General features: G+C 45.6%; 36 protein-coding genes and 5 tRNA genes. 5 read left to right on the top strand and 36 right to left on the bottom strand.

The genetic code is table 11. The annotated features are described in order from the left end of the window. Window positions 1–91: 91 nt before the first annotated feature. The 10 genes from AB4329_RS03595 to pncC all read right to left on the bottom strand — a co-directional run bounded on the left by AB4329_RS03595 (window position 92) and on the right by pncC (window position 7,507). Window positions 92–168 (bottom strand) — tRNA-Arg (locus AB4329_RS03595). A 67-nt stretch (window positions 169–235) separates the two neighbouring features. Then, a tRNA-Arg gene (locus tag AB4329_RS03590) sits at window positions 236–312 on the bottom strand. A gap of 89 nt (window positions 313–401) precedes the next feature. Continuing rightward, window positions 402–494, bottom strand: a tRNA-Ser gene (locus AB4329_RS03585). 44 nt (window positions 495–538) lie between these two features. Beyond that, window positions 539–615 (bottom strand) — tRNA-Arg (locus AB4329_RS03580). Between the two features lie 43 nt (window positions 616–658). Continuing rightward, a tRNA-Ser gene (locus AB4329_RS03575) sits at window positions 659–751 on the bottom strand. Between the two features lie 474 nt (window positions 752–1,225). Continuing rightward, window positions 1,226–1,423, bottom strand: a complete 198-nt coding sequence (gene csrA / locus AB4329_RS03570) for a carbon storage regulator CsrA (protein WP_004415691.1) — start codon at window positions 1,421–1,423, stop codon at window positions 1,226–1,228. A gap of 92 nt (window positions 1,424–1,515) precedes the next feature. Beyond that, a complete protein-coding gene (locus tag AB4329_RS03565; protein WP_081090215.1) occupies window positions 1,516–2,697 on the bottom strand; it encodes an aspartate kinase in 1,182 nt (393 codons plus the stop codon). Window positions 2,698–2,917: 220 nt separating this feature from the next. Beyond that, window positions 2,918–5,500, bottom strand: a complete 2,583-nt coding sequence (alaS, locus tag AB4329_RS03560; RefSeq protein ID WP_017063223.1) for an alanine--tRNA ligase — start codon at window positions 5,498–5,500, stop codon at window positions 2,918–2,920. A gap of 332 nt (window positions 5,501–5,832) precedes the next feature. Further along, complete coding sequence (gene recA, locus AB4329_RS03555) at window positions 5,833–6,873, bottom strand: recombinase RecA (RefSeq protein WP_017056586.1); 1,041 nt, start codon at window positions 6,871–6,873, stop codon at window positions 5,833–5,835. A 139-nt stretch (window positions 6,874–7,012) separates the two neighbouring features. Beyond that, window positions 7,013–7,507, bottom strand: coding sequence for a nicotinamide-nucleotide amidase (gene pncC, locus AB4329_RS03550; protein WP_029235458.1), 495 nt, complete (start codon window positions 7,505–7,507; stop codon window positions 7,013–7,015). A 124-nt stretch (window positions 7,508–7,631) separates the two neighbouring features. Here pncC and mutS point away from each other — a divergent pair, with 124 nt between their 5' ends. Continuing rightward, window positions 7,632–10,193: a DNA mismatch repair protein MutS gene (gene mutS / locus AB4329_RS03545; RefSeq protein ID WP_372137665.1), complete on the top strand. Its 2,562-nt coding sequence runs from the start codon at window positions 7,632–7,634 to the stop codon at window positions 10,191–10,193. Window positions 10,194–10,333: 140 nt separating this feature from the next. Here the strand turns inward: mutS and rpoS are convergent, their stop codons facing one another. The 13 genes from rpoS to rlmD form a co-directional block, all read right to left on the bottom strand. Beyond that, on the bottom strand, window positions 10,334–11,314 hold the full coding sequence (gene rpoS, locus AB4329_RS03540) for an RNA polymerase sigma factor RpoS (RefSeq protein ID WP_372137664.1): 981 nt from the start codon (window positions 11,312–11,314) through the stop codon (window positions 10,334–10,336). Window positions 11,315–11,412: 98 nt separating this feature from the next. Beyond that, window positions 11,413–12,327 carry a murein hydrolase activator NlpD gene (gene nlpD / locus AB4329_RS03535; RefSeq protein WP_372137663.1) on the bottom strand — a complete coding sequence of 305 codons (915 nt, stop codon included), beginning with the start codon at window positions 12,325–12,327 and terminating at the stop codon, window positions 11,413–11,415. Between the two features lie 34 nt (window positions 12,328–12,361). Then, window positions 12,362–12,988 carry a protein-L-isoaspartate(D-aspartate) O-methyltransferase gene (locus AB4329_RS03530; protein WP_017059029.1) on the bottom strand — a complete coding sequence of 209 codons (627 nt, stop codon included), beginning with the start codon at window positions 12,986–12,988 and terminating at the stop codon, window positions 12,362–12,364. Beyond that, the gene (gene surE, locus AB4329_RS03525) at window positions 12,989–13,732 is read right to left on the bottom strand and encodes a 5'/3'-nucleotidase SurE (protein WP_017059030.1); all 744 of its coding nucleotides are present in this window, start codon (window positions 13,730–13,732) and stop codon (window positions 12,989–12,991) included. It lies immediately after the preceding gene. A gap of 81 nt (window positions 13,733–13,813) precedes the next feature. Beyond that, complete coding sequence (gene truD / locus AB4329_RS03520; RefSeq protein ID WP_017059031.1) at window positions 13,814–14,860, bottom strand: tRNA pseudouridine(13) synthase TruD; 1,047 nt, start codon at window positions 14,858–14,860, stop codon at window positions 13,814–13,816. Window positions 14,861–14,882: 22 nt separating this feature from the next. Then, a complete protein-coding gene (gene ispF / locus AB4329_RS03515; RefSeq protein WP_004739053.1) occupies window positions 14,883–15,362 on the bottom strand; it encodes a 2-C-methyl-D-erythritol 2,4-cyclodiphosphate synthase in 480 nt (159 codons plus the stop codon). Window positions 15,363–15,364: 2 nt separating this feature from the next. Beyond that, window positions 15,365–16,066 carry a 2-C-methyl-D-erythritol 4-phosphate cytidylyltransferase gene (gene ispD / locus AB4329_RS03510; RefSeq protein ID WP_017059032.1) on the bottom strand — a complete coding sequence of 234 codons (702 nt, stop codon included), beginning with the start codon at window positions 16,064–16,066 and terminating at the stop codon, window positions 15,365–15,367. Further along, complete coding sequence (gene ftsB / locus AB4329_RS03505; protein ID WP_010435786.1) at window positions 16,066–16,347, bottom strand: cell division protein FtsB; 282 nt, start codon at window positions 16,345–16,347, stop codon at window positions 16,066–16,068. Before ftsB ends, ispD begins: the two co-directional genes overlap by 1 nt. A gap of 401 nt (window positions 16,348–16,748) precedes the next feature. Beyond that, window positions 16,749–18,047 (bottom strand): phosphopyruvate hydratase, encoded by a 1,299-nt coding sequence (eno, locus tag AB4329_RS03500; RefSeq protein ID WP_017059033.1) that lies wholly within the window; start codon window positions 18,045–18,047, stop codon window positions 16,749–16,751. 81 nt (window positions 18,048–18,128) lie between these two features. Then, a complete protein-coding gene (locus AB4329_RS03495; RefSeq protein ID WP_017063214.1) occupies window positions 18,129–19,769 on the bottom strand; it encodes a CTP synthase in 1,641 nt (546 codons plus the stop codon). Between the two features lie 150 nt (window positions 19,770–19,919). Then, window positions 19,920–20,717, bottom strand: a complete 798-nt coding sequence (gene mazG, locus AB4329_RS03490; protein ID WP_137001308.1) for a nucleoside triphosphate pyrophosphohydrolase — start codon at window positions 20,715–20,717, stop codon at window positions 19,920–19,922. A gap of 208 nt (window positions 20,718–20,925) precedes the next feature. Further along, on the bottom strand, window positions 20,926–23,148 hold the full coding sequence (relA, locus tag AB4329_RS03485; protein ID WP_017059036.1) for a GTP diphosphokinase: 2,223 nt from the start codon (window positions 23,146–23,148) through the stop codon (window positions 20,926–20,928). A 134-nt stretch (window positions 23,149–23,282) separates the two neighbouring features. Then, window positions 23,283–24,602: a 23S rRNA (uracil(1939)-C(5))-methyltransferase RlmD gene (rlmD, locus tag AB4329_RS03480; protein ID WP_372137662.1), complete on the bottom strand. Its 1,320-nt coding sequence runs from the start codon at window positions 24,600–24,602 to the stop codon at window positions 23,283–23,285. A 165-nt stretch (window positions 24,603–24,767) separates the two neighbouring features. Between rlmD and barA the strand changes: the two genes are divergently transcribed. After that, window positions 24,768–27,581 carry a two-component sensor histidine kinase BarA gene (barA, locus tag AB4329_RS03475; RefSeq protein WP_017059038.1) on the top strand — a complete coding sequence of 938 codons (2,814 nt, stop codon included), beginning with the start codon at window positions 24,768–24,770 and terminating at the stop codon, window positions 27,579–27,581. Between the two features lie 125 nt (window positions 27,582–27,706). Here the strand turns inward: barA and acpS are convergent, their stop codons facing one another. The 11 genes from acpS to rpoE form a co-directional block, all read right to left on the bottom strand. After that, window positions 27,707–28,087, bottom strand: a complete 381-nt coding sequence (gene acpS, locus AB4329_RS03470) for a holo-ACP synthase (RefSeq protein ID WP_017059039.1) — start codon at window positions 28,085–28,087, stop codon at window positions 27,707–27,709. Window positions 28,088–28,156: 69 nt separating this feature from the next. After that, complete coding sequence (gene pdxJ, locus AB4329_RS03465; protein WP_017059040.1) at window positions 28,157–28,894, bottom strand: pyridoxine 5'-phosphate synthase; 738 nt, start codon at window positions 28,892–28,894, stop codon at window positions 28,157–28,159. Then, a complete protein-coding gene (gene recO, locus AB4329_RS03460; protein ID WP_019826299.1) occupies window positions 28,891–29,619 on the bottom strand; it encodes a DNA repair protein RecO in 729 nt (242 codons plus the stop codon). Before recO ends, pdxJ begins: the two co-directional genes overlap by 4 nt. A gap of 102 nt (window positions 29,620–29,721) precedes the next feature. Further along, window positions 29,722–30,693 (bottom strand): GTPase Era, encoded by a 972-nt coding sequence (era, locus tag AB4329_RS03455; RefSeq protein ID WP_017059042.1) that lies wholly within the window; start codon window positions 30,691–30,693, stop codon window positions 29,722–29,724. Continuing rightward, on the bottom strand, window positions 30,686–31,363 hold the full coding sequence (gene rnc / locus AB4329_RS03450) for a ribonuclease III (protein ID WP_017066012.1): 678 nt from the start codon (window positions 31,361–31,363) through the stop codon (window positions 30,686–30,688). Before rnc ends, era begins: the two co-directional genes overlap by 8 nt. 26 nt (window positions 31,364–31,389) lie before the next feature. Beyond that, entirely contained in the window at window positions 31,390–32,286 is an 897-nt protein-coding gene (gene lepB / locus AB4329_RS03445; RefSeq protein ID WP_017068697.1) for a signal peptidase I, read from the bottom strand. Between the two features lie 97 nt (window positions 32,287–32,383). Beyond that, the gene (gene lepA, locus AB4329_RS03440; protein WP_017059045.1) at window positions 32,384–34,177 is read right to left on the bottom strand and encodes a translation elongation factor 4; all 1,794 of its coding nucleotides are present in this window, start codon (window positions 34,175–34,177) and stop codon (window positions 32,384–32,386) included. Between the two features lie 137 nt (window positions 34,178–34,314). Continuing rightward, on the bottom strand, window positions 34,315–34,785 hold the full coding sequence (locus AB4329_RS03435; RefSeq protein WP_017059046.1) for a SoxR reducing system RseC family protein: 471 nt from the start codon (window positions 34,783–34,785) through the stop codon (window positions 34,315–34,317). Further along, on the bottom strand, window positions 34,782–35,744 hold the full coding sequence (gene rseB, locus AB4329_RS03430; RefSeq protein ID WP_017059047.1) for a sigma-E factor regulatory protein RseB: 963 nt from the start codon (window positions 35,742–35,744) through the stop codon (window positions 34,782–34,784). Before rseB ends, AB4329_RS03435 begins: the two co-directional genes overlap by 4 nt. Continuing rightward, complete coding sequence (locus AB4329_RS03425; protein ID WP_017063205.1) at window positions 35,741–36,364, bottom strand: sigma-E factor negative regulatory protein; 624 nt, start codon at window positions 36,362–36,364, stop codon at window positions 35,741–35,743. The genes rseB and AB4329_RS03425 overlap by 4 nt, the downstream gene beginning before the upstream one ends. A gap of 26 nt (window positions 36,365–36,390) precedes the next feature. Next, the gene (gene rpoE / locus AB4329_RS03420; RefSeq protein ID WP_008223963.1) at window positions 36,391–36,969 is read right to left on the bottom strand and encodes an RNA polymerase sigma factor RpoE; all 579 of its coding nucleotides are present in this window, start codon (window positions 36,967–36,969) and stop codon (window positions 36,391–36,393) included. Between the two features lie 389 nt (window positions 36,970–37,358). On the opposite strand from rpoE, the gene nadB reads away from it, so the two are divergent. Continuing rightward, window positions 37,359–38,975 carry an L-aspartate oxidase gene (nadB, locus tag AB4329_RS03415; RefSeq protein WP_017059049.1) on the top strand — a complete coding sequence of 539 codons (1,617 nt, stop codon included), beginning with the start codon at window positions 37,359–37,361 and terminating at the stop codon, window positions 38,973–38,975. A gap of 101 nt (window positions 38,976–39,076) precedes the next feature. On the opposite strand, the gene AB4329_RS03410 is transcribed toward nadB, so the two are convergent. Beyond that, complete coding sequence (locus AB4329_RS03410; RefSeq protein ID WP_372074337.1) at window positions 39,077–39,496, bottom strand: protein YgfX; 420 nt, start codon at window positions 39,494–39,496, stop codon at window positions 39,077–39,079. Further along, window positions 39,444–39,704: a succinate dehydrogenase assembly factor 2 gene (locus tag AB4329_RS03405; RefSeq protein WP_004735374.1), complete on the bottom strand. Its 261-nt coding sequence runs from the start codon at window positions 39,702–39,704 to the stop codon at window positions 39,444–39,446. Before AB4329_RS03405 ends, AB4329_RS03410 begins: the two co-directional genes overlap by 53 nt. A gap of 167 nt (window positions 39,705–39,871) precedes the next feature. Here AB4329_RS03405 and ygfZ point away from each other — a divergent pair, with 167 nt between their 5' ends. Continuing rightward, window positions 39,872–40,843 carry a tRNA-modifying protein YgfZ gene (gene ygfZ / locus AB4329_RS03400; protein WP_372074340.1) on the top strand — a complete coding sequence of 324 codons (972 nt, stop codon included), beginning with the start codon at window positions 39,872–39,874 and terminating at the stop codon, window positions 40,841–40,843. A 4-nt stretch (window positions 40,844–40,847) separates the two neighbouring features. After that, window positions 40,848–41,309, top strand: coding sequence for an aminoacyl-tRNA deacylase (locus AB4329_RS03395; RefSeq protein ID WP_029235114.1), 462 nt, complete (start codon window positions 40,848–40,850; stop codon window positions 41,307–41,309). The last annotated feature ends 284 nt before the right edge of the window (window positions 41,310–41,593 follow it).

The raw sequence follows: 41,593 nt of genomic DNA, 5'->3' as shown, positions 1-41,593 counted from the left end.
GCTAAGGACGCACGGTTTTTGATATTAATTCTCGACGAACGATTTATCAATATCAGGATTCACATTCTTATAAGAACTAAACCCTAAATAGTGGCGCGCTCTGGAGGATTCGAACCTCCGACCGCCTGGTTCGTAGCCAGGTACTCTATCCAGCTGAGCTAAGAGCGCACGGTTTTAGTATCAACTTAGTCAATACAAGGACTTTCATTCTTAAAAGAAATAAACCCTTAAATAGTGGCGCGTCCTGGAGGATTCGAACCTCCGACCGCCTGGTTCGTAGCCAGGTACTCTATCCAGCTGAGCTAAGGACGCACGGTGTTCATTCATTAAGAATGAAGTTGTGAAATATATCACATTCTTCTTGCTACGAAGAAAAAAAAAGGCCATCGGCCTGTAATGAATGGCGGTGAGGGAGGGATTCGAACCCTCGATGCAGCTACAAACCACATACTCCCTTAGCAGGGGAGCGCCTTCGGCCACTCGGCCACCTCACCTAATTCATTATTCTCAAATCACTTACAAGTAAGAGAAGAGAGAATGGCGCGTCCTGGAGGATTCGAACCTCCGACCGCCTGGTTCGTAGCCAGGTACTCTATCCAGCTGAGCTAAGGACGCACATTTACATTGTCTAAATTGCTAATTTTAGACTCGCAAGAAATGGCGGTGAGGGAGGGATTCGAACCCTCGATGCAGCTACAAACCACATACTCCCTTAGCAGGGGAGCGCCTTCGGCCTCTCGGCCACCTCACCGTCTTGCGGAGGCACATATTACGTTTTACCGAAAATATGTCAAACACTTTATTGAAAAAAATTGGACAAAAACACTCAACCGTTTGCTATTTAATCAAAGCGCTTGCAAATTGAACTTATAAGATTCAAATCGCGCTTTTTCCCTTAAAAATTAAGGTGAAAGATTGGCAATAATAAACAGCCGAAAACAATTATCTAATTTCTCCAGCAGCAAGTGCTACCGCTGATGGCACAATACTACGGGATGCGTATTTTCGCCATAGGGGAAGCGAATAAATCTTGAGTTTTGCCAAACAAAATACAGAGCAACAGTTCTGTTCAACCTTGTCTGTATCTCGCAGCATCACAAAGCATTCACTTCACCACTTTGAGACCGATCCGTTATCCAACCCATCTATGTCCCAATCAGTGTTTCGGTTCCCCAAGATCAAAAAAGGCTAGCAACAATGCTAGCCTCTTCTCTACGCAAAAGTATTAGTAGTTGCCAGATGCAACGTTACCATTACCTTTTTCAGCTTGAATGCGCATGTAGATCTCTTCACGGTGAACAGATACTTCTTTAGGTGCGTTAACACCGATACGTACTTGGTTACCTTTAACGCCTAGTACAGTAACTGTTACTTCATCACCAATCATCAGTGTTTCGCCAACGCGGCGAGTCAAAATTAGCATTCTTTGCTCCTTGAGTAATCTCTAAATTTATCTAGCTACGAGAGTATTATCCAACAAAAGTTATATTTTCGTAAACTATCGATTGAGTTTATTTAACCAAAATGCACTTCTTTTTTAGGATAACCCTGTGTTTCACGCGCTACGATGTATGCATTGTGTAATATGTTAGCAGCCATATCGACTTGCGTTGGTGATATCACCAAAGTTAAAGACTGCTGCTGCAATAAGTGATGCTGTACATCAATTTCGCCTTCAGACAACAATCCATGTGAACTGACCACAATTTCTTGTGTTCGGCTTCCTACCACAGTTAACAAACTAACCTGTTCACTATTACGGATTTTCTCAGCAAAAACTAGTTTTAATTTGGCACTTATGTCTTGTTTAATAATGAGTGCTGCCCGTTCTGTTTCCTCGATCACACTACAGACTTCGATCCCCAACAGTTGGCAATGTGAAATGAAAGACGGTAAATCTTCATTCAAACACTCGATACGCACCATATCTCTTTGGATGGCGATGCCAGCAATATCATTCAAACACTGATTACCCGCGATCAATGTGCCCTCGCCTTGTTCAAAGCTTGAAAGCACTCGCAATGGCACGTTGTGCTGCCATGCATACTGAACACAAGGAAGGTGCAATACCTTAGCGCCTCGGCGAGCCATCTCTTCCATAGAAGGAAAGTCTAAAGTATCTAATTTCTGAGATTGTTTTACGACTCTAGGGTCACAAGAGTAAACACCATCTACATCAGTATAGATCTGGCATTCTTTCGCCTGCAAGGCACCTGCAAGCGCGACCGCTGTAGTATCTGAACCACCGCGGCCTAATGTCGTGATATCACCTTTCGCATTGAATCCTTGAAAGCCTGCAACAATAACAATCTGGTTGTCATCTAGCAGAGCTTGAATCGGAGCAGTATCAATACGCTCAATCGCTGCATTATTATGATTAGAATCCGTGTGTATCTTGGCTTGATAGCCAGTCATCGATGTCGCTTCATAACCTAACTTGTGTAACGTCATTGCTAACAAGGCCATGGAAACTTGCTCGCCAGCCGTTAACAACACATCCAGTTCTCTAGCGTTTGGTACGCTATCAACTTGCGTGGCTAAATTAACTAACCGATTTGTTTCACCAGACATAGCAGAAACGACAACCACGATCTGGTTCCCTTCATTTTTCGCTTCAATGATTTTTTCTGCTACATGATGGATTCGTTCAATTGAACCCACCGACGTTCCACCAAATTTCTGCACGATAAGAGGCATTTTCACCCGTCCTCACCTTCCCAAGACCAATGTCTATATATGACAAAAAAACACATACTCCGCGTCAGGGCGAAGCAATAAAAAATTAACCAAGGAGTCTAACGCCACCATTAGACTTCTTGGTTAATCTCAATCAAACCTTGTTTAAACACACTTCCAATAGGCAAAATAAAAGATGCCCAATCAACTGATTGGGCATCTTTGTATCAATTACTTAAGCTTAAAGACGCTCTTCTAGCCAAGTACGCACAGATTTAAGCGCTTCTGGCAGTGCTGCAACGTCTGTACCGCCCGCTTGAGCCATATCTGGACGACCGCCGCCTTTACCGCCAACTTGCTCAGCAACCATCTTGACGAGATCACCCGCTTTTACTTTGCCGATTAGGTCTTTGGTTACACCAGCAATCAAGCCAACTTTACCGTCTGCTACGTTCGCGATTAGGATGATGCCGCTACCTACTTGGTTTTTAGCGTTATCAACCATAGTACGTAGGTTCTTGTTGTCTGCGCCTTCAATTGCAGCAACCAAAACTTTAGTACCAGAGATGTCTTCTACTTTGCCCATGATGTTTGCGCTTTCTGCAGCAGCCATCTTTTCTTTAAGCAGTTGGATTTCTTTCTCTAGCGATTTCGCTTTCTTAGCTGACTCAGCCAGTTTCTCTTCGTAAGCGTTAGCTTGAGCTTCTACTGCATCTAGTGCAGCTTCACCTGTTACCGCTTCAATACGACGAATACCCGCAGCAATACCACCTTCAGAAGTGATCTTGAATAGGCCGATATCACCTGTGTTTGAAGCGTGGATACCACCACAAAGTTCAGTAGAGAAGTCGCCCATAGATAGAACGCGAACTTCATCATCGTACTTCTCGCCAAACAGTGCCATTGCACCTTTTTCTTTCGCTGACTCGATGTCCATGATGTTCGTTTCAATCACATGGTTCTTACGAACTTGTGCGTTAACTAGACGCTCTACTTCTTTAATCTGTGCTGGTGTTACCGCTTCAAGGTTAGAGAAGTCAAAACGTAGGTTGTCTGGCTTAACTAAAGAACCTTTCTGAGCAACGTGCTCACCTAGCACTTCGCGCAATGCAGAGTGAAGTAAGTGAGTGGCAGAGTGGTTTAGTGAGATAGCAGCTCGACGCTCAGCGTCAACCGTTGCTTCTACTTTATCGCCCTTAGCAAATACACCTTCAACTAGCTCACCGTGGTGCGCAAATGCGTTACCTAGCTTCTGAGTGTCTTGTACTTTGAAAAGACCCGACGCTGTTTTTAGTGTACCAGCATCACCACATTGACCGCCTGACTCAGCGTAGAATGGTGTCTCTTCAAGGATGATGATTGCTTTGTCGCCAGCCGATAGTGAAGCAACCTCTTCGCCGTCAACGAATAGCGCAGAGATTTCACCAGCACCTTCAGTTGCTGTGTAACCACAGAACTCAGTGTTGGTGTCTACTTTGATTGTCGCGTTGTAATCCGTGCCGAATTGGCCTGCTTCACGTGCACGCTTACGCTGTGCTTCCATCGCCTTCTCAAAGCCTTCTTCATCGATAGTAAAATCGCGTTCGCGAGCTACATCGTTAGTAAGGTCAGCTGGGAAGCCGTATGTATCGTAAAGTTTGAAAACTGTTTCGCCGTCAAGCTCTTTGCCTTCAAGTGCATCTAGTGCGTCATTAAGAATAACCATGCCGCGCTCTAGCGTACGACCAAAGTTCTCTTCCTCAATGCGAAGTACTTTTTCAACCAGCTCTTGCTGTTTCTTAAGTTCATCTGCCGCAGAGCCCATCACTTCAGCCAGTACGCCCACAAGTTTGTGGAAGAACACGCCTTGTGCGCCAAGCTTGTTACCGTGACGAACTGCACGACGGATGATACGACGTAGAACGTAGCCACGACCTTCGTTTGAAGGCATAACACCGTCAGCAATTAGGAATGAACAAGAACGGATGTGGTCAGCAATAACGCGTAGCGATTGGTTAGATAGATCGTCATGACCAACAACTTCCGCAGTCGCTTTGATTAGCTTTTGGAATACATCAATTTCGTAGTTAGAGTGAACGCCCTGCATGATTGCAGAAATACGCTCAATACCCATACCTGTATCTACAGCAGGCTTAGGTAGCGGTTCCATTGTGCCGTCAGCGTGACGGTTGAACTGCATGAATACGTTGTTCCAGATCTCGATGAAACGGTCACCATCTTCTTCAGGTGTACCAGGACGGCCGCCCCAGATGTGCTCACCGTGATCGTAGAAGATTTCAGTACATGGACCACAAGGACCTGTGTCACCCATCGTCCAGAAGTTATCAGACTCGAACTGTTTACCGCCTTCTTTGTCGCCAATGCGAACGATACGGTCAGCAGGAACACCTACTTTCTTGTTCCAGATATCGAATGCTTCATCATCTGTCTCGTATACCGTTACCAGTAGACGATCTTTTGGCAGTTGAAGAGTTTCAGTCAGGAATTCCCAAGCAAATCCAATCGCTTCTTCTTTGAAGTAGTCGCCAAAGCTGAAGTTGCCTAGCATTTCGAAGAACGTGTGGTGACGAGCCGTGAAACCTACGTTTTCAAGGTCATTGTGTTTACCACCCGCACGTACACAACGCTGAGCCGTAGTTGCTCGAGTGTAGGCACGCTTTTCGGCGCCTAAGAAGCAATCTTTGAATTGGTTCATACCTGCGTTAGTGAATAGCAGGGTTGGATCGTTATGTGGAACTAACGATGAACTGTCTACGATTTGGTGTTCTTTGCTCTCAAAGAACTTAAGGAACGCGTTGCGAACCTCATCAGTGCTCATGTACATGCAGCTCTTCCTGAAAATAGTCGAGTTAGAATTTTGCCGTATTGTAGATCATGGTTAAGGCTTCGACTAGTTTTCTTGTAGAAAAGACACCCTTGGGCAGGATTTTAGTGGGAATTCGATAAAATGAAGAATATTCCACTATATCTTGCCGTGGAAAAGCAGAACTAAATTGACGACCTAGTACCGAAGAAACTCAGTCAACGAGAGAGATTTGACCAAAGACATGCTCGACGGAGCAGATCCAATAAAAAAGCCCCGCATAAAATATGCGAGGCTTTAAATTCTTTCAAAGCGGATGCTTCTTTCAAACATCCACTCTATAAAACGTGAGCTTATAGCTCTTCGTTTTCTTCTTCTTTCTCTACGTCTTTCTCTTCAAGAACAGCAGGAGTCAGTAGTAACTCACGAAGTTTAGTATCGATCTCTAGAGCAACTTCTGGGTTTTCACGTAGGTATTTACCAGCGTTAGCTTTACCTTGGCCGATCTTATCGCCTTTGTAGCTGTACCAAGCGCCTGCTTTTTCTACTAGCTTATTCTTAACACCTAAGTCGATAAGCTCACCTTCGCGGTTGAAGCCTTTACCGTAAAGGATTTGAGTCTCAGCTTGTTTGAATGGTGCAGCAATCTTGTTCTTAACGACCTTGATACGAGTTTCGTTACCAACAACTTCATCACCATCTTTAATCGCACCAGTACGGCGAATATCAAGACGAACAGATGCGTAGAACTTAAGTGCGTTACCACCTGTTGTTGTTTCTGGGTTACCGAACATCACACCAATTTTCATACGAATTTGGTTAATGAAGATAGCCATACAGTTAGACTGCTTAAGGTTACCCGTCAGCTTACGCATTGCTTGAGAAAGCATACGAGCCTGAAGACCCATGTGGCTGTCGCCCATTTCGCCTTCGATTTCTGCTTTTGGTGTTAGGGCTGCTACTGAGTCAATAACAAGAACGTCGATTGCACCTGAACGAGCCAGTGCATCACAGATTTCCAGCGCTTGCTCACCAGTATCTGGTTGAGAAACAAGAAGTGCATCGATATCAACACCAAGCTTTTGAGCGTAGATAGGGTCTAGTGCGTGCTCCGCATCAACGAATGCACACGTCTTTCCCACTTTCTGTGCTGCAGCAATAAGCTCAAGCGTTAGCGTTGTTTTACCTGATGATTCTGGACCGTAAACTTCTACGATACGTCCCATCGGTAGGCCACCAGCACCTAGTGCGATATCTAGAGATAGAGAACCTGTAGAAATAGTTTCTACGTCCATTGTGCGGTTATCACCAAGACGCATGATAGAACCTTTACCAAATTGCTTTTCAATCTGACCAAGGGCTGCGGCTAACGCTTTTTGTTTATTCTCGTCCATTTCTATCTCCACATAATCGGTTGTCTCAACAAGCGATCTAGAATCTATTTCTAACCCACATAGGGGTGACTAATTGGCTTTCATTATACTGTTGATTCATACAGTGTCTATACCTGTATGAAAATAATTTGTACAAATGTTACTTACCTTCCATTGATAGGTAATCATAAATAACTTGCAGGGCATGGTGCGTGGCTTGTTGGCGTACTTGTGATCTGTCGCCTGTAAATACATGCGTTTCTACTTTATCCCAGCCATTTAGCGCTTTCCACGCGAAGCATACTGTACCAACAGGCTTATCTTCGGTCGCGCCACCTGGGCCAGCGATGCCACTGATTGATACAGAGATCGTCCCGTTTGAATGTTGCAATGCCCCGCTCGCCATTTCTATTACGACAGGCTCACTCACGGCGCCGAACTCCATTAAGGTTTTAAGCTGTACACCGATCATCTCTTGTTTGGCTTCATTGCTGTACGTAACAAAAGCGCGATCAAACCATCCAGAGCTGCCCGCAATATCGGTGACTGCACTCGCGACACCTCCGCCAGTGCAAGATTCAGCCGTCACTAACACGTGTTTGTGTTTAGCGAGTAAATGTCCAAGCTGCTCACTAAGGTCTTGAGTCATCTGCATCATCTGCTTCCCTTTATTTACTGTCATATCATTTGGATTCGCATCTTTTCGCATCAGCCGCTTTTCGCACGAAACGCTTTCACGTATCCTAAGCCGCAATAGAAATAAACGAAAGAAGTTAACTGTGAAAGCCGATCAAAAACATACTCCCATGATGCAGCAGTATCTAAAACTGAAAGCAGAAAACCCAGAAATTCTGCTGTTCTACCGCATGGGCGATTTCTACGAGCTTTTCTACGATGACGCTAAAAAAGCCTCTCAACTCCTCGATATTTCACTGACTAAGCGTGGCTCATCAAATGGTGAACCGATTCCGATGGCAGGTGTTCCATACCATGCGGTTGAAGGATACCTTGCAAAGTTAGTGCAACTTGGTGAGTCCGTAGCAATTTGTGAACAGATTGGTAATCCAGCTCTTTCAAAAGGCCCTGTTGAGCGCGCAGTAGTGCGTATCGTGACACCGGGTACCGTAACCGACGAAGCCTTGCTTTCTGAACGCGTTGATAACCTAATTGCAGCCATTTATCACCACAACGGTAAATTCGGTTATGCGACACTTGATATTACCTCTGGCCGATTCCAACTTTGCGAGCCAGAAACCGAAGAAGCAATGGCCGCAGAACTGCAGAGAACCTCACCACGTGAGCTACTGTTCCCTGAAGATTTCGAGCCAGTCAATCTAATGGCAAGCCGTAATGGCAACCGCCGCCGCCCTGTATGGGAATTTGAATTAGACACCGCTAAGCAGCAATTGAATAAGCAGTTTGGTACTCGCGATCTGGTTGGCTTTGGCGTAGAAAGCGCGAAACTGGGTCTATGTGCGGCTGGTTGTTTGATCCAATACGTGAAAGATACCCAACGTACTGCCCTCCCTCATATCCGTTCACTCACGATGGATAAACAAGATCACTCGGTGATCCTTGATGCTGCAACTCGTCGTAATTTGGAGATCACGCAAAATCTTGGGGGTGGTACTGATAACACCCTTGCCGAAGTACTTGATCACACTGCGACAGCAATGGGTAGCCGTATGCTTAAGCGTTGGTTACATCAACCAATGCGCAATATATCTGCACTCGATCAGCGCTTAGATGCAATTGGTGAAATGAAAGATTTGGCTCTATTCACAGAACTACAGCCAACCTTAAAACAGATTGGTGATATCGAACGTATTCTCGCTCGATTAGCACTTCGCTCTGCTCGCCCTCGCGATATGGCGCGTCTTCGCCAAGCAATGGAATATTTGCCAGAGCTTGCTGAAACACTGACGCAACTGAAGCACCCATACCTAACTCAACTTGCTCAATATGCTTCTCCTGTGGATGAGGTTTCTGAGCTGCTTGAACGTGCAATCAAAGAGAACCCACCGGTGGTTATCCGTGACGGTGGTGTGATTGCAGAAGGCTACAATGCCGAGTTAGACGAATGGCGCGACCTTGCAGCAGGCGCAACTGAATTTCTTGATAAGCTTGAGCAAGAAGAGCGTGAACGTCATGGCATCGACACGCTAAAAGTTGGCTACAACAACGTACATGGTTTCTTCATTCAAGTAAGCCGTGGGCAAAGCCATCTTGTGCCGCCACACTATGTTCGTCGTCAAACGCTGAAAAATGCTGAGCGTTACATCATTCCTGAGCTAAAAGAGCACGAAGACAAAGTACTTAACTCTAAGTCGAAAGCACTCGCTATCGAGAAACAGCTGTGGGAAGAGTTGTTTGACTTACTACTGCCGTATCTAGAGCGCCTACAAAATATCGCCTCTTCAGTATCTCAGCTTGATGTTCTACAGAACTTGGCTGAGCGTGCAGATACCCTTGATTACTGTCGTCCAACCATGACAGAGTCTGCTGGCGTACAAATTCAGGCCGGTCGTCACCCTGTTGTTGAACAAGTGATGGACGAACCTTTCATTGCTAACCCTATCGACCTGAATGATCAACGTAAGATGCTGATCATCACGGGTCCCAACATGGGTGGTAAATCGACCTACATGCGCCAAACGGCACTCATCGCATTGATGGCTCATATCGGTTGTTATGTTCCTGCAGAAAGCGCAACCATCGGCTCTATCGACCGTATCTTTACGCGTATTGGCGCATCCGATGATTTGGCTTCTGGCCGTTCAACCTTCATGGTTGAGATGACAGAAACCGCAAATATCCTGCACAATGCAACACCAAACAGCCTTGTGCTAATGGATGAAATCGGTCGTGGTACCAGTACTTACGATGGCCTGTCTCTGGCTTGGGCAAGTGCAGAGTGGCTAGCCAATCAAATCAATGCGATGACACTGTTTGCAACGCACTACTTTGAGCTAACTGAACTACCTAACCAACTTCCAACTTTAGCAAACGTACACTTAGATGCGGTTGAACATGGTGATAGCATTGCCTTTATGCACGCAGTTCAAGAAGGTGCTGCAAGTAAATCTTATGGTCTAGCGGTTGCAGGTTTAGCTGGCGTACCGAAAGCAGTGATCAAGAATGCTCGTGCGAAGCTGACTCAGTTAGAAGCGTTAAGTATGGAGTCGCCAACATCGAAGCCAAGCGGTGTCGATATCGCAAACCAACTGAGCCTGCTCCCAGAACCGAGTGAAGTAGAGCAAGCGCTAGCGAATGTTGATCCTGATGATCTAACTCCTCGCCAAGCATTAGAAGAACTTTACCGCTTGAAGAAGCTGCTTTAGTTTCTTACCAAGTAGCTTGTTATGGCCGTACTGCTATTTTGATTAGACGGCATGAAATACCAAAGCCACAAACAAAAAAACGCTGACTTAAAGTCAGCGTTTTTATTTGTCTTCTATTTAGAGAAGCATCATCCGTTCAATTAGTCGTTTTCTACGTTGAACAGGTTTTCCATATTCAGACCTTGCTTGATAAGAATCTCACGTAGACGGCGAAGACCTTCAACTTGGATTTGACGAACTCGCTCACGAGTCAGGCTGATTTCACGACCAACTTCTTCTAGCGTTGACGGTTCATAACCCAGTAGTCCAAATCGACGTGCAAGTACCTCTTTCTGCTTAGGATTCAGTTCATCAAGCCAGAAGATCAGTGAGTTCTTGATATCGCTATCTTGAGTTGAAACCTCAGGATCTGAATTGTTGATGTCTGGAATAATATCCAACAGTGCTTTCTCACCGTCACCACCAATTGGCGTATCTACAGAACTCACTCTTTCGTTTAGACGAAGCATCTTGTTCACATCACCAACCGGCTTATCTAGCTTAGAAGCGATCTCTTCAGCTGTTGGTTCGTGGTCAAGCTTTTGTGATAGTTCTCTTGCAGTACGTAGGTAGATGTTCAGCTCTTTCACAACATGGATTGGCAAACGGATAGTGCGAGTCTGATTCATCAACGCACGTTCAATGGTTTGACGAATCCACCATGTTGCGTAAGTTGAAAAGCGGAAGCCTCGCTCTGGGTCAAATTTCTCTACGGCGCGAATCAAACCTAGGTTGCCTTCTTCGATTAGATCGAGAAGTGCCAAACCACGGTTGCTATAACGACGAGAAATTTTTACCACCAAACGCAGGTTACTTTCGATCATGCGTTTACGTGCTGCTTCATCACCGCGTAGAGCTCGACGTGCGTAAAGCACTTCTTCTTCTGCGGTTAGTAGTGGTGAGAAACCGATTTCGCCTAGATACAGTTGAGTGGCATCTAAGCTTTTAGACGTAACTTCAACTTCTTCTTTCGCTTCGGTTTTCTTAGTGACTGTTCGTTTTGCTTTTCCAAGAGCTTCCGGTTCCGTGGTTGCTTGGTCAAGATCGAACTCTTCTTTGGTTACTGCATTGCTTATACTCATAACGCCTCCCCCTGGCGAAATTAGCATGACATTACAACTTCATATGTCGCTAAATGACTATGTCACTCAATACAATACGTTAATCGTTCATATTGTATTTAAGGCAAATATCGTTTTGGATTAACTGATTTACCTTGGTAACGAATCTCAAAGTGCAGCCTAACACTGCTGGCTCCAGAGCTTCCCATTGTTGCAATCTTCTGCCCTGGTTTCACACTTTGCCCTTCAGATACTAATAGTCGGTCGTTATGCGCGTATGCACTTAAGTAATTATCATTGTGCTTCACAATCACTAGATTGCCGTAGCCTCGCAGTGCATTACCCGAATAAACAACCGTTCCCCCTGCAGTAGATACTATTGGCTGACCTCGCTGTCCTGCTATGTCTATGCCTTTATTTCCTTGTTCGCCTACAGAGAAATTCTTGATTACTCTCCCTTTAGTTGGCCATAACCATTTGGATACTTTATCACTTGTTGGTTTGGTGGACGGTGTAACATTCTGTTTACCTTTAGAACCAACATACTCCTTTGATTTGGATTGTTCAACCTTCTTTGGTGGATCTTTTTTCGCCACTTTGGTGGTAGTTTGAGCTGGAGCTGGTTTAGAGTTTTTGCTCGATTGCGATGTGGATTTAGGTTTATTTGCCGCAGATGACGTTGTCGATGCCGCGACAGGCGCAGCAACAGCTGCTACCGCTACCGTTGACTTACCATACGCTGGCGCATTGTAACTAGGACGCCACAACTTAAGCTTCTGCCCTGGGTGAATAGTATAAGGCGCAGACAATTTGTTGTAGCTAACGAGGTCATTGACGTCTTTATTGGTCACATAAGCGATGAAATAAAGCGTATCGCCTTTTTTCACTTCATAGTAACTACCGCGATAACTACCACGATCAATCGATGAGTAATTCTTGTTAAGGCTTGAAACCGGCGCAGGCGAATTCGCTGCACACCCAACAAGGGCACAGCTAAGCAGTAAAGTACTTCCTTTTAACAACTTCGAACGCATCGACTCTCTATCCACCTACACCATTAGTCTTTTATTAAGCTAGCTCACCAGGAACAAGAGGTACAAATCTCACCATCTCGATAACACTCGATAAAAACTCATCGCCGTGTCGAACGATCTTCAATAGTTGCTGTTCGTCATCACCGACTGGAATCAGTAAACGACCGCCATCTTTCAGCTGTTGCAGAAGCGCTTGAGGAATCGACTCTGCAGCGGCGGTGACAATAATCGCATCAAAAGGGGCTTTTGAAGACCAACCTTGCCAACCATCACCGTGCTTAGTTGAGATATTGTAGAAATCGAGTTGCTTCAACCTACGCTTGGCATCCCATTGTAGCGACTTTATTCTTTCAACCGAATACACATGATCAACAAGTTGAGCCAATACCGCAGTTTGGTAACCAGAACCCGTTCCGATCTCCAAGACACGGCTATCTTGTTGTAATTCAAGTAGCTCTGTCATTTTAGCAACAATGTATGGCTGTGAGATTGTCTGACCCTGACCGATAGGCAGCGCATTATTATCATAGGCTTGGTGATACATCGCCTGTGATAAAAAGCTCTCTCTCGGCAGTTGGTAAATCGCATCAAGAACCTTTTGATCCTGAATACCATTTTCAATCAGGAAAGTAATTAAACGCTCAGCTTGCGGATTACTCACTTACTTCTCCCCTAACCATGTTGCCATCGCACCCAACGACTCATGCGCCGTCAGATCAACCTGCAACGGTGTTACCGACACAAAGCCATGCTCAATCGCGTAAAAATCGGTACCTTCACCGGCATCTTGCTCTTTACCCGGAGGGCCAAGCCAATAGATATCGTGACCACGCGGGTCTTTTTGCTTGATCATATCTTCAGCGTGATGACGAGCACCTAAGCGCGTCACCTGAGTACCAGACAATTGTTCTAAGGCTAAATCAGGAACGTTTACGTTCAACAAGCGGTTGGTCGGGATTGGGTTTGCTAAATGTTGTTCGACAATACGACGAGCAATCGCTGCCGCTGTCTTAAAATGTTTTTTTCCCACCAGAGAAAACGCTACCGATTGAACGCCTAGAAAATGCCCTTCCATTGCTGCAGCCACCGTGCCGGAATAAAGCACGTCATCACCCAGGTTAGCACCGTGATTAATGCCCGTTAATACCAGATCAGGCATGTCATTCTTTAGCAGTTCGTTTAACGCAAAATGCACACAGTCGGTCGGTGTTCCTTGTACCGAATAGGTATTTTCAGTAATCTCTTGAACACGCAGAGGCTGTTCTAAAGTTAATGAATTTGACGCACCCGAGCGATTACGGTCAGGGGCAACAATGATAACGTCAGCAAGATCACGTAGCTCATTTGCCAGCTCATGAATACCTTGAGCGTGCACACCATCATCATTGCTGAGTAAAATCTTCATCTTGTATCCTTTCTTTTGTTCCCATGCTAAGCCAAGTCACTTAAATTCCAATATCAAGTGACTCAGCTCCAAGCAGAATCGTTATTGCTCGTAGGTTCTCTCTACGTGTACTTCTTCAACCAATTCGCGAACGATCGCTGTTGCGAAACAACCCGCATCAAGAGAGAACTTAAGCGTGACATTATCTTCGTTCACTTCCCAAGTTAAGTCTGTTGGTTTCAGTGACGCTTCACGGCGATCATGACGCATACGGTTACCACGAATCAGAGCCATTAGATCCGGTTCAGCATCAAGGTGTTTCTGTTCTAGAGCTTGAGACTCATCAATCGTTGGTAAGGCATTATCGCCAGCCAAAGCAACAGTTATCAAAGCAGAACCGTTCGCAATGTCTTGGTTTACAGCTTCAATGTTGTCTGCTGTTACTGCCAGTTGAGCACCGTCTTTCACCACGATATCGCCAACCAATGCTGATGCAAACGCATCTTGCTCAATACGGTCTGAAAGGATCAGGTTGTAAATCCACGAACGAGCAGCAGAAAGGTACAAGCTGCGCTTATTCTGGTTACGAGTACGAACGTTATCGCGGCCCCAACGACGAGCTTCAGATAGGTTGTTACCTTCATTGCCAAAACGCTGAGCACCAAAGTAGTTTGGCACGCCCACTTGAGCGACTTTTTCCAAACGCTTGACCACATCATCGCAATCCGTTACTTCAGACAAGGTCAACTCAAATTGGTTGCCAACTAAATCGCCTGGACGTAACTTTTTGTTGTGTCGCGCTGTCGCTAAGATTTCAATGCTTGGGTATTGTGCTAAGAACCCTGAAAAGTCAGGCTCACCTTTCGGTAGGTGAACGCTCAACCACTGTTCTGTCACAGCGTGGCGGTCTTTCAAACCCGCCCAGCTCACGTCTTTCGACTTAACACCGCAAGCTTTAGCCAGCTCGTTTGCTACGAAGCTCGTGTTTTCACCAGTTTTACGAATACGAACCATTAGGTGCTCGCCTTCACCAGCAAACTCAAAACCCAAGTCTTCATTAACGACAAAGTGTTCGGCTTTTGCTTTTAGTTTTGCTTTCGCAGTTGGTTTACCGTTTAGATAAGCCAATGAAGATAAAATATCTGACATGCTGTTCTTTTCGTGTTGGTGCTTACGCACTTTTAGTAATTAGGACCACCGCTTCACATGCGATGCCCTCTTTGCGACCTGTAAAACCTAAACGCTCAGTGGTCGTCGCTTTTACATTCACATTGCTAATGCTGGTTTCTAGGTCTTGAGCAATAGCTTGGCACATAGAGTCTATATGAGGCGCCATCTTTGGAGCTTGCGCCATGATAGTAATATCGGCATTACCAATCACGTAACCTTGTTCTTTTACTCGACGGTAAACATCTTTCAGTAGCTCACGGCTATCCGCACCTTTCCATTCGTCATCGGTATCAGGGAAATGACGACCAATATCACCCGCAGCAATCGCACCCAATAGAGCGTCACACAACGCATGAAGGGCAACATCACCGTCTGAGTGTGCAATAAGACCTTGCTCGTAAGGGATGCTTACACCACCAATAATTACCGGGCCTTCACCACCAAACTTATGTACATCAAAGCCATGGCCAATACGAATCATCATTATTCCTTATTCTGACTTAAATAGAACTCAGCAAGCGCTAAATCTTCAGGCTGAGTAATCTTAAAATTATCTGAACGCCCCGCCACTAAAGCGGGCGATAAACCTTTCCATTCAAAGGCTGAGGCTTCGTCAGTAATTGAAGCGCCTTGTTGCAACGCCTCACTTAATGCCTTCCACAGAGGCTTTGCTCTGAACATTTGCGGCGTAAGTGCATGCCATAAATCGGCACGCTCAACGGTATGCTCGATCTGCCCTTGGGCACCGCGCTTCATCGTGTCACGAACTGGAGCCGCTAAAATAGCGCCCACATCATGGCTCATCGCGCCGGAAATTAGCTTGTCGATATCACTTAGCTGAACACACGGCCTTGCCGCATCGTGAACCATTACCCAATCACTAAGCTGCTGCTCAGCGATATAGTTTAGCGCAGAGAGTACAGAGTCCGCTCGCTCGCTTCCGCCTGACACTCTGATCACTTGCGGGTTCAGGTTGAGTGCTAGATCAGGGTAGTATGGGTCATCATCGCTGATCGCAACGACAATTTGAGCGACTTGTGGGTGAGACAGTAATTTCTCAATGGTGTGCTCTAAAATTGTTTTGTCGTGAATCTTGAGATATTGCTTAGGGCGGTCTGCCTTCATTCGGCTACCGACGCCCGCCGCAGGTACAACGGCAATCACGCTTTGAAGTTGAGTCGACATTAATGGGATTCCTCACCAATGATGCGATAAAACGTTTCACCTTCTTTGACCATTCCAAGTTCATGACGTGCGCGTTCTTCTATCGCGTCTAAGCCTTGGCGTAGATCGTCAATTTCAGCAAACATTTCTGCATTTCGAATATGCAGCTTTTCATTTACTTGCTGTTGAACTTGGATTTCGTTGTTCACACCGTAGTAATCAGAGATACCATTTTTACCGAGCCACAGTGTGTGTTGTAGCCAGCCAAACACTATGAGCAGTACTAAAGCAAAAATTCGCATAACACCTTTCGCCGGTTGAAAAAGAAGGAACTAGAATAAGGCACATATATACCATAATGAGCTTATTGGTGCGAGATATGTGGTGTCAGGGAATCAATAAGTCGGGGAGTCATTGTCAGGAAAACAATGAGATTCCCTACTCCTTCCTTCGTCAGTCTAGGGAATGACGAACTTTATATGTGACAAGGAGGAGCTTTAGAGCCTAGAGCTTCTTTCATTCAGTTTTCTACAGACAAAAAAATGCCCCGCATAAGCGAGGCATTCAAAAGTATTAGTGCATAATTCTAACTAGTTGGTGCTGTAGCAAGGCAACAAAGAAGATTCAGCTATGGAGCATAGTTTCCTATGTGACTTAGTGAATCTTCTGCAGTTAACGCAGCTACAGTGCCAAATAGGACGAATTATTGACCTTTAACTTCTTTAAGACCGTTGTAAGGAGCTTTAGAACCTAGAGCTTCTTCGATACGGATAAGTTGGTTGTACTTAGCAACACGGTCAGAACGGCTCATAGAACCAGTTTTGATTTGACCTGCAGCTGTACCTACCGCTAGATCAGCGATAGTTGCATCTTCAGTTTCGCCAGAACGGTGAGAGATTACTGCAGTGTAGCCAGCGTCTTTAGCCATCTTGATAGCAGCTAGAGTCTCTGTTAGAGAACCGATTTGGTTGAACTTGATAAGGATAGAGTTAGCTACGCCTTTCTCGATACCTTCAGCAAGAATCTTAGTGTTTGTAACGAACAGATCGTCACCAACGATTTGAAGCTTGTCGCCTAGAAGTTCAGTTTGGTGCTTGAAGCCATCCCAATCTGACTCGTCAAGACCGTCTTCGATAGAAACGATTGGGAAGTTGTTCGCTAGCTCAGCTAGGTAGTGGTTGAACTCTTCAGAAGTGAAAGTTTTACCTTCGCCCTTCATGTTGTAGATGCCAGCTTCTTTGTCGAAGAACTCAGATGCTGCACAGTCCATAGCAAGAGTAACGTCTTTACCTAGTTCGTAACCAGCAGCTGCAACAGCTTCTGCGATAACTTCTAGAGCTTCAGCGTTAGACTTAAGGTTAGGAGCGAAACCACCTTCATCACCAACTGCAGTGCTGTAGCCTTTAGACTTAAGAACTTTAGCTAGGTTGTGGAATACTTCAGCGCCGATACGTAGACCTTCTTTAAGAGTTTTAGCGCCAACTGGTTGGATCATGAACTCTTGGATGTCAACGTTGTTATCTGCGTGCTCACCACCGTTGATGATGTTCATCATTGGTAGAGGCATAGAGAACTGACCAGCAGTACCGTTTAGCTCAGCGATGTGCTCGTATAGAGGCATGCCTTTCGCAGCAGCAGCAGCTTTTGCGTTAGCTAGAGATACAGCTAGGATAGCGTTCGCGCCGAACTTAGACTTGTTATCAGTACCGTCTAGGTCAAGCATGATTTGGTCAACGTCAGCTTGTGCTTTAGCGTCAGTACCAACTAGAGCTTCAGCGATTGGGCCGTTTACAGCTTCAATAGCTTTAAGAACACCTTTACCTAGGAAACGTGATTTGTCGCCGTCACGTAGCTCAAGAGCTTCGCGAGAACCAGTAGATGCGCCAGATGGAGCAGCAGCCATACCTACGAAACCGCCTTCTAGGTGTACTTCAGCTTCTACAGTTGGGTTACCACGTGAATCGATGATTTCACGACCTAGAACTTTAACGATCTTAGACATTGAATGTTTCCTTCTCGTTGAATATATAAATGTCAAATTTAAAGGTAGCAGCACAACTTACGCAGCTACCTGTATTCCTTTTTACTTCTCTAACTCGCCGCGCTGGAACTCACCAGCCGCTTTAACGAAACCTGCAAACAATGGGTGACCATCGCGAGGTGTTGAAGTGAACTCTGGGTGGAATTGAGCAGCAACGAACCATGGGTGGTTCGGGTTCTCAATAACTTCAACCAGTTTCTTGTCCGCAGATAGACCCGATACTTTTAGGCCCGCTTTTTCGATTTGTGGACGAAGATTGTTGTTCACTTCGTAACGGTGACGGTGACGTTCATGGATCGTCGCGCTACCGTATAATTCGTAAGCTTTCGTCCCTTTCGCTAGGTGACAAAGCTGTGAACCAAGACGCATTGTGCCGCCAAGGTCAGATGTTTCTGTACGCTCTTCAACTTTACCTTCGCCATCAGTCCACTCAGTGATAAGACCAACAACTGGGTACTTAGTTTCAGTACAGAATTCAGAAGAGTGTGCCCCTTCCATTTTCGCAACGTTACGAGCGTACTCGATAAGCGCTACTTGCATACCTAGACAGATACCTAAGTACGGTACTTTGTTTTCACGAGCGTATTGAGCAGCAAGAATCTTACCTTCAACACCACGATCACCAAAACCACCAGGAACTAGGATTGCATCTAGGCCTTCTAAAACTTCTACGCCACGAGACTCAACGTCTTGTGAATCTACGTATTTAATATTAACGCTTAGGCGATTTTTCAAGCCCGCGTGTTTTAGCGCTTCATTTACTGATTTGTATGCGTCTGGTAGTTCAATGTACTTACCAACCATACCAATCGTCACTTCACCCGTTGGGTTAGCTTCTTCGTAAATTACTTGTTCCCATTCAGACAGGTCTGCTTCTGGAGCTGTGATGCCGAAACGCTTACATACAAGTTCATCAGTACCTTGAGCTTTAATAAGCTGAGGGATCTTGTAGATAGAGTCAACATCGCGCATAGAAATAACTGCATTTTCTTGCACATTACAGAACAGAGCAATTTTCTTACGCTCGTTCGAAGGAATGTTGCGGTCTGAACGACAAACTAGGATGTCTGGCTGAATACCAATAGACAGTAGCTCTTTTACAGAGTGTTGCGTTGGCTTAGTTTTCACTTCGCCCGCAGCTGCTAGGTATGGCACTAGAGTAAGGTGCATGAACATTGCGCGTTCACGGCCTAGTTCTACTGCTAGCTGACGAATCGCTTCCATGAATGGTAGAGATTCGATATCACCAACCGTACCACCAACTTCAACGATCGCGATATCGTGGCCAGCTGCGCCAGAAATTACACGCTCTTTGATAGAGTTAGTGATGTGTGGGATAACCTGAATAGTTGCACCTAGGTAATCACCGCGACGCTCTTTTGCTAGTACGTCTGAGTAAACACGACCTGCAGTGAAGTTGTTACGCTTAGTCATCTTGGTGCGAATGAATCGCTCATAGTGACCAAGGTCAAGGTCTGTTTCAGCGCCATCTTCCGTAACGAACACTTCACCGTGCTGAGTCGGGCTCATAGTGCCTGGATCAACGTTGATGTAAGGGTCAAGCTTCATCATGGTCACTTTAAGACCACGAGCTTCTAAAATAGCTGCAAGAGATGCTGCAGCAATACCTTTACCTAGAGAGGATACAACCCCGCCAGTAACAAAAATGTAATTTGTCGTCATGTTTAACCTGAAATTGGTTGAATGAGGGAAATGGACTACTTCTGGACGGGATGAAAATATACCAGAAGCCCCTTATCGCCACAACGTGAAATCTATCACACTGCTATTTTTTATTTTTTGCTTCAAATCAATTCATGATAAAAGCTTTGGTTATCTTTTCTCCGCCACTTTGACTTCATCCCACATGGAATCAAGCTGTTGTAGTGAAAAGTCAGTCAAATTTTTATCTTGCTGACGAACTTTTTGTTCCACCCCTTTAAAGCGACGCGAAAACTTGAGATTGGCTTTATTGAGTGCCGATTCTGGGTTTTTACCTAAATGTCGTACCAAATTGACCGTCGCAAACAGCAAGTCTCCCAACTCTTCTTCAACCAAATCTTCATTTGGCGTCACTTGAAGTGCCTCTTCCAGCACCTCATCGACTTCCTCTAAAACCTTATTAGCCACTGGGCCAATAGAGTCCCAATCAAAGCCATATTTCGCTACCTGTTTTTGAATCTTTGTAGCACGTGAAAGCGCAGGTAGAGAGTTTGGTATTGAGTCTAGAATACTTTCTTGAGTTTTGCCTGCCTGAGCTTTTTCTTTGGCTTTTTCAGCTTCCCAGTTGGCATTAATTTCTTCATCGCTCGCAAACTCGGTATCAGAAAACACATGCGGATGGCGGCGTGTTAGCTTTTCGTTAATGCCATCAACCACATCAGAGAACTCAAACAACCCCTGTTCTTTCGCTAACTGGCTATAGAAGATCACCTGAAACAACAAGTCACCCAACTCTTCTTGTAGGTTCGGCCAATCTTTGTTGTGAATCGCATCCACCACTTCGTACGTCTCTTCGATAGTATGCGGGACAATTGTTTCAAAATTTTGTTTTAAATCCCAAGGACAGCCACCTTCTGGATCGCGCAGCTTAGTCATAATTTGTTCTAGTTGTTCAATCGGGTGGCTCATGGTGCTTTCCTATTATTCTGTTTGATTGTTTTAATCTAATTCTTTTCTTAAAACTAAAAAAGGTGAGCAGCCAAAACCACTCACCTTTCTATTTTTCGTCATCTCCAAGAGTGAAGTATGAGCGAGTTGGGGATCTCAAACCGCTTGGCGAGATTCCCTATCACGTTCGTCCCTCACTGTAGGGAATGACATAAATGACACAAAAGGATCATCCAAGTCTCTTAACGCTCATTACATCTTTGATCTGCTCGACTCGACTTGTCACTCGGCTCAGAATCTCAATATTGGTCACTTCCAAATCGAAATCCATTACCGATAGCTGACGCTTGTAGTCGATGCGGCTCTTCATTGTCGTCACACTGATCTTCTCGTTCGAGAACAGTGAGGTGATGTCTTTCAACAAGCCATTACGTTCTAGCGCTTCAACACGCAGCGTTAGAATGTATGAGCCGACAAAGCCATTACCCCAAACGGTATCAATGATACGTTCTGGCGCATGCACGCTTAGCTCGCCTAGCTGTTCACAGTCAGCGCGGTGCACTGAGATACCACGACCTTGAGTGATGTAACCTTTAATCACATCACCTGGGATTGGCTGACAGCAACGCGCTAGGTGCGTCATTAGGTTATCAACGCCCTCAACCACTACCGCATCTTTCTTCGGACGACTCTGTTGTGCCGGCTTGTTTTCCGACTCAAGCAGTTTCTCTAGCGCTTTCTTGTCTTCTTCTTCCGCCGTTGGCTTATTCACTAGCGCATTGATGTGATTAACCACTTGGTTAATACGCAAGTCGCCACTACCAATACCTGCATAGAGTTCGTCTGGCGTATTCACGTTAAAGCGTTTTAGTGCGTATTGATCAGCATCTTTTAGGGTTGCGCCTACTTTCGCTAGCTCAACTTCCAGGATATCACGACCCGCTTCTAGGTTTTTCTCACGGCTTTGTGCGCGGAACCAAGCGTTGATTTTCGCTCGAGCTCGACCAGAATGAACAAAACCTGTGGTTGGATTTAACCAGTCACGAGATGGGTTCGGCTCTTTCTGCGTGATGATCTCAACTTGATCGCCCATCGATAGTTTATGAGTGAACGGTACGATACGCCCCGCTACTTTGGCACCGATACAGCGGTGTCCGACCATCGAGTGGATGTGGTAGGCGAAATCCAACGGGGTTGCGCCCATTGGTAAGTCGACCACGTCACCACGTGGAGTAAATGCGTATACACGGTCATCGAAGACTTGGCTACGTACCTCATCCAGCATCTCGCCAGAGTCCGACATCTCTTCTTGCCAGTCGATAAGTTTACGCAACCAAGTGATTTTCTCATCGTAGCCACTACGGCCGCTTGAAGCTCCTTCTTTGTACTTCCAGTGCGCCGCCACACCAAGCTCAGAGTCTTCGTGCATTTGCTTAGTACGGATCTGAATCTCAATGGTCTTGCCTTCAGGGCCAAGTACTACGGTATGAATCGACTGGTAACCATTTGGCTTAGGGTTCGCCACATAGTCATCAAATTCGCTCGGGAGGTGCTTGTATTTAGTGTGTACCACCCCAAGGCCGGCGTAACAGTCTTGCAGCTGGTCAGCGATAATACGTACTGCTCGTACGTCAAAAAGCTCATCGAAGGCTAAGCCTTTCTTCTGCATTTTGCGCCAGATACTGTAGATGTGTTTTGGTCGGCCACTCACTTCAGCATTGATGTTTGAACGCTGCATTTCTGCGGTTAAATCATCAACGAAATCTGTGATGTATTGTTCACGAACGATACGACGCTCAGACAGCTGTTTTGCAATCTGCTTGTAGGTATCTGGTTGTTGGTAGCGGAATGCGTAATCTTCGATTTCCCACTTAAGTTGGCCGATACCTAAACGGTTTGCCAGTGGGGCATAGATGTTAGAACACTCTTTTGCGGCCGCGCGACGCACAGCATCAGGCGCTTTTTTTACCTCGATAAGGTTACAGATTCGTTCAGCGAGTTTGATGACTACGCAGCGGAAATCATCGACCATAGCCAGTAGCATGCGTCGAACGTTATCAACTTGACCCGAGGCAGCACTGCCTTCAAGGGTCACGTTTAACTGGCCTAAGGCCGCCATTTCTTCAACGCCATCGATCAACTTTACGGTTTCTTTACCGTAGCTTTCTTCAAACGCTTCGCGCTCAAAAACGCCGCTTGAGACGACGGGGAAAAGTTGTGCAGCAATTAAAGTGGCACGGTCCATAGACAAGGTGACCAAGATTTCGATCATCTCACGGCCACGCCAAAGCAAGAGCGATGCTTGCTCGTGATCTTTTAAAAGTTCTTCACAGTGACGATAAACTTTAATCAGTTTATTCGAGGTTTTTGCGTCTTGATTCAATGACGCAATCCAACTTTCTAGCTCAAACTGTTCGCTTGGGTTTAAATGTGCGCTTCGTACCGCAACCATCATGCCTTCCTAGTTATTATGTTTTATACCCAATTCAATATGACTAACTGGTTCCAAGTTAGTTCGACCATATTGATATCAGCGCAGGCTTCCCTGCGCCTTTGTGATTCATTTGAAGCCTTGTTTAAGGGCCTCTAAGCCTTGATAAAGAGAGCCATCGATTCTAGATGACTGGTGTGTGGGAACATGTCCAACATACCCAGTTTGGCTAATTGATAGCCTTGTTTTTCTAAGCTCTCAGAATCTCTAGCTAGAGTAGCAGGATTACACGAAACATAAACCACACGCTTCGCTCCTAACGCTGAAATTTGATCAACGATCCCACTCGCTCCCGCACGTGCCGGGTCAAGCAATACTTTATCGAATTTCTCTTTTGCCCAAGGCTGTGAAGATAACTCTTCTTCAAGGTTAGCTTGGTAAAATTCCGTATTGCTTAACTGGTTTAACGCTGCATTAGATGCGGCTTGCTGAACCATTTCATCAACGCCTTCTACACCAACCACAAACGCCGATTGTTGCGCGATAGGCAGACTAAAGTTACCGAGACCACAAAACAGGTCTAGCACTCGCTCATCCGCTTGAGGTTCTAGCCACTCAATCGCTTGAGCCACCATCTGCTGATTCACTTTCTGGTTTACTTGGATAAAGTGGTTTGGCTCAAACGGTAACGTCACGCCAGTTTCGCTGTAGCTAGGCGCATCACCAACCAGACGGGCCAACTTATCGGTTTCAGGCATCGAGTACAGCGTAGCGCCTTCTTCTTTTGCTAACGCAATCAGCGCTTGCTCATCTTTTTCAACTAAAGGCTTAAGGTGACGTAGAACCATAACAGGGCCAGTATCGCCCAACACCAATTCAACGTGTCCTAAAGACGTAAGGCTGTTGAAAGTGTTCAGTAAATTTTTCAGTTTTGGCAGCAACACATTAAGGCGAGGATCAAGCACGGCACAGTCGGTGATGTTTTCAATCTGCTTACTCTGCTTCTTACGGAAACCGAATTGAAGCTGTTGTGTCTTCTTATCAACAAATAGGCTGATACGTGCGCGACGTCGATAACCGGTTTCATCACCGACAATAGGTTGTGCAACTTCAGTGTTCGCCGTTTGGTATTGGCTCATCAGGTGCGTCAGAGATTGCGATTTATGCTCAACCTGAGAAGAGTAACCTAGGTGTTGAAGGTGACAGCCACCACACTGATTAAAGTGCTTACAAAACGGCTTTAAACGCTGCTCGCTCGGCTTCAATAACTTGATGAGTTTAGCTCGCGAAAACTTACTTTTGCTCTCAGTAAGTTGAATAACCACCTGCTCACCGGGCAATGCGCCATCAATGAAAACCGGTTTATTCTTTTGATAAGCGATGCCAGCGCCATTGTGATCCATTCGTTCAACCAAAACCGATTGATGCTTGGTCTCGAGTTGAGTTTTCTTTTTTGGTTGGAAAAAACGTGCCATTGCTTGTGCCTAATGTATCTTTTAATAAGTAATTGGTATCCAGGACTCACTATTATGTCTTGGAATCATTGTCGAACGTCACGGCTTTGATTAAGCTTACCGTTCACTTAACCGCCATTGTGTGCGTTATTTTCCCATATCCAGACCTCGATGTAATTAAAGAACATGACCAGATATGGCTTAAGAGCCCGTGTAATTACCTTAACTCTAGCTCCAACCTTGATTATTGGGTTGCTATTGAGTGCATTTTTCTCATTTAACCGCTATCAAGACCTTGAAGGTCAAGTGGTTAACACTGGTACTAGCATCATTGAGCCACTTGCGATTACGAGTGAATCAGGCATGAAGCTCGAAAGTCGAGAGTCTGTTCGTCAGCTTATTAGCTATGCGCATCGAAAGAATTCTAAGCTAGTGCGCAGTATCGCGGTGTTTGATGAGCGTCATGAGTTGTTTGTAACCTCAAACTTCCACCCCGATTTTGAAAGCCTGACCTACCCCAAAGATAAACCGATCCCGCATTTAAGCTCATCGAACCTTCTCGATAATACGCTGATTCTGCGGACACCTATCATCGCCGAAGGCCAGTACATCAATTCAGCCAACGGTCAGTCTCAAGCTAATCAAGCGATCGGCTACATTGCGATTGAATTAGATCTTTCATCACTTCGATTGCAGCAATATCAAGAAGTGTTCTCTGCATTCTTAGTGTTGATTCTCGGGCTTGGTTTATCGGGCGTGTTTGCGTTCCGCTTAATGCACGATGTCACTCAACCGATCACACACATGAAAAACATGGTCGACCGAATTCGTCGAGGTCACCTAGATGTGCGTATCGAAGGTAAGATGCATGGTGAGCTAGACTCGCTGAAAAACGGTATCAATGCGATGGCGGTATCGCTATCAGAGTATCACGTCGAGATGCAGCACAGTATCGACCAGGCCACATCAGATTTGCGTGAAACTCTTGAACAGCTAGAGATTCAAAACGTTGAGTTAGACATCGCGAAGAAACGCGCTCAAGAAGCGGCTCGTGTTAAGTCTGAGTTCTTAGCGAATATGTCTCACGAATTGAGAACGCCGCTGAACGGTGTGATTGGCTTTACTCGTCAAATGCTCAAGACTCACCTATCGAACAGTCAAACCGATTACCTACAAACCATTGAACGCTCGGCAAACAACCTGCTTAGCATCATCAACGATATCTTGGACTTCTCGAAACTTGAAGCCGGTAAATTAGCCCTAGAGAACATCCCATTTGAATTCCAAGCCAGCCTTGAAGAGGTAGTAAACCTTCAAGCAACCAACGCTCATGAGAAAGGCCTAGAACTGACACTGAAGATCGACCCTAAAGTACCGCCAGGTGTGGTGGGCGATCCACTGCGTATTCAGCAGATCCTAACCAACCTTGTTGGTAACTCAATCAAGTTTACCGAACGCGGCAACATTGATATCAGCGTTGAGCTTCGCTCACAAAGTGAAGACAACATCGAGCTGCAATTCATGGTTCGCGATACGGGTATTGGTATTTCTGAGCGTCAACAAGCTCAGCTTTTCCAAGCTTTCAGCCAAGCCGATGCAAGTATCTCTCGTCGTTACGGCGGTACAGGCTTAGGTCTGGTTATCACCCAAAAACTGGTCAGCCAAATGGGCGGAGAGATCAGCCTAACCAGTCGTCTTCACCAAGGCTCTACCTTCTGGTTCACCTTGAGACTATCAACGACTGATATGCCGATGACAGAGCTGATTGAGACGCAGTGTCTGCAAGACAAACAACTGCTGCTTATCGAGCCAAACATGCAAGCGGCATCGATTACTCAGCAAATCCTAACCCAAGAAGGCTTAGTGGTAACGTATCGTTCGGTGATGCCAGATGAGACGACCTCGTATGACTACGTTCTGCTTAACCTAGCCGCCAACCAAGAGTATCAATTTGATACTGTGAGTGGTTGGGCGATCGGTGCGAAGAAGATTGCTCAAAACGTGATTATTGGTACACCAAGTACCGAGCTAGCGTTGGGTGAGCAACTAATGAAAGAGGTCGATGTTCAGTGCATCACCAAGCCTCTTTCTCGTAAGAAGTTGCTGCAAACTCTGGTATCGAATCAGGCACCTACCTTGATTGCACCAGCGATTGAAACGCATTCTGAAGAGAAGTTACCGCTTACTGTGATGGCAGTAGACGACAACCCAGCCAACCTTAAGTTGATTACCGCGCTGCTTAAAGAGCGTGTAGAAACCGTCATCAGTTGTACCAGTGGTCAGCAGGCGATAGACAAAGCGACAGAGACGCCATTTGATATCATCTTCATGGATATTCAAATGCCACAGATGGACGGTGTAACCGCTTGTCAGAACATCAAAAAACTGGCGAACAATGCGAATACACCTGTAATTGCCGTGACCGCACATGCAATGATTGGCGAACGAGATCGACTGCTTGAAGCGGGCATGGATGACTACCTAACCAAACCTATTGAAGAGCATGTTTTACAGCAGGTTCTGATTCATTGGAGCTCGACCTCTGAGGTTGAGCTCATCGAAAAAATAGATCCAGACCACCCAGCGGTCTCTGCTGAAGTCGACAACGGTCCGGTGTCAGAAACTGAAGCCAGCGTGCACACAAACATCATCATTGATTGGCAAGCTGCGATGAAACAAGCCGCCAATAAAGAAGACCTCGCACGCGATATGCTGCAAATGCTCGTCGACTTTATTCCAGAGGTGTATGAGGCAGCAGACAAAGCGATAGAAGACAGTGACTATCCAGTTGAAGAGCTGATACACATCATTCACAAGATGCATGGCAGCAGCTCGTACAGCGGCGTACCAAGGCTAAAATCGGTATGTGCGACAATAGAGAAAGAGCTGCGTTCAGGTACTTCTGTTGAAGACATTGAACCTGAGCTTTTCGAGCTTCAGGATGAATTAGATAAGGTTCAAGCAACCGCGATTCACTACTTGAAACAGGCGAAGGCCTAGCGGGTACTTGTTACTCACTAGTATTCTTTAGAGGGTTTACCCGCCAATAAAAAAGCAGAGCTCATGAGCTCTGCTTTTTTCTGTCTAGAGCCAAGAGCACTAGATATAAAGTCGCGATAATCTGTTTACGATTCGAGTAACACCGTTGCCACAGCGTAGTGACGCTCATCCGAGATAGTCAGATGAATCGATGTTGTGCCATTCGCCTCTGCGATTTCACGCGCTTTCTTGTGTAAGCTCAATACTGGCTTACCATGCTCATCGTTTGAAATCTCAAAGTCGTGGAAGGTAACACCCAGCGCAATCCCCGTACCTAACGCCTTAGATGCAGCTTCTTTAGCAGCAAAACGTTTTGCAAGGTAACGGCCTTTTTGCTTCAACTGTTGGAATACTTCAAACTCAGAATCGGTCAAAATACGCTGAGCAAAAGCGTCGCCACTTCGCGACAGCGCCTTCTCGACACGTTCGATTTCTGCGATATCTGTACCTAATCCAACAACTGCCATGTTTCCTCTACTACTTAACTTCTGTCTAATGATTAACTGTACATCGCTTAGTGCCGACGACTTGCCGAACTAAGCGTTGTTACGTGCTGTTTCCATGATTGCTTTCATGTCTGCAACGGCTTTGTTTAAGCCATCAAACACTGCACGTCCCATGATCGAGTGACCGATGTTCAGCTCGTAGATCTCTGGAAGTGCCGCAATCGGTGCTACGTTGTGGTAAGTCAGACCATGACCCGCATTGACTGTGATACCTAAGTCATCTGCATAGCTTGCGCCTGCTGCGATCTTCTTAAGCTCGTCTTGTTGATCTTCTTCTGTCTTAGCATCAGCATAGTGACCCGTGTGCAGTTCAATGAACGGTGCGCCACACGCTTTTGCAGCATCGATTTGCTCACGGTCAGCATCGATAAACAGAGATACCTTGATACCTGCTGCAGACAGTTTTTGTGTCGCCGCTTTGATCTTCTCTAGTTGACCAACTACGTCCAAGCCACCTTCAGTGGTTAGCTCTTCACGTTTTTCAGGAACCAGACAAACAAACTCAGGATTAGTATCGAGTGCAATTTGAACCATCTCGTCCGTTACGGCCATCTCCAAGTTCATGCGAGTTTGAAGTGTTTCAGCCAGAATACGCACATCGCGATCAACGATGTGACGACGGTCTTCACGCAGGTGAATAGTAATGCCATCTGCACCAGCACGTTCAGCGATTTCAGCTGCGTGTACTGGATCTGGGTATTTAGTACCACGTGCATTACGTAGTGTTGCAATATGGTCGATATTAACGCCTAAAAGGATTGAGCTCATTTTCCAATACTCCGTGCTCTGGAGAGGGCTATTGTTGGCATAAATAGCTCTCTACTTTTTAATGGTTTGCCGCCAAGATACGGCTTTAAGGCTATGCGTGTAAAGCGTTTTGCCGCTTTTAACTGCTCTTTAGTGATAAACCTACGTTCGCTGATTGCAATAAGTTCATCGCCCATAAAAGTCAGGTTATCTCGACGTACTGAAGCGATGAAACCTTTCTGCTCTCGATAGCGATAAGTCATGCTCGGATCAATCGCTTCGCCAGTGCCCGCGCAGTGTAAAAAGTCGACGCCGTAACCCATAGCAGATAATAGAGCCAGCTCAAAGCGACGCAGTGCTGGCTCAGGATTATCATTATGCGCCAGCTCTGTTAAAGCATGAAGATAGTCGTGAAAAAGTGCAGGCATCGGTACTTCCGCCATCAATACCCGACCGATAAGCTCGTTCACGTACATGCCTGAATACAGATTAATACCGGCGAGAGGGAGCCCCAAGCTGATGGGTTCAGCTTGGCGTAAGGTTTTCATCGAACCATTACCAGACCACTTAAGCAATAGCGGCGTAAAAGGTTGTAATGCACCTTTCAAATTGGAACGCTTGCTGCGAGCGCCTTTAGACATCAACGTCACCCGACCGAACTCTTCGCTGAAGACGTCCAAGATCAGGCTCGACTCACTGTATGGTCGACGGTGCAACACAAAGCATCGCTGTAACCCTTCGCTCAATCACTTACCCTTATTACAGATACAAAAAGAGAGAGTTCGCACTCTCTCTTGGATTTATCTTCAGTTCAACTTTCTTAATCTCAGAAAGTGACGTTCAATATATTATAGATCGTCGATGTAGCCTAACGAGCGAAGTGCACGCTCATCATCAGCCCAGCCAGATTTAACCTTGACCCAAGTCTCTAGGTAAACCTTACGGCCGAATAGCTCTTCCATATCGATACGCGCTTCACGACCAATCGTTTTGATCTTCTCGCCCGCTTTACCAATCACCATTTTCTTCTGGCCTGTACGCTCAACAAGAATCAGTGCATTGATGTGGAAGCCATCGTTATCTGGGTTGTAATCGAAACGTTCGATTTCAACCGTTACCGAGTAAGGTAGCTCGTCACCCGTAAAGCGCATCAGCTTTTCACGGATAATTTCAGAGGCCATAAAACGTTGCGAGCGATCAGTCACGTATTCTTCAGGGAAGTGGTGTGTCGCTTTAGGTAAATGTTCACGTACGTGCTTACGCAGTACATCAATATTTTTACCTTGCTTCGCTGAGATTGGCACTACATCAATGAAGTCCATCTTCTTAGATACTTCCATCATGTGCTGCATCACGTTAGTACGGTCTTGAACGTTATCTACTTTGTTGATGCAAAGTACAACTGGGAAGTCAGTCTTCTTCAGTTTGTTCAGAACCATCTCATCGTCGTCAGTCCAGTGAGTACCATCGACAAGGAAGAATACTAGGTTTACATCACTCAATGAGCTGTTCGCCGCACGGTTCATCAAGCGGTTGATGGCACGCTTTTCTTCAATATGAAGTCCAGGAGTATCAACAAAGATCGCTTGGTAATCACCCTCAGTTTCAACGCCCATAATACGGTGACGTGTCGTCTGTGGTTTACGTGATGTAATAGAAATCTTCTGACCCAGAATATGGTTCAGAAGCGTCGACTTACCTACATTTGGGCGACCGACAATAGCGATGAAGCCACAGTGTTGGTTTTCCGGTAGGCCTGTTTTTTTGCTATCAGATGAAAAGAATGCATCGATATCGAAATCTTGGTTGTTATCAGACATTGCTTAGTTGCTCTAATGCTGTTTCAGCAGCCGCTTGTTCTGCCTTGCGGCGGCTAGTGCCTTTACCGATAACAGGTTTATCCACACCTGCCACTTCACACTCAACCGTAAACTCTTGGTTGTGTGCTTCACCTTTAATATTAGTCACTGTGTAGACAGGTAGAGGATTTCTTCGACCTTGCAAAAACTCTTGTAGGCGAGTTTTCGGATCTTTTTGAGATACTCCAGGCTGAATAGCATCTAGGCGAGATTGGTACCAGCTTAAAATAATGCCGCGAACCGTCTCGGTATCACTATCTAAATAGACAGCGCCGATGACCGCTTCAACCGCATCCGCTAGAATAGAATCACGACGGAAACCGCCACTCTTCAACTCACCTGGACCTAATTTTAAGTAATCTCCTAGTTCGAATTCACGACCTAGTTCTGCCAATGTATGACCACGTACTAATGTTGCGCGCATGCGGCTCATATCACCTTCGTTTACCTTAGGAAAACGGTGGTAAAGATCATCAGCGATAACAAAACTTAAAATTGAATCGCCCAGAAACTCAAGACGTTCGTTATGTTTACCTGCGGCGCTGCGGTGAGTCAGCGCCAAGTGGATAAGATCGGCATCATTAAACTGATAGCCAATCTTTCTCTCTAGTTTATCAATTGGAGAATTCATGCTCTCTCGATGTGTTATGTGATCGATTAATGAATCCCACCGATGCGATTAAAACGCACACCAGTAGGAATCCATGTTGGAAGTACACTGTCTGAACCGCGTTCGAATTCGAAGCTGATCCAAATAGCAACGGCCTTACCAACAAGGTTTGCTTCAGGGACAAAGCCCCAGTAACGGCTATCGGCACTGTTGTCACGGTTATCACCCATCACAAAGTACTGGCCTTCTGGAACGACCCATTCGTTAACACCATTGCGAGGCTGATATGCTTGCACACGATCGCGGCGCAATGGGTTAACTAAAATCTGGTGTTCTACGTCTCCAAGCTGTTCGTTCAGCTGAATCAGAGGCACACCATCTTGAATAAATTGGCTCTCTTCAACATTACTTAGTTTCACTGGTTCACAGCTACTTGTACCCTTCGCCTGAATGCAGATCTCTTTACGACTGCTGTAGCGAATGGTGTCACCTGGCATACCAACAACACGCTTGATGTAGTCGATGTTAGGCTGAGGTGGGTACTTAAATACGATTGAATCACCACGCTCTGGCTTGCCCGTTTCTACCAGTTGAGTGCGCCATACTGGGTCTTTTAGACCGTACGCGTACTTCTCTACCAAGATGAAGTCACCAACCAAAAGCGTTGGCATCATCGAGCCAGAAGGGATTTGAAACGGTTCATAAATAAATGAACGCAGAACCAAAACAAATGCAATTACCGGGAAAATGGACACACTGTTCTCAACCCACCAAGGTTGAGCCGTAACTTTTGCGCTAGTTTCAGCGTCTAGGCCATTCGATTGTGCTTCAACGTCAGCAAGCTTTTGCTGGCGCTTCTTCGCCCACACAAACTTTTCCAACGCCCATACAATGCCGGTCACTAGAGTTACGATCACTAAGATAAGCGAAAATGTATTAGCCATTGATATCCCTTAAATTTCATTTCTTTAAAAATAACGAAAGTGAAAGAGTAGCGAGCGACTCTTTCACTTTCAATTATTCGTTTAATGCTGGATAAAGTTAATCTTTGCCAACATGAAGGATTGCAAGGAAAGCTTCTTGAGGCAGTTCAACGTTACCGATCTGCTTCATACGCTTCTTACCTTCTTTTTGTTTCTTAAGAAGTTTCTTCTTACGACTGATATCACCACCGTAACATTTTGCGATTACGTTCTTACGCAGTTGTTTCACTGTAGAACGAGCAATGATGTGGTTACCAATCGCTGCTTGAATCGCGATATCGAACATCTGACGAGGGATGAATTCTTTCATCTTCTCTACCAGTAGACGACCACGAGACTGAGCAATATCTTTGTGCGTAATGATAGCTAGTGCATCAACTGTTTCGCCATTCAGCAGTACGTCTACACGTACCATGTTTGATGGCTCGTAACGTTGGAAGTTGTAATCCAATGATGCATAGCCGCGAGACGTTGACTTCAGACGGTCGAAGAAGTCTAGAACTACTTCTGCCATAGGAAGATCGTACGTCACAGCAACTTGGTTACCGTGGTAGACCATGTCTACTTGTACGCCACGCTTCTCAACACACAGTGTGATTACGTTACCTAGGTAATCCGAAGGTACCAGAATATTACAGCGTGCAATTGGCTCACGAATTTCTTCTAGGTCATTAACCGCTGGCAGTTTAGCCGGGCTATCAACGTAAAGAACCGTTTTATCTGTTTTTACAACTTCATACACTACTGTTGGAGCAGTTGTGATTAGGTCTAGGTCGTATTCACGCTCTAGACGCTCTTGGATGATCTCCATGTGAAGCATTCCTAAGAAGCCACAACGGAAACCAAAACCAAGTGCTGCTGAACTTTCTGGTTCAAAGAACAGTGATGCATCGTTCAGGCTTAATTTGCCTAACGCGTCACGGAAGTTTTCGTAGTCATCAGATGATACAGGGAATAGACCAGCGTATACCTGAGGCTTCACTTTTTGGAAACCAGGTAGACGTTCAGTGCTGCCGCCTTTTGCAAGCGTCAACGTATCACCAACTGGTGCACCTAGGATGTCTTTAATACCACAAACAACCCAACCTACTTCGCCAGTATTTAGCTCTGTAGTATCGATTTGCTTAGGCGTGAAGATACCTAGACGGTCAACACCCCATACTTGGTCTGTCGACATTACTTTGATCTTATCGTTCTTCTTCAGCTTACCGTTTTTGATACGAACCAAAGAAACTACGCCAAGGTAGTTATCGAACCAAGAGTCAATGATCAACGCTTGTAGAGGCGCTTCAGGATCACCTTCCGGTGGCGGGATTGCCGTCACGATGTTTTCTAGAACATCATCAACACCCAAACCTGTTTTCGCAGAACAGCGAGTCGCTTCCATCGCATCGATGCCAACGATCTCTTCGATTTCTTCAGCAACACGTTCTGGTTCAGCAGCTGGTAGGTCAATCTTGTTCAAGATTGGCACTACTTCCAGTTCCATTTCGATTGCTGTGTAACAGTTTGCTAGAGTTTGTGCTTCAACACCTTGGCCAGCATCCACTACAAGTAGTGCGCCTTCACAAGCCGCTAGAGAACGAGATACTTCGTAAGAGAAGTCTACGTGTCCAGGAGTGTCGATAAAGTTAAGTTGGTAAGTTTCACCATCTTTAGCTTTGTAATCTAAAGTCACACTCTGCGCTTTAATTGTAATACCACGCTCGCGTTCTATATCCATAGAATCGAGGACTTGAGCTGCCATCTCACGTTCACTTAATCCTCCACAAACTTGGATTAAGCGGTCAGAAAGGGTCGACTTACCGTGGTCGATGTGGGCGATAATCGAAAAATTACGAATGTGCTTCATAGGCTTGGTGTGACTAAACTCTTTGAATAGGGATAATAAGAAAGCCGCGACGCGTCCAATCTACAGTCAGCATTGGTGGCGGCATTTCAATCAAGTTGGCAGATTCTACCCAATTTAAGGGCAAGAAGCATCATAAATTAGACGAGAGACTCACCTAGGATTCGAATCAAGACGACTTCTTGCTTGGATTTGTCTTCCATGGGTTTGGCTAACCGCTTCGCTAAGGCAATCCCACCAGCAGTAAACAGTGCTGCACTTAAGATAACAATGCCCTCGCCCCCCTGGAGTAAGGGTTGTAACAAGAGTTGCCCAAAACCAGCACCAATCATCAACATGAAAAGTGGGATGAGATAAACAATCGCCGCCGACTGAAGTAGGCTTTTTTCTGGAAAGCCAATTTCTACGATTTGTCCAGCTTTGACTAAGCTTTTGGTTTTAAGCTGCCAAAACAAAGATTTATTGCCAACAGCCTTGGTCACAATACCCGTACCGCAGTTTTTTTGAGAAGAACAGCTGCTACAACTGGTTTGTTGTTCGCAGCTCAATTGAACAAAGTATTGCTTACCTTTTTGTTCAACCGAGCTAACGGTCGCCAGCGCGGTCATCATTGCGCTTGTACCGATTTATTAAATGTAACTGACTGAGCAATACGTTTTGCAGTTGCCGGCGGAATGTCACCAACCACAGAGATCTCTTTATCGCCAATCACTAAGCTGTGCAAGGTTCTACGCCCTTGACGCACCAGCTGCCCTTTCAATGAATGCTCATCTTTTTCCGCGATATAAACCGAAAAGTTAAACAGTCCATCACTGAAAAGCTGACTTTCAACCATTTTATCGGTCGCAGCCATTTGATAGCGGCTAAGCTCTTTTGATTTAAACCCTTCAGGAATCCACGACGCTTGCCAGTTAGTTTCACTCACTAAGCCTTCCGGTAATGATAAAACTTTCGGCAATTGAGCTTGGCTCAAGCCACCCATAGCCTCAGCAATCTTATCGTTCACCACGTAAGAGATAGTGCGGTACTGTTCAAGCACTTCGCCATCACGATCCAAAAGGTCGGCACGCAAAGGAAGATTCGTTTTTTCGTCTACCCAAACCACGTAAGAGTAGCGAAGGCCATCTTTCGGCACGACACGCAGCACTTGAGTGGTGCTACCTGCTTCACGAGAGCGACCAACTTTCACAAAGTCGTAGTACTGATTCAGAGATTCGATATCTCGATTAATCATCGGAATAACAGGCGCAACCATGCTGCCTGACTGAATCGTAAATGGCTCTGTACCCGGCTCGATGTAGCTAACTTCGTTGCCACGTCGAATGACTTCACGAACAGGGCCGCTTAGATAAACAAGGTGTGCAAGTTGTTGGTCGTCGTTAACCGCATGGCGATAAACAAGAGGCTCAATACTGCTCTTCTTTATCAAAATGTAGGAGAGTTCGTAATTTAGATGCTGACTGGCCTCGTTCATTTGATGCAACAAGGCCTTTGCAGTGGTTTCCTCTGCAAAGGCTGTTGGAGACATCAAGCTGAACAGTGTCAGTGCACTGACCAGGATTTTCTTCATTCAATGTCCGATTCTAGATGTGCATCTTGCATTGGCGATGCATCACTGTTTAATCTTAGCTGCAGCTCATAATCTTCTAACAATGCATGAACGCGTTTGCGCTGCTCTTGCAAGTTAGCTTCAGATGCTGGTTTCTCAACAGAGTCACGCGTTAAACTTACTGGTTCCGCAGAACCGGCAAATGGAATCGTCTGGAGTACAGGCAACTGCTCTGGTGCTGCAGGGTCGCTACCACCATATTGTTGAACACCTAATACAACGGCTAATGAAACACACGCTGCCACGGCAACTTGTCCAAACTGTTGTAACCACGCCGGAAGCTGACGCTTCGCTTGCTGAGGTTTAGGTTGCTCTTCAATTGGAGCAACAGTAGGTTCAACATTCACTTGGTGCAGGTTCGACATTGAACCATGTGCAGGCTCGTTCTCAAGCGCTGCCGCTACACTATTAGCAATGTTCCACTCTGGAGTTTCTGGCGAATCCCCACGCATAACATCACCAATTAAATGGTAACTCTGCCAAGTATCCATGCTTTCTTGATCAGATTCTAGATCTACAATGAGAGCTTTATCGATCGTTTCACCATCCATGAGTGCCGAAAGCTTTTCTTTATCAGCCATTATTTTCACCATAATTATTACAAGTTCTAGCGTTGCAAAAGAGGTTTGATTTTCTTTTCCACCGCTTCACGAGCTCGGAAAATACGCGAACGTACGGTTCCTACAGGGCAATCCATTACTTCTGCAATCTCTTCGTAGCTCAAACCTTCGAGCTCTCGCAACGTCATTGCAGTTTTTAAGTCTTCTGGTAGCGCTTCAATCGCTCCAAAAACAACTTGTTTCAATTCTTTAGACAGCGTTAAGTTCTCAGGGTTCGATATTTCTTTTAACGCGCTGCCTGTTTCGTAATATTCTGCATCTTCTGCATCTACATCGGTTGCTGGCGGCCTACGGCTTTGGGCAACGATATGATTTTTAGCGGTGTTCACGGCAATTCGGTATAACCATGTATAGAAGGCACTCTCGCCACGAAAGTTAGGTATCGCGCGGTAAGCTTTAATAAAAGCTTCTTGTGCTACATCAGGTACATCACCGGAATTATTCACGTATCGAGAGATAAGATTACAAACTTTGTTTTGATACTTAACCACTAGTAAGTTAAATGCCTGCTTATCTCCACTCTGAACTCGCTCAATCAACACTTGATCGGTTAGCTGCTCGTTCATTCGAGCGGGTACTCCTATTGTTATAACCCTCACCTTCACAGATATGGGTACTAATTATGCGAAATGTAGTATTGACACCACCGTCTACAAGAGCACTATTGTGACTAAGCCAAATACCGAAAGTTCCAACTTTCTTAAAATTATTTGCCATTATTGTTTCACAATGTGATGTAATAAAAATAGCTATCCCTATCAATTTGGGGAAACTTGAGCAAAAGCAATGGTATTGAGCAATTAAATATTTCTAGATAGCTGTCTATATATTGATTTTGCATAGCGTTTAAGGATGACTCAAGGAAGATTATAACAGTCTTAGCCAAACTCCTAAAACAAGACAAAGTCAATTGAGAGTGGACAACTCGACTATAGCCCGGGATTTAATAAGTTTTATGAACGCAAACCGTGAACATCAGTGTGATGTATTAGTGGTAGGAAGTGGTGCGGCAGGCTTGTCATTAGCCTTACGCGTAGCAGAACATGCAAAAGTAATTGTATTAAGCAAAGGACCACGCAGCGAAGGATCGACGTATTACGCACAAGGTGGTATCGCCGCGGTGTTCGATGAGTCGGACAGTATTGAGTCTCATGTAGAGGATACTCAAATCGCTGGGGCTGGGTTATGCGAAGAAGATACAGTTCAATTCATTGCTGAAAATGCGAAAGAGTGTGTGCAATGGCTGATTGATGGTGGTGTTCCATTTGATAAAGATGAGAACAGCACAGAAGGCCAACCAAAATATCACCTCACTCGTGAGGGTGGCCACAGTCACCGCAGAATTCTGCACGCTGCCGATGCAACTGGCATGGCGATGCAAACCTCACTACAAGATAACGTCAACAACCACCCAAATATCGAGATCTTCGAGCGCCACAATGCGCTGGATTTGATCACGGAAGATAAGATTGGTGGTTCAAAAGACAAGGTGATCGGTGCCTACATTTGGAACCGTAACCAAGAACATGTTGAAACCGTGCGCGCTAAGTTTGTTGTATTAGCAACAGGCGGCGCTTCAAAGGTTTACCAATACACCTCTAACCCAGATGTTTCTTCAGGTGATGGTATTGCTATCGCTTGGCGTGCGGGTTGTCGTGTGGCAAACCTTGAGTTCAACCAGTTCCACCCAACTTGTTTATTCCACCCAGAAGCGCGTAACTTCCTACTAACGGAAGCACTGCGTGGTGAAGGTGCTTACTTGCGTCGTCCAGATGGTTCTCGCTTTATGAAGGACTTCGATGAGCGCGGTGAACTGGCGCCACGTGATGTGGTTGCTCGTGCAATTGACTTCGAAATGAAGCGCTTGGGTGCCGACTGTATGTATGTTGATATCAGCCACAAGCCTGAAGAATTCATCACAGCGCACTTCCCGATGATCCATACTCGCTTGATGGACTTGGGCATCGATATGACCAAAGAGCCGATCCCTATCGTACCAGCCGCTCACTACACGTGTGGTGGTGTCATGGTTAATAAGCAGGGTCAAACCGACCTAACGAACTTGTATGCGATTGGCGAAGTGAGCTACACCGGCTTACACGGTGCAAACCGTATGGCTTCTAACTCACTGCTTGAGTGTGTGGTTTACGCATGGGCAGCAGCAAAAGATATCGTTGAGAACATCGACCAATCTCAACTGTGTGCAGAACTGCCAGCATGGGATGAAAGCCAAGTCACCAACAGTGATGAAGAAGTTATCATTCAACACAACTGGCACGAACTGCGCCTGTTCATGTGGGATTACATGGGCATTGTTCGAACGGATAAACGACTAGAGCGTGCATTACGCCGTATTCAGATGCTGCAACAAGAAACTCATGAGTACTACAGCTACTTCAAGGTTTCGAATAACTTATTAGAACTGCGTAATTTGCTACAAGTGGCAGAGCTAATGGTTCGTTGTGCAATGCAGCGCAAAGAGAGCCGCGGCCTACACTACACGTTGGATTACCCTGAACTTGCTGAAGACAGTGGCCCAACGATTCTGACGCCAGAGAAACGCCAATCATAATAATTGGTTAAACGTGCTTAGCGAATTAGCCGTCAGCGGAAAATGATTAAACGAAAGGGAGCCGAGAGCTCCCTTTTCTTTTGTCTAACGCTTTCTTTTATCTAGCGTGTTCGTTGTAAGTTCGCCAGAAAATGACGATATTCGCGCTCGCAACAGCTGTCTCGCCAAAGCAGTACCGAGTACCCACATTCAAACTGTAATTTAACGAAGAACTGCGCCCAGATCTTATCAACGGACTTGAGTCGGTAAGTTCGGTCATTGAGTCGAATATCACCATCCTCTTTATAATCAAAACGGCCATGGGCACTATTCAAAATCAGATGATTAGTTTGAAGCAGATGAATCAGCAGTGCCAAGCAATAAAGGCTGACAACAAGTGGAATAGAAGACAGGACGATGAAAAACAAAAGGCACCCGAAAACAGTGCCCTTTGCGAATAATGCGGAATATGAAGGGTTAAGCTGGAGCTTAACGAACCTTGCTGAGGTTGTGTGCGACAATTTTATCAACCATTGATGCATGGCCTAGGTTTTCACTGCGTCCGTGTCCCATCACCCAAGTAAACAAATCTGGGTCATCACACTCTAATAGAGAAACAAACTCGCGCTGTTCCTGCTCTTGCAATGAATCAAAACACTCTTCGAAAAATGGCATGATGACTACATCAAGTTCTAACATGCCGCGACGGCAACCCCATTTAATTCGTGCTTTCTGCTCTGCAGTGTACATTGGCTATCCTCACCTATAATTTTTCTTTCTCGGAGTGTAACAAGTCATACGCCCTGCAACTACTATGTGAGTCACAGTCCCTATCTAAGCTCACAAAAAAACCTAGGCTGACAAAGAAACAGAACCGGATTAACATAGAGCCAAATAAAATTCTTAGGAAAGATAAAATGGATTGGAAAAACATATTTCAGCCACTCGCTCATACGCAAAATGAATCGCTTCCAGAACTGATGATGACACACGTATCAGACTGGAGTGCAATTACCATGATAGGCGATGACAAAAAGTCGTACCTACAGGGTCAAGTAACGTGCGATGTCGTCACTCTTCCTAATGATGAATCCACATTAGGCGCGCACTGTGATGCAAAAGGAAAGGTATGGAGCATCTTTCGTTTGTTCCACCACAACGGTGGCTACGCACTCATGCAACCTAAATCAGCGATTGAAGTCGAGCTCGTTGAAATCAAGAAGTACGCGGTGTTCTCTAAGGTCGATATCGAGCAAACGTCTGACGTTGTTATCGGTGTGATGGGTTCGTCAGCTAATCAATACATTGATTCTATTTCAGAAAGCCAAAGTAATGTGCGTGCTATCTCTGGTGGTACAGCGGTTCAAGTTGCAGATAACCGCTGGGCTCTACTTGTGACAGAAGAAGCCGCTGAAGCCTTGGTATCAAACAGCGCTGCGGAGAAAGTATCAGAAACACTTTGGCAATATCATGAAATTCTTGATGCTCAGCCTAACCTATCGAAAGCAGAGCAAAACGAGCACATCCCTCAAGCGCTTAACCTGCAAGCGATTGGCGGTATCAGCTTTTCAAAAGGCTGTTACACAGGTCAAGAAACGGTTGCTCGTGCTAAGTACCGTGGCATGAACAAGCGTGAGATGCGCATTGTGTCGGGCACAACTGCGGACGTGCTGTCGTTAGAAAACCCTATTGAACTGGAACGTAGTGTGGGTGAGAACTGGCGTGGCGCAGGCCGACTATTAAACGTCTATCAATTTGCTGATAACCGAGCGATTGGTTTGATGGTACTGCCAAACAACCTTGATGACGATGTTCAGCTGCGACTGACCGCGCAGCCTGATCAAACATGGAATATCCTGCCACTGCCGTACAGCCTTGACGACGAGTAACCACGTGGAAACGCAGATTACACAATGGCTGGATCAACAGCAGGTGAATTATCGCCTGCTGATGCAAAGCAAGCCAACCACCAGCATTGAAGAAACTGCACAAGAGCGAGGCATCGACGCCTCTCAAATGGTGAAGTGCATCCTGCTCAAGGATATGGGCAACCAGTATGCGTTAGCCTGTACTGCTGGCGATCGCTCTGTCGACCCCAAGAAAGTACGCTCGGTACTGAATTGCCGTCGAATGACCTGCGTGTCGCTCGCTGATGTTGAAGCGATCACCGGTTTTAAAGTGGGTTGTGTTGGTCCGCTCGCTCTCAAGAGACACATGCCGATCATTTTTGATCCTTCCATTCAAAACAACTCGACCGTAACCATTAGCTCCGGCGACCGAATGGCTGGCGTTGCGCTGGATCTCAATGATCTTATGGCGCTATGTGCACCGACCGTCGCGGACATCAGTCGATGATCGTTTAGATCATGCTTCGCAAACTTCATTTTAATATTTCATTGAGTACATTTTTAGTGTGAACCTCGTCATAAGAAGAACACACCATTAATAAATAGTTACTCAAAATAAAAGCATAAGTAGTCACAAAGTTAAATTTGCGTTATTGTAAATTTACTGACTAGCTATTAAGCAAATCAGTGCAAGTGAATCCACTGAGTAACATCAGTATCCACTTTTGTGTAATGCATCTGTGACTATTCGCCCGTTTTAGACGGGCTTTTTTTTGGTTCATCGCGGCTTTC

Source organism: Vibrio sp. 10N.261.54.A5, from assembly GCF_041471145.1.
Lineage (GTDB): Bacteria > Pseudomonadota > Gammaproteobacteria > Enterobacterales > Vibrionaceae > Vibrio > Vibrio crassostreae_C.
The sequence above is the reverse complement of the archived record's forward strand: the minus strand, read 5'-3'. Positions and strand labels throughout refer to the sequence as shown.

What these genes read in the sequence shown, in the direction of transcription:
- csrA (WP_004415691.1), bottom strand. Translation starts at nt 1,423, where the DNA reads ATGCTAATTTTGACTCGCCGCGTTGGCGAAACACTGATGATTGGTGAT.
- AB4329_RS03565 (WP_081090215.1), bottom strand. Translation starts at nt 2,697, where the DNA reads ATGCCTCTTATCGTGCAGAAATTTGGTGGAACGTCGGTGGGTTCAATT.
- alaS (WP_017063223.1), bottom strand. Translation starts at nt 5,500, where the DNA reads ATGTACATGAGCACTGATGAGGTTCGCAACGCGTTCCTTAAGTTCTTT.
- recA (WP_017056586.1), bottom strand. Translation starts at nt 6,873, where the DNA reads ATGGACGAGAATAAACAAAAAGCGTTAGCCGCAGCCCTTGGTCAGATT.
- pncC (WP_029235458.1), bottom strand. Translation starts at nt 7,507, where the DNA reads ATGCAGATGACTCAAGACCTTAGTGAGCAGCTTGGACATTTACTCGCT.
- rpoS (WP_372137664.1), bottom strand. Translation starts at nt 11,314, where the DNA reads ATGAGTATAAGCAATGCAGTAACCAAAGAAGAGTTCGATCTTGACCAA.
- nlpD (WP_372137663.1), bottom strand. Translation starts at nt 12,327, where the DNA reads ATGCGTTCGAAGTTGTTAAAAGGAAGTACTTTACTGCTTAGCTGTGCC.
- surE (WP_017059030.1), bottom strand. Translation starts at nt 13,732, where the DNA reads ATGAAGATTTTACTCAGCAATGATGATGGTGTGCACGCTCAAGGTATT.
- truD (WP_017059031.1), bottom strand. Translation starts at nt 14,860, where the DNA reads ATGTCAGATATTTTATCTTCATTGGCTTATCTAAACGGTAAACCAACT.
- ispF (WP_004739053.1), bottom strand. Translation starts at nt 15,362, where the DNA reads ATGATTCGTATTGGCCATGGCTTTGATGTACATAAGTTTGGTGGTGAA.
- ispD (WP_017059032.1), bottom strand. Translation starts at nt 16,066, where the DNA reads ATGTCGACTCAACTTCAAAGCGTGATTGCCGTTGTACCTGCGGCGGGC.
- ftsB (WP_010435786.1), bottom strand. Translation starts at nt 16,347, where the DNA reads ATGCGAATTTTTGCTTTAGTACTGCTCATAGTGTTTGGCTGGCTACAA.
- eno (WP_017059033.1), bottom strand. Translation starts at nt 18,047, where the DNA reads ATGTCTAAGATCGTTAAAGTTCTAGGTCGTGAAATCATCGATTCACGT.
- AB4329_RS03495 (WP_017063214.1), bottom strand. Translation starts at nt 19,769, where the DNA reads ATGACGACAAATTACATTTTTGTTACTGGCGGGGTTGTATCCTCTCTA.
- mazG (WP_137001308.1), bottom strand. Translation starts at nt 20,717, where the DNA reads ATGAGCCACCCGATTGAACAACTAGAACAAATTATGACTAAGCTGCGC.
- relA (WP_017059036.1), bottom strand. Translation starts at nt 23,148, where the DNA reads ATGGTTGCGGTACGAAGCGCACATTTAAACCCAAGCGAACAGTTTGAG.
- rlmD (WP_372137662.1), bottom strand. Translation starts at nt 24,602, where the DNA reads ATGGCACGTTTTTTCCAACCAAAAAAGAAAACTCAACTCGAGACCAAG.
- barA (WP_017059038.1), top strand. Translation starts at nt 24,768, where the DNA reads ATGACCAGATATGGCTTAAGAGCCCGTGTAATTACCTTAACTCTAGCT.
- acpS (WP_017059039.1), bottom strand. Translation starts at nt 28,087, where the DNA reads ATGGCAGTTGTTGGATTAGGTACAGATATCGCAGAAATCGAACGTGTC.
- pdxJ (WP_017059040.1), bottom strand. Translation starts at nt 28,894, where the DNA reads ATGAGCTCAATCCTTTTAGGCGTTAATATCGACCATATTGCAACACTA.
- era (WP_017059042.1), bottom strand. Translation starts at nt 30,693, where the DNA reads ATGTCTGATAACAACCAAGATTTCGATATCGATGCATTCTTTTCATCT.
- rnc (WP_017066012.1), bottom strand. Translation starts at nt 31,363, where the DNA reads ATGAATTCTCCAATTGATAAACTAGAGAGAAAGATTGGCTATCAGTTT.
- lepB (WP_017068697.1), bottom strand. Translation starts at nt 32,286, where the DNA reads ATGGCTAATACATTTTCGCTTATCTTAGTGATCGTAACTCTAGTGACC.
- lepA (WP_017059045.1), bottom strand. Translation starts at nt 34,177, where the DNA reads ATGAAGCACATTCGTAATTTTTCGATTATCGCCCACATCGACCACGGT.
- AB4329_RS03435 (WP_017059046.1), bottom strand. Translation starts at nt 34,785, where the DNA reads ATGATGACCGCGCTGGCGACCGTTAGCTCGGTTGAACAAAAAGGTAAG.
- rseB (WP_017059047.1), bottom strand. Translation starts at nt 35,744, where the DNA reads ATGAAGAAAATCCTGGTCAGTGCACTGACACTGTTCAGCTTGATGTCT.
- AB4329_RS03425 (WP_017063205.1), bottom strand. Translation starts at nt 36,364, where the DNA reads ATGGCTGATAAAGAAAAGCTTTCGGCACTCATGGATGGTGAAACGATC.
- rpoE (WP_008223963.1), bottom strand. Translation starts at nt 36,969, where the DNA reads ATGAACGAGCAGCTAACCGATCAAGTGTTGATTGAGCGAGTTCAGAGT.
- nadB (WP_017059049.1), top strand. Translation starts at nt 37,359, where the DNA reads ATGAACGCAAACCGTGAACATCAGTGTGATGTATTAGTGGTAGGAAGT.
- AB4329_RS03410 (WP_372074337.1), bottom strand. Translation starts at nt 39,496, where the DNA reads ATGCATCAATGGTTGATAAAATTGTCGCACACAACCTCAGCAAGGTTC.
- AB4329_RS03405 (WP_004735374.1), bottom strand. Translation starts at nt 39,704, where the DNA reads ATGTACACTGCAGAGCAGAAAGCACGAATTAAATGGGGTTGCCGTCGC.
- ygfZ (WP_372074340.1), top strand. Translation starts at nt 39,872, where the DNA reads ATGGATTGGAAAAACATATTTCAGCCACTCGCTCATACGCAAAATGAA.